We start from the raw sequence: 56,913 nt of genomic DNA, 5'->3' as shown, positions 1-56,913 counted from the left end.
CATGATGACGATGGCGCCGCCAAAGATCAGGTGGAAGTGGCCGGTGACCCATTGGGTGTTGTGGATCGTTTCATTGAGTTGGTAGCTCATGTTGATGATGCCTCCCGCGCCACCGAGGCCCAGCATGATGAACGAGAACGTCACAGCCAGCATCATCGGGTTGTGCCACGGCAGCGCGGCCAGCCAGCCGAACGCGCCGCGGCCGCCGCGCAACCGGGCAGCGATCTCGACCGAGGCGACGATGGTGAAGACAGTCAGCAGCGTCGGGACCGACACCATTGCCGTCATCGCCGCATGGACGAACTTGAAGCCAGAGCCGACTTGCGGGTCGGCGAACAGGTGGTGTATGCCGATCGGCATCGAGAAGACCAGGAAGAGCGCGAACGCCACGCGGCCCATGGTGTCGCTGTAGAGTCGTCCGCCGATGGCGCGCGGCACGATGCTGTAGAAGGCGACATAGGCGGGAATCAGCCAGAAATAAACGATGGCATGGAGTGTCCAGGAGAAAAAGACCCGTGCCAGTCCGGCATTGATGGTGTCGGTCAGCCCCAGCGATGCCGGCAGGATCAGCACCAGCACTTCGATGGCCGCGCCCAGCGAGGTCCATGCCCACAGGTAGGCGCCCGCCACGATGCCGTACATGGCCAGCGGCACGATCGCGCCCGGATTATCGCGCTTCCAGGCGGCCAGGTTGACCGACATCAGCGCCACCCATATCCACGAGCCGACCACCACCAGCACCACGCCCAGGTAGTAGAACGGGCTGCCGATCATCGGCGGGTAGAAGGTATAGAGGACCGACGCCTTGCCGAGCCCCATGGTCGCCGCCGCGAGCACCGTGCCGGCGATGACCAGCCAGTAGCCGATCCACGCCCAGCGCACGCCCAGCAGCGCCCGCTTGAGCGAGAGTTCGCTGACCGCGTAGCCGAACCCCATCGCTACCAGCGTGGGCATCACGTACGCCATGACCGTGCCGTGCGCGGTGACGGAGCGGTAGTAATGCTCGGGATTGTTGACCCACTGCGCCAGCGGGCTGCGGATGAACATCTGCCATTCGCCGAGCAGGATGGCGCCCAGAAAGGCGATGAATGCCACCCAGAAATGGGCGAGAACGAGCTTTCTAGCGAGGAACACAGGTCATCCTTTCCGTGTTGCGCGCACGGGCCATGAAGTCCTCGCGCGGGAGGACCTGCACCTTCGCCCACATGGCCTCGTGGCCAATGCCGCAGTATTCGTGGCAGGGCATCAGGTGCTCGCCCGTCTGGTTGAAGGTGGTGGTGAACGTCGCCACGAAACCGGGAATCAGCATGGTGTTGGCGTTAGTCGTGCCGACGATGAACCCGTGCACCGCGTCGGCGCTGGTACCGCGGAACGTCACCGGCATGCCCTGCGGCACCACGATGCACTGCGGCTCGAATGAATACTGCTGGGCAACCAGCCGCACCGTGACCTTGCCGTCGGGGTCCACCGCCGTGCCCAGATTGCCTTCGACGAATTCGCCTTCAAGGTGCAGCGTCTTGACGTTGACCGTCTCCACCCGTGACGGCGGCATGGACGCCCAGTGGACGCTGGCGAAGATCATGAGCAGGACGATGACTGCGATGATCAGCCCGACCACCATGGCCCAGCGGCGCTCGGCCGCCACGGCGACCGACTCGGCGTGGTGGCCATCCGGCGCAGCGGGTGTCTGCGGTGCGGCGCTCACTGGACCAGCCCCCGCGGCACGTGGACGAAGAAAAAGAAGACGAGGTAGATGAGAACGACGATCGCCGTCGCCACGCCGGCCACGGCGAAGGTACCGGACGGCCCCGTGCTGACCACGCGATGCACCTCGGCATCGGCCGGGCGCGGTTCGTTGTGATCGAGAGGATCTGGCATGTCTGGCCTCGTCTGGTTGCGATCGGTTATTCCGGCAGCAGCTTGCGCAACGCGTTGACCTGCGGCGCCGCCACCGGGGTGCCGGTATTGCCCCAGGCTACGCGGATATAAGTCACCACGGCGGCCGCCTGGTCGTCATTGAGGATGTGCGAGAAGGGCGGCATGCCGTGCGGGCGTGGGTTCTTCTGCGTGCCGGGCGCATAGCCGCCGTTCAGCACCATGCGGATGGCATTGACCGGAGACGACATCGTGATCGACTGGTTTGCGGCCAGCGGCGGATAGGATGGCGGATGGCCCTTGCCGTCTTCGGCGTGGCACATTGCGCATTGCTGCTGGTAGATCTGGCGGCCTGCCTCCATTACGGCGGGCTGTACCAGCCGCTCCTGGCTAGGGGGCGGCGCCTCGGTGTCGCGCTGCGGCAGGGCCTTCAGGTAGACGGCCATCGCCTGCACATCCTCGTCGCTCATGTATTGCAGGCTGTTGTAGACGACCTCCGCCATCGGTCCGTACACCGTGGCACGGTGCGAGACGCCGATCTGCAGCAGGTCGACGATATCCTGGATCGGCCAGTTGCCAAGCCCGGCCTCGCGGTTCGAGGTGAGTGACGGCGCGTACCAGTTCTGGTTCGGGATCATGCCGCCTTCGAATTCCTTCGACTCGCTGGAGCCGCCCAGCGCATTGATGGCGGTATGGCACATGGCGCAGTGACCGAGCCCCTGCACGAGATAGGCGCCGCGGTTCCATTGGACCGATTGGCTGGGGTCGGGCTTGAACTCGCCTTCCGTGAAGTAGAGCGTGCGCCACCCGATCAGCAGTTCGCGCTTGTTGAACGGGAAGCGCAGCTCGTGTGGATGGTTCTTGCGCTTTACCGGTGGCACCGACATCAGGTAAGCGTAGATCGCGTCGGAATCCTCGCGCGTGACCTTCGTGTACGACGCGAAAGGCATGGCCGGGTAGAGCAGGGAGCCGTCGCGCGAGACGCCGGTGTGCATCATCCGGTAGAAGTCGTCGGCGGTCCATTGGCCGATGCCGGTCTCGTCGTCGGGCGTAATGTTAGGGACATACAGGTTGCCGAAAGGCGTCGGCATGGCGCGTCCGCCGGCGAAGGCGGGATTGTTCGGCTCGGTATGGCAGGCCACGCAATCGCCGGCGCGGGCCAGGTACTCGCCCTTGGCGATGATCTGGCTGGCGGGGTTCTGCGCGCCGGCCGCCTTTGCGCCGCTTGCCGCGGTGACGGATGGGGGCGCTTGCGCCGGTTCGCGATGCATCAGCCGCACGGCCAGGGCGCCCAACGCCGCCACAACGACAATGCCGATGACGAGCGTGAGCAACCCGCGCGCTTTCATGGCGTGCCCCCTCATCGCTGGCTGCCGCATGCCAGTGGCATGCGCACCAGGTTGGACGACTCGGGCGACGGGTCCTTGGGCGGCTGTTGCTGCGACAGCCACGCGGCGACCGCCGAGATGTCGGCATCCGACAGCCGCGAGGCGACGCGCTTCATGCAGTCCGGTTCCATCGCGTGCCGTTCCCCCACTTTCCAGCGCGTGAGCTGCCCTACGATGTAGGCGTGCCGCAGGCCGACCAGGCCCGGAATGCCCGGCTCCATGCCGGTCAGCCCGGCGCCGTGGCAGGCGGCGCAGGCAGGAATCCCCTGCTTGGGATCGCCGCTCGCGACCAGTGCCTGCCCGCGCGCCATGGCGGCCTGCGGGACGTCGGTAGGGGCACTGGGCGCGAAAGCGGGGCGCAGCTTGGCGAAATACTCGGCGATTTCTTTCAGATAGGGGTCGGGCAGGTAGGCGACCAGGTAATTCATCGGCGGATAGCGCCGGGTGCCATCCCGAAAAGCGATCAGCTGGTTATAGAGATAGCCGGCTGGTTTGCCAGCAATGCGCGGATAGTAGCCATTGCCAGTGCCCTGGCCACTCTGTCCGTGGCAGGTAACGCAGCCCTGCACGCGGGCTTCCATCGAGTCGACTGTCTTGAAGGCGGGGATCGTCTCCTGCGGCGGCGCCGGGACCGGCAGGGACTGCGCAAGACCGTGGAGCGGCAAGCTACCCAGCCCGGCGAGAAGCGACGCCAACAGCCAATCACGCAGCAATGCCATCCGAGTGGGGCGCATGGTCCATCTGCTGTCTGGTGTGCAAACAGACTCATACTATGCGCTGTGCTGCATTTGTCAAAGTTGCCTCCACCTCGACCGCGCGCGGCCGCGCCAGTCTGAGACGAATTCATCCAGCGGTGATAGGCGGCGGTCAGCGGGCTTGTCCCGCCATCCCGTCATGGCAGCCTATCCATCAGTGCCTCGGCCTAAAGGCAGTGAGCGGTATAGACCCGTTCCGCAAAAGATGCTTTGGCGGCCAGCACCTGCCTGGTGCTGGCAATGCAGTCCAGCGAGGTAGCGTTGTCGGCGTTTGCACCGATCTTGGGGCTGTGCAGTCAATTCCAGCGAGATGGGCCCGCAGATTTTCAGCGAAATGTATATCGCAGCTTTCTTAGCGGAGCGTGCAAGTGAGATATATGCTGTGTGAACATCGATGCCGGGCGCATCGTGCGATCAAGCTGGTGGTTGGCATTGCCGCCGCCGGCAGTCCTGGCGCAAAAAGATGGCGGTATGGGCGGCGGCAATCAAGTCATTCGTCCCCGGCTGGTTACCTACTGCAAGGCTAGCAAACGGAGGATGGCATGAAAGGCAAGACACTACTGGCCACGGCGGCGATGCTGGTGGCAATCACTGCTGCATGGGCGCAACCCAAGACCCGCGTGGACGTCATGCAGTCGCCTGACGGGGCGACTGCAACGGGCACCGCAAAGCTCACCGCCACCATCACCAAGATCGATGCGCCAAGGCGAACCGTCTCATTGAAATCCGGCGACGGCAAGATTACAGATCTCGTTGTGGGGCCGGATGTCAGGAACTTCGAGCAGTTAAAGGTCGGCGACACTGTCACGATCGAGTACAGGGAAGCGCTGACCATGAGCCTCAAGAAGGGCAGTGGAGCGCTTGCCATGCATGAGCGCGAGATCTCGGAGCGCGCTGCGCCAGGTGCAAAGCCGGGAGGTACGGTCGGCCGGGAAGTGACCGTCACGGCTGACGTCGTTGCCTTTGACACCGACGCCAGAAGCGTCACCCTGAAGGGGCCAAACGGACGCATCGTGGTTCTGCTGGTAGGGGATCCGACACGCCTCAACGGCATCCAGAAGGGAGACCGGGTCGAAGCGGTCTATACCGAGGCCGTTGCCGTGTCCGTACAGCCGGTCGCAGGCAAGTAAGGGGAGCAGAGTGGAAGGCGTCCGTCGACCACGCACTTTCAGGCTCTCGCTGGATGAGCAAAACGGCTACCTCTGCGCGGCTATGCTGGCCGCTGCGAATTGGGGCAGGCGGTACCGGTTGCAGGTGCGCTGGGCCTTCACCGTGCCGGCAGCGATCGCCCCATCCCGGCCAGTCCGGCGATTTCAAGACCTTTGCATCGGCGGTTGGAAGCGCGACGAACTGAAGTGGCCAAACCATCGATCGAGCCCGCCTAAGCCCGCCAGGCTGGCAAATTTCAAGAGCAATCGACCGCACCTATCCGGCCAAAAGACCTCGTTCCGCGACTGCCCTTCGCCGTCGGGCCTACCTCTGCCCCTTCAGTGGTGAGTATGGCGGCCGCGTTGCGGATCAGCAGGGCCGCACGTTGTTCAGAACGAGACGTCATGCCAGTTCACTTTCATGCCAGTGGGACAGAGCAAGCCGCGACAACGCCACCATGACCGCAAACAGGGTGATACCCGTCACCGTGATCAGGAACAGCGCGGCAAACAGCCGCGGAATGTTGAGCGAGAAGCCCGCCTGCAGGATCTGGTACGCCAGCCCGGCACCGGTGCCGCCGGTGCCGGCCACGAACTCAGCCACCACCGCGCCGATCAACGCCAGACCGCACGAGATACGCAGTCCGCCAAAGAAGTACGGCAGTGCGCTCGGAATCCGCAGGCGCAGCAGCGTGTCCCAACGGCTCGCGCGATTGATGCGGAACAGATTGGCGAGTCCGGGATTCACGCTGCGCAAGCCGAGCACCGTGTTCGAGATGATCGGAAACACCGCCACCAGCGTCGCGCAGATGACAAGCGCCAGCGTCGGCTCCTTGACCCAGATAATGATCAGCGGCGCGATCGCCACCACCGGGGTGACCTGCAGCAGGATTGCATAGGGAAACAGGCTGGCCTCGATCAGCCGGCTCTGCACGAACAGGAATGCCGCGACCGTGCCGCCTACCACGGCCAGCGCAAACGCCAGCAACGTGATGCGCAGCGTCACCCACAGGGAGCCGAACAACAGGGACCAGTCTTCAGCCAGCGTCTTGCCGATGGCCACGGGCGACGGCACCAGGTAGGGCGGCACGTCGAATGCCATGCAGATGGACTGCCAGGCGATCAACAGCACGATCCCCACGACCAGCGGCGCTGCCACGCGCTGTACGGCCGGACGGGACAACAACGGGGGGTTCATGATGGGTTCTCCAAAGATCAGTCGGCCGCCGGCGCACCGGTATTGGCCTGTGTCAGCAGGGCCGACAGTTGCGCGCAGTACTGCATGAAGGCCGGCGACACGCGGAAGGCATCGTCGCGCACGGCCGGGCCTTCGATCGGCACGTCAGCAATGATCCGGCCGGGGCGAGCTGCCATGACGATCACACGGCTCGACAGATAGACCGCCTCGTAGATGCTGTGCGTGACAAACACCACCGTCAGCCCGCGCTCGGCCCACAGTGCGCGCAGGTCCGCATCGAGCTTGTTACGCGTAAACTCGTCCAGCGCACCAAAGGGCTCGTCCATCAGCAGCAGGTCGGGATGCACGGCCAGGGCACGCGCGATCGACACGCGCATCTGCATGCCGCCGGACAACTCGCGCGGGTACGCTTTTCCGAAGTGACCGAGGCCGACGAGCGCGAGGGCGCGCCGTACGCGCTCGTCGGCCTCCGCGCGCGGCATGCGCGCCAGGTCGAGCGGCAGGCGCGCGTTGTCGGCCACTCTCGCCCATGGCATCAACGTTGCCTCCTGGAATACCATCGCGAACGTTCGCCCTGGCGTGCCGATACCCGCGGCGAGCGCAGGCCCGCCCCACCAGCGCATGTGGCCGGCCGACGGTTGTTCCAGTCCGGCAAACAGCTTGAGCAGCGTGCTCTTGCCGCAGCCGGACGGCCCGAGCAGCGAGACGAACTCGCCCGGCTGGATGGCAAGCCTGACCCGCTCGAGGGCCACGGTGCCGTTCGGATACGTCTTCTCGACCTGGTTGGCGAACAACGCCGGGGCATCGACAGCCCGCACCCCATCCAACGGAAGCGGGCTGCCACCCGCTGGCGGGACGGCAGCAACGCGGCTGCTGTTACGAAAGACGAGCGACATGGCGGCCTCTCCAATAGAACACCGATTTGGCATGCGATGCGGTCTTCATGGCATCACCCTCAGGTCTTTGACGAACTGCGTGGTGTAGGCACGCTTCCAGTCCAGATCGGCCTTGAGCAGACCCACCTCGACCATGAAATCACGCGTCTTGCGCCAGCGCGCGTCGGTCATCACGCCAATGCCTTGCGTGGCGGCGTCCCCGCCGGTGATCATGCGGAACTGCTTGAGCTTGTCCAGGCCATAGGCGAGCTGGTCGTCCTTCATGTTCGGGTTGTCACGCTTGATGAGCGCGTTGGCGGGCGCCGGGTCGGCCAGGTAGCTCTTCCAGCCCTCCATCGAGGCACGCACGAAACGGGCGATCAGATCCGGCTTTTCCCTGACGGTCTTCTCCATCGTCACGATGGTGGTGCCGTAGGGCGGGTAGCCATCATCGGCAAACAGGAAGAAGCGCGCCTTCACGCCTGCCTTGTCGGCGCTGAACAGCTCCGACGACGCGTAGGCCTGCTGCGCGGCATTGGGGTCGGCAAGAAACGGCTGCAGATTGAACGTGTAGACGCGCGACTGAGATTCGTCGAGCTTGTATTTGCCCCGTAGCCACGGCCACCAGGTGGTGCGTCCAGAGGTGGAGACCAGGACGGTGCGCGTCCTCAGGTCCGCAAGGCTCTTCACGTCTTCATGCGTCATCATGCCTTGTGGGTCGGTCTGCATTGACGCGCCTACCGTGGTGACAGGCACACCCTGTTCGACGCTCTTGAGCACCTGCAGGTCATAGCCCATGAGAAAGTCTGCCTGGCCGCTGCTCAGGATCTGCATGCCGTTGACTTGTGGGCCGCCCATGCGGATCTGCACATCGAGGCCGTATTCCTTGTAGAGGCCGGTAGCAACGGCCTGGTAGAAGCCGCCATGTTCGGCCTGGGCGTACCAGGAGGTGAGGAACACGACCTTGTCGAGTGCCAAGGCACTGGCGGACCAGCAGGTGGCGGCAATGGCTGCCAACCCGAGCAGGCGGCGGAGCAAGAGGCGAGGTGTCATGGCGGGGCGCGGTTTGAGCTGTCGTTCAACACGCCTGCGTCCGAGCCGTCATGAGAGCCAAGCGGTTCAATGGATGCAGGGCATGCGTCATGAAGGCACGGTCTCGGTCCGAACTACCGGACACACAGGCGCGGCTTTCAAGAGCAATTTCCGGCTGTTCGCGCTGGTTATCCGGAAACCGTTCGGCTCCTGGCGCGACAGTGAACGCTTCTACTCTTACTCGTACTTCAGCAACTTCCATGCCATTCGCGGCGGCATATATGGGTGCCATGCCCTTCGTGCCGACACGCCATCGGTGTGCATGTCCCGCCCGTTGAGGGTGCAGCGGGATTAAAGCTGGTGCGTCCACCGGCCAATTCGCTCTTACCTTAGGACCTCACTGCCTGGCGTGAACTTTGCACTGTCGCTAGCGAGAGTAGAAGCGTTCACCAGTCGCGCAGGTTGTGCCGGCTGGCCGGGAATTGCTCTTGAAGTCGGAACAGGTCGAGCCGCAACGGCTTGGCTTGCTTGCCGTCGGAGCTTCAAGACCGCTGCCCGGATTGCTTGCGCAAACTTCTGCGCGTTGCCTGTTGCTCCCGGTCCGACACCCATCGACCTTCTTTCGCACGGAGCACATATGACTACGCTGACGGCCTCTCCTTACACCCTGACCGAACTCGACAAGGAAGCCTGCATGGGCGGGCAGGGTTCAGAGACCCAGGCGCGTGAGGTCCGCCGTATCGACCTGTCCGACTTCGAGGCGCGCCGCACACAGATCACTGAAGCGCTGTGGGCAGCCGCCACCGATGTCGGTTTCTTCCAGCTCGTCAACCACGGCATCGACCTGGCGCAGGTACAGGGAGCGTTCGAGATGGCGCGGCGCTTCTTCGCCCTGCCGGAAGCCGTCAAAGCGCAGTACCCCTTGCAGCGGGCACTGAACAGCGGCTGGGAGAGCAAGGCACAGGTGCGGCCGTCCACGGGCACACACGACCAGAAGGAGTCGTACCAGATCACGCTGCCGCACATGGCGCCGCTGTGGCCGACCGAAGACGAGCTGCCGGCCTTTCGTGCTGTCATGCTGGCGTTCGAGGCGCAATGCTGGCAGGTCGGCATGCGCGTGCTGTCTTGCTTCGCCGAGAAGCTCGGCTTCGCGCGCGACTTTTTCACCCGGGCGCACGACCCGTCCCGACCCACCTACCAGAGCACGCTGCGACTGCTGCACTATTTCCCGAGCGACCCCTCGGTGCCATCCGGACTGTGGCGCGCCGGCGCACATACGGATTTCGACTGCCTGACGCTGCTATTCCAGAGCGCGGGCCAGGGTGGCCTGCAACTGTGTCCGGGCAAGGAGATGGAGGGCCAGGAATGGACCAACATCGAGCCGGCGGATGACATCATCACCTGCAATATTGGTGACATGCTGATGCGCTGGAGCGATGACCGGTTGCCCTCCAATTTCCACCGCGTGCGCAACCCACAGCCGCACGAATACCAGGGCTCGCGCTACAGTCTGGCGTTCTTTTGCCAGGCCAACCGCGATGTGATGATCGAAAGCCCGTCCGGCAAGTACGCGCCGATCAGCGCAGAGGACTATCTGCGCCAGCGTGTATCCGCCAACTTCCAGCCAACGATGTAAGGATCGGAGCGGCCCCCATTCTTGAAGGCGGCGCCGGCCAGGGACATGCATTGGCAATGCGTCATTTCCCTGGGCGCCGCCGAACGGCTGCACATCGAGCACTTGTCGTCGGCCATATCATTCTGACCGACAAGCCGTGAGAAGCCTTGCCAATAGGGTAAGTGCTTCCGTCAGATCCTCGAAGGAAGGTCCACCAAGACAAAGACGGATTCCGCCCCTCTGATCATCGCCGTCCACCATCACGGCTTCTGGTGGCGTCACCCTGATGCCCAAGGCGGCCGCGGCTGTCGCGAAACGATTGGCGGCGTCGCGCGGCATCGGTAGCCACACGTGATAGGCATCGGGATGCGAGACAAGTTCGCTGGTGCCGAGCAGCGAGACGGCCAGGTCCGATCTGCGTCGCGCCTCATGAAGCAGATCCTGCTGGATCGGCTCGACCACGCCGCTGGATAACCATTCTTCCACCACGGCACAGGACAATGGCGACGGGGCCATGGGTAAATCTTGCAGGGCTTCTTCGGCGACCGCGTTCATTCCAGCCGGCAGCGCGAGCATGCCGACTCTCAATCCGGGGCCCAGGGACTTTGACAGTCCATTGACGTGGAAAACGATCTCGGGCGCCAAGGTCGCGAGTGCAGGCGCAGAGGACGGGCCCAGCGCATAGACGCCATCTTCGATGATCCAGGCACCCGCCCGCCGGCAGATATCGACGATAGCCTGCCTTCGCGCAGTTCCCATCGTGGCAGTCGTCGGGTTGTGGAGCGTCGGTGTGAGATAGACGGCCCGGTTACCGGGCGAAGCGATGTCATCAAGGGCGCTGGCAAGCGTTTCCGGCATCATCCCTTCCGCATCGATATCGATGCCCAGCACCCGATACCCTTTGCGCCGGGCCAGCGCGATGGCACCGGGATAGGTGATCCGTTCTGTCAGGATCACCCCTTGCGGGCCACAGGCAAGCTCGAAGGCCAGGGAAATGGCCTGGCGGGCATTGCTCGTCAACACCAGATGCGACGGATCGACCGTCATGCCGAGGGTTTCGAGCCAGCTGGCCAGCAGGCGGCGGTGCTCCAGGTGGCCGGCGGGCGGGGCGTAGAGATTGAGATGAGCCGCGTCGATCTTCCGTGCGATCGCGGCCAATGTCCGCGCCAGCAGACGGGCGCCAAGCATGGCCGGGGGCGCATTGGACGAGAGATCGATCTGTCGGTCCTCACGTGCCTGGCGGATCGCCACGAACGTCCCCCGACCCTTGACGCTGCGTGCCAAACCTCGCCGTTCGAGTGCGGCGTAGGCTTTCGTCACCGTACCAAGCCCGATACCCAGCTTCCCGGCAAGATCGCGATGGGCGGGCAGACGGTCTCCGCCGCTGAGTCGGCCCTCGATGATGTCGTCGGCCAGAGCCAGCCCCAGCCTTTCAGCGAGACTCGCTTCGATGTCTGCCAGGCGGGGCACCCAGGGGGATTGAAGCCGCATTTTTACGATCCGAATGAATAGTGTCACGTGACACTATTTCAATAGCCAGCAAGTGTTATGCGAGTTATGGTACAGGCGGAAATATGTGCATGACAAATTCAGCCCGACCGTTTGCGGGCAATCGGAGAGCCGGATGTTCAGCCATGTCACGGTGGGAACGGGAGATCTTGAGCGCGCAGGCGATTTCTATGATGCGGTGCTCGCTCCGCTCGGACTGAGGCGGCGCATGGTCACGCCCGATGGCGGGCCGCCGTCGCTGTGCTGGGTGACACAGGCAGCGCTGCTGCCACGCTTCTATGTCTACAGTCCCCACAATGGCGAACCGGCGACGGCTGGCAACGGCAGCATGGTCGCCTTTCTGGCCCCGTCCGAAGCGGCCGTGAAGGCGGCGCATGGCGCGGGTCTTCTGCATGGCGGGACCGATGACGGCGCTCCCGGGCCGCGTCCGCATTACGGCGACGGCTATTTCGGCGCGTATCTGCGCGATCCGGATGGCAACAAGGTCCACATCGTCCATCGTGGAGATCTCCCGCAATAGGGCCGAAGCCGACCGGACGTTTTAGCTTTAACGCAAAACTTTATCCAAAACCCGTTTGCCCTTTTCGGGATGCGCTCCAGGTGAATGTTCAATGAGTGGTAGTCAGATCGCGCTGGTCTATGGCACTTATCTCCTCGCCATCGCCAGTCCGGGGCCAAGCAACATGGCGATCATGGCAGCGGCGATGCGCGACGGCCGCATATCAGCCCTCGTCCTGGCGGGCGGCGTCATGACAGGCTCGCTGTTCTGGGCAACCCTGGCCGCGACCGGCATCTCCGCCATACTGGCCGCCTGTGCCCAGGCGCTTTCCCTCATCAAGATCATTGGCGGTGTCTATCTGCTCTACCTGGCGTTTCGCGCGGGCAGGTCCGCCCTGAAGCCGGTTTCGGACTTCGCGGGCGCAGACGCAGGGCGGGCCACGCCACGCTATCGGTCGCTCTACCGGCAGGGCGTCCTCATGCACATCGGCAACCCCAAAGCCATCATGGCCTGGACGGCGATCATGTCGCTCGGGCTCCGGCAAGACGCCTCGAGCGGCACCTTGCCGGCGATCATCGGCGGCTGCGCTTTTCTCGGCGTCATCGTGTTCGGCGGCTACGCGATCCTCTTCTCGACCGCCCCGATGATTGCTTTCTACACCAGAGTCAGGCGTTGGATCGAGGGGGGATTGTCCGCGCTGTTTGCGGTCGCGGGAGGAAAGCTCCTTGCATCGCAGAGCTGATGTCCCGGCGTGTTGACGTCGCTATTCGATGGACCAACATTGACTGGTTGCGCCGCCTGGGCCTGCCAGCGCCGCCACGAACTAAGGAATGATTGATGAGCTTTGTCGTCCAGATGGTCGACGTCTTCGGCTCCGCGCCGGTTTCCGGCAACCCGCTGGCGGTGGTCCTTGGCGCCGATGGGCTGGAGACGGACGATATGCAGCGGTTGACGCGCTGGTTCAACCTGTCGGAGACGGCCTTTCTGCTATCGCCCACAAATCCGTGCGCGGACTACCGGGTCAGGATTTTCACGCTGGACCGGGAAATGCCTTTTGCCGGACACCCGACGCTCGGGAGTTGCCGTGCCTGGCTTTCGACCGGCGGCGAGCCGAAGCAGCAGGCCGAAATCATCCAGGAATGCGGCGCAGGGCTGGTTAACGTTCGACGTGATAAGGAACGGCTTTCCTTTGGCGCTCCGCCGCTGATTCGTTCCGGCACGCCCACACACAATGAACTGGCCGAGGCGCTGCAGTTTCTGGGGATCGAACCATGCGACGTGGTTGATGCCGCCTGGATCGACAACGGCCCCGGATGGCTGGGGATCAGGCTGGCCTCGGCGGAGCAAGTGCTTGCCCTGAACCCGGCACGAAGCTGGCCACGCAGGATTGATGTCGGCGTCGTCGGCCCCCATGCCGGTGGTGATGCAGCCTTCGAGGTTCGTGCTTTTTTTAGCGATCATTTGGGGACAATTGTCGAAGACCCTGTGACAGGAAGCCTCAATGCCTCGCTGGCGCAATGGCTGTTTGCCGCAGGCGTGGTTAAGGAAGCCTATGTCGCCGCCCAGGGGACCCGCCTCGGTCGGAAGGGCCGCATTCATGTGAGCCGCGATGAAGCCGGCCGGATCTGGGTCGGCGGCGAAACCCGCACCCATGTCGAAGGCCGGCTGCGAGGATTTTCAGCGCCGTAGGCAAGCTGCATAACGCATCGTGGCAAGCCAGCTTGCAGGCGCTACTTGCCAGTCCGCCAAGCCGTTCAGGCCACCACCAGGAACCACTCGAATAAAAACGGATATCGGCCTTCTCGACCCGGCCAACGTTTGAAACAAGGAGTTATCCGCATGCCCGCAGTCCCACAGATCCAGCCATCCCCCGCAGCCGCCGTTGACTCCGCGCCACCGGCTTCAGCCGCAGACACCTTGAAAATGCTGCTGCATTACAAAGAGTGGGCGAACGAACTGACCTTCAGGAGCGTGATGGATCTGCCGGATGGCGAGGCTCTCCGGCCGCGGCCGACGCGGTTTGGGAACATGGTCCACACCTTGAACCATGTGTACGTCGTGGACGACATTTTCAGGCACCATCTGCAAGGCAGGAAACATGGCTACACCGCCCGCAACACCGAGCACACCCCGCCGGTTGGTGATCTGTGGCAAGCGGTTCAGGAGATGGACCGCTGGTATATCGATCTTGTCTGCAACTGGTCGAACGAGGATTTGACCAAGACCGTTCATTTCGAGTTTGTCGGCGGGGGAGTGGGGGTCATGACGCAAGAGGAGATCGTGCTGCATCTAGTCAACCATGCCACCTATCACCGTGGCTTCGTCGGCGACATGATGTATCAGGTTCCGTTTACGCCGCCGTCAAACGATCTGCCCGTCTTCATCAGGGATCACTATCGCAAGGCTCGGTGAACCGATCCGCGGTAAAGGTTCTTCGGCGGTAGGTACATTGGCGCTCATCCCACCAACCGTTTCGCAAAACTCAGCTCATGGCCGTCGGGATCGCTGAGATGGAAATACCGCTCGCCCCACTCGGCATCGCGCGGGGCGGCCTCGGGACGCAGCCCGTGTTCGAGCGCACGTTGGTGGATGGCGTCGACATCGTCGACATGGAAAATGACGCGTCCCCACCATGACCATTGCCGGCTGGACGGCTGCGCAATCAGGTTGAGATAGCCCGTGCCGACGTGGAAGCTGGTGAATTCCGCGTCGGCGCCTCCATAGCGGATCTGGAATCCGAGCGCCTGGTAGAAGGCAACGGCTCGTGACATGTCGTGGGTGGCGAGTGTCACGGCATCGATCGAGGAAATCATCGGCATTGGGGGATTGTTTAACCGGACTAGATCAGACTAGGTGCCGATTTGCACCGGAATCCGCCGCCGCCCGAACTGGCGCTCGAATTGTCCGAAGCGACCGGCAATCGGCGCAAAGCATTCAGGACAGGTTCCCGCAGCAGTCAGCCGATAGCTTTCGATCGCATGCCAGTCGCGCACGATCAGCGGTGTGTGGCATGCGGGGCAAGAGGTCGTGTCACCGACGGTGTCATGGACATTGCCGGTGTACACATAGTGCAGCCCCTCCGCCAGCGCGAGCTTGCGGGCACGCGCAAGCGTCGTGCAGGGCGTGGGCGGCACGTCGCGCATCTTGTAGTCGGGATGGAATCCCGTGAAGTGCAGCGGTACGTCGGTGCCTAGTTCCCTGGCGATCCACCGGGCCTCGGCGCGAATCTCGTCATCGCTGTCGTTCTTGCCGGGAATGAGCAGTGTCGTGATCTCGAACCAGACCGCGGTTTCGTGCTTCAGGTATTGGAGCGTCTCCAGCACCGGCTCCAGGTGGGCCCCGGTGCACGCAAGATAGAACGCGTCGGTAAAGCCTTTCAGGTCGACGTTTGCCGCATCCATCCTGGCGTAGAAGTCGCGCCGCGCCTGCGCGCCCATATAGCCGGCTGTCACCGCCACCGCCATGATGCCCAGTTCGTGGCAGGCATCGGCCACGTCCATCGCATATTCGGCAAAGATCACGGGGTCGTTATAGGTGAAGGCGACGCTCTTGCACCGGTGGGACGCTGCGGCTTCGGCGATGGCTTCGGGCATGGCTGCATCGGCGAGCGTGTCCATCTCGCGCGATTTGCTGATGTCCCAGTTCTGGCAGAACTTGCATGCCAGGTTGCACCCCGCCGTGCCGAACGACAGGACCGCGCTGCCTGGGTAGAAGTGATTGAGCGGCTTCTTTTCGATGGGATCGATGCAGAATCCCGAGGAGCGGCCATACGCGGTCAGCACCATTTCCTTGCCGGCCCGCTGGCGCACGAAACAGGCGCCGCGCTGCTCGTCATGCAGGCGGCAGTGGCGTGGGCAAAGGTCGCATTGCATGCGGCCGTCGTCCGCGAAATGCCAGTAGCGGCCGGGGTAAGGGCCGGAATGCCTGGGATAAGGGGGCTGCTTCATGGCTCTGTTCCGCACTGGAACTGGCTGCACCGGGTGCCGCCCGCACGCTTAACGTTTAATCCTTATGTGCCTTGTGAACGGCCGTTACCGACAACACATCCAGGTCGAAGAAGGGGCTGTCCGGTGGCGGCGGTGGCACTCCCGCGCCCCAGTTGGCGATGGCGAGCTTGATGTACTCAGCCATCTGCTCGTCGGAGACATCCTTGGGTTGGTCGATCATGACGACATAGCGGCGATTGCTCATGGCAGGTCCTTGTCTGGCCCGTGACGGCATTCGTCCCCGGTACCGCATGCGGATGCGCCAGTGCCCGCCGATGGTCGCTGCGCCGGGGCGTGTCGGCTGAGTTCAGTATAGGGCCCCTGCATGCGCCAGTGGCGCGCCGGTCAGCGCTGCGCATCCTCGCCAAGCTGAGCGCCGAGCCGGCCGGCACGCGATGGTCAAGCTGGTGGCGGACAAACTATGCAAGGGTAGCGAGTAGGGCACGCCCGTTGCCTTGGACGCTAGGCCTGTCCGCTCCTTGCGACTTCAGGCACCAGGGCATGGAGTCGGGAAAGAACGTGCCGTGCCGCCCGGGACAGCGGATGATGCCGCGTGACGCCCATCGCAATGGTCCGTGGCAAGCGCGGCTCGACAATCTCGACTGCCGACAAGCGCCCGGCGGCCACCTCGTGATCCACCGCCAGGAACGGAAGTATGGTCAACGCGCCACCGGCAAGCGCGACCTCCTTCATCGTGTTCAGCGATTCCACTTCCAGTGCCACGTCCAGCGAGATGCCGAGCTGGCGCGCGTGCTGGTCGAGGATCGAGCGCAGCCCATTGGGCGCCGGTGGCAGCACCAGCGGGACGCCGTCGAGCTTGCAGAACGCCACCGTCGGCATCCCGGCGAGTGGATGCCCGGGCGTGCAGATCAGGTAGGTGGCAACCTGGGCGAGCACGTCTTCGCTCTGTCGGGGCCCGGGACCATAACGGTTGATGACGGCAAGATCGAGATGGCCCGATTCCAGTTCCTCGTCGAGCTGTCCGCTGAAGCCTTCCGCCACGCGCAGCCGGACACCTGGCGCCGTGGTGCGCAGGTCCTCGAACAGCGCCGGAATCAGGCGTGGTGCCATTGACGGCAGCACGCCGATCCTTACCTGGCCAAACGGCACGCCCGCCGCGTCCTTGACTTCGTCGCGCAGCCGCGCCGACTGGGCCAGCAGCAGCTGGACCTGCGGAAAGATCCGCTGGCCAAACTCCGATAGCACCACGCCGCGGCCGGTCCGTTCGAACAGCCGGTCGCCCCATTCGGCTTCGATCTGGGCAATGACGCGGCTCACCAGGGACTGAGCGATGCCCAGCGAGCGCGCCGCACGTGACAGCGATCCCAATTCGGCCACCAGCGCCACGGTTTCGAGTTGCTTCAGGTTCACGCTGTTCTATATCCATAAAGTAGATATCAGGTATCGACGATTCTACTCTTTTGCGTTGGTCCGGGACTCCATACACTGAGTCCATCCCTCCTGCACAGAGAGGGGCTTACGAAACCAATGGAGACAACATGCCGCGCTTTTCCGCTGCGCTTCGCGCATTCCGGCGGCCGTTATGCGCCTTGTTGGGGGTTGCCGCGGCTGCCGCCGCGACGGCAGCGTTCAGCGCCGCCGCCGCCCCCACCAGCTATCCCGCCAAGCCGATCCGCCTGCTGGTGCCGTTCCCGGCCGGCGGGCCCACTGACGCGATGGCGCGGCTGATCGGCCAGCACCTGTCGCAGCAGCTCGGACAGCCCGTGCTGATCGACAACCGCGGCGGCGCCGGCGGCACCATCGCCACGGAGGCCGCGGCGCAGGCGGCTCCCGACGGCTATACGCTGTTCTTTGCCACCACCGGCACCATGGCGATCAACCCGTGGCTCTATCGCTCGCTGAAGGTTGACCCGGTCAAGTCGTTCGATGCCGTGGGGTCGGTGGCTTCCACGGTTAACGTGCTGGTGGTGCCGGACAGCCTGCCGGTCAGCAACGTCAGGGAGTTGCTGGCGCTGGCAAGGCAGAAGCCCGGCACGCTGACCTTCGGCTCGGCCGGGAACGGCAGCTCCAACCACCTGTCGGGCGAACTGTTCAAGTCGATGGCGGGTGTCGACATCGTCCATGTGCCGTACAAGGGGTCGGCGGCGGCCTTCACCGACCTGCTTGGCGGACGCATCTCGATGATGTTCGATACGGTATCGAGCCAGGTGCAATACATCAGCACAGGCAAGGTCAAGGCGCTCGGCGTGACCGGCGTGACGCGTTCGGAGGCGCTGCCCAGGGTGCCGACCATTGCCGAGGCTGGCCTGCCGGGCTTCGACGTAACGATCTGGTTTGGCCTGTCGGCGCCGAAAGGAACCGCGCCCGACGTGATCCGCCGCCTGAACAGCGAACTGCAGGCCGTGCTGGCGCAGGCAGACGTGCGCAAGCAGCTCGCCGCGCTGGGCGCCCGGCCGCTGCCAGGGACGCCGGGCGATTTTTCCAGGCTGATCCAGCATGACGCCGGCAAGTGGTCGCCGGTGGTCAAGGCATCGGGAGCGACCCTTGACTGAGATCTCCACAACCTTTGGCGCGCTGTTCTCGCCGGCCTCGGTGGCCGTGATCGGCGCCTCGGACAACCCCAACAAGGTGGGCGGACGGCCGATCCACTACCTGCGCACCTTCGGCTACACGGGCGAGGTGTTTCCGGTCAATCCGGGGCGCGAGGTCATCCAGGGCTATCGCGCGTATCCCGATATCGGTGCGATCGGCAAGGCGCCGGATGCCGTGGTGATCGCCGTGTCCGGCGACGCCACGCTTGAGCAGGTGCGTCAGTGCGGCGCTGCTGGCGTGAAGGCGGCCGTCATCATGGCGTCGGGCTTCGCCGAGACCGGCGAGGCAGGACGCCTGCGGCAGCAGGAACTGGTGGCGCTGGCCAATGACAGCGGCATGCGGCTGGTGGGGCCGAACGCGCAAGGAACGGCCAACTTCGCCAGCGGCGCGGTGCTCAATTTCTCGACCATGTTCATGGAGGTGGCGCCTCGGGACGGCCCGATCGCGATCATCAGCCAGAGCGGCGCGGCGAGCGTCATGCCCTATGCCTTGCTGCGCCAGGCCGGCCATGGCGTGCGCTACCTGGTGGCGACGGGCAACGACGCCGATCTAGACGCCTGCGCGATGACCGCGGCGGTGGCCGCGGACCCCGAGGTGCGGCTGATCCTGGTCTACCTCGAATCGGTGTCCGACCCGGCGCAGCTGGCCCGCGCGGCGGCGCTGGCCCGGGGGCGCGGCGCCAGCATCGTGCTGCTCAAGGCCGGCAGCAGCGAGCGTGGCGCGAGGGCGGCAGCCTCGCATACCGGTGCGCTGGTCGGCAACGACGCGGCGATCGATGCCTTCCTGTCTCGCCACGGCATCTGGCGTGCGCGCGATATCGGCGAGCTGGTCCGCGCCGTGCCCCTCTACCTGCAGCCCTGCACGCCCGGGCAGGGCCGCACGGTCGTGATGAGCCACAGCGGCGCCGTGGGCGTCATGGCGGCCGACCTGGCCGAGCGGCACGACCTGCCGCTGACCGAACTGCAGCCGGCCACGCTGCGCGAACTGGGCGCGATCCTGCCCGCGTTCGGGACCGCCGGCAATCCGCTCGACATGACCGCGGCGCTGCTGGGCAAGGGCGACATGTTCCCGCGGGTGCTCCAGGCGCTGGGCGCCGAGCCTCAGGCCGACATGGTGATGGTCGGCATTCCGGTGGCCGGCCCCGGCTACGACGTCGAGGCGCTGGCGCGCGACGCCGCTGCCTTCAGTGCGCAACAGGGTAAGCCCCTGGTGGCGAGCGCGCCGCAACAGTCGGTGCGCGAGGCCTTCGTGCGACATGGCATGCCGGCCTTCGTCACCGAAGCGGATGCCATTGCAGCCCTGGCGCAGTTTGCCGCGCATCATCGGCTGGCCCACGCGGCAGCCACGCCGCCCTGGCCTGAAGCACGCCAGCTCGACCGCAGTGGCTTGCAGGACGAAGCCGATAGCATGGCCTTGCTCGCCGCAGCCGGAGTACCGACCGTGCCGCACCGGCTGTGCGACAGCGTGGATGGGGCGGTGGCGGCGTTCGACGCGCTCGGCGGGGTGCCAGTGGTGGTCAAGGGCTGTGCGGCGGAGATCCCGCACAAGAGCGAGCATGGCCTCGTGCATCTGCGGCTCACCGACGCGGCGGGCGTGGCCCGCGCGACGCGGGACTGCATCGATACGCTGCAGCGGCTGGGCGTGGCATCGCCGCGGGTGGTGGTGGCGACGATGGTAAAGGGCCGCCATGAGTTTGCGCTGGGTGTCTCGGTCGATCCGTTGTTCGGGCCGCTGGTCATGATCGGGGAGGGCGGCACGCTGCTTGAACTCCGCAAGGATGTCGTGACCCTGCTGGCGCCATTCACCGCCGGTGACGTCAAGGCGGCCTGCGCGCAGCTGCGCCTGGCGCCGCTCTTTGATGGCTATCGCGACATTCCGGCGCTCGACCTGGAGGCACTGGCGTCGTCGGCGGTCGCGCTTGGCGACTGGGCATTGCGTCACCGCACCGCGCTGGTTTCGGTCGACATCAACCCGCTGATGGTAATGGCGGCCGGCGAGGGGGTGATGGCGGTCGATGCCGTGGTGGAACTCAGGGGCAACAGAAGCGCAACGGAAGCGCAACGGGAGGGGGTTTGAACATGGAATCCGTACGCGTCGAACAGGATCGCGACGTCGCCATCGTCACGCTGAACCGGCCGGCACGCATGAACGCGGTCAACGACGTCCTGCGCGGCGAGCTGATCGAAGCGCTGGGCAGGCTCAATGCCGAACCATCGGTACGCGCCGTCGTGCTGACCGGTGCCGGCGAGCGGGCGTTCTGCGCCGGGCAGGACCTCGATGAGGCGGCCGCGGTGACGTGGCAGCAGCTCGTGCCCTGGCTGAACCGGCAACGGGCGATGTACCAGGCCGTGCGCGAGGTCGACAAGCCGTGCGTGGCCGCCGTGCGCGGCGTCGCGGCAGGCGCGGGCCTCCAGCTGGCGCTGTGCGCGGACTGGCGACTGACCACGGCCGACAGCCGCTGGGGACAGCCGGAGGTCAAGGCAGGCCTGGCGAGCGTCGTCGGCTCCTATCTGATGACGCTGCATGTGGGGCATACCCACAACGTGCAGATGTCGCTGTCGGGGGAACTGGTCAGTGGCCAGCGCGCCTTCGAAATCGGCCTGGTGACAGCGTTGTGCGGCGAGGCCGAACTGATGACGCAGGCGCTGGCACAGGCCAGGTTGCTCGCGGCGCTGCCGCCGACCGCCGTGCGCCTGTCAAAGCAGCGCTTTCGCGCCATGACGCAGCCGGGATTCGACGAGGCCTGTGTCGCCGGCATCCGGGCACAACTTGAATGCTATGCCGACGGCGAACCGCAGCGCGTGATGGCAGCGTTCCTCGATCAACGCAAGAAACGCGAGACAAGGGAGTCGCAGTGAAGCAGTTGACCCAACATTACATAGACGGCGTACGTCGCCCGATACGCAGCGGCGAATCGATCCACGTCTACGATTCGGCAACCGAAGCCCCCTTGGCCGAGGTCAGCCTGGGCACCACGGACGATGTGGACGAAGCCGTGGCGTCGGCGGCGCGGGCGCAGCCACACTGGCAGGCACTGAGCGCGGCCGGGCGTGCGCCATACCTGCATGCGCTGGCCGATGCGCTGGAAGGCTGCGCCGCGGAGCTTGCCCAAGAGATCTCGCGCGAAGTCGGCATGCCGCTGAAGCTGTCGCGCCGCATCCAGGTCGATGCGCCGATCGCGGCCTGGCGTGCCACGGCCGCGCTGGCCGGCACCTTCGATTTCCTGCGCACCATCGGCAATTCCCGCGTAACGCTGGCCCCGGTCGGCGTGGTCGCCGCCATCACGCCGTGGAACTACCCGTTGCACCAGATCACCGCCAAGGTGGCCCCCGCGCTGCTGGCCGGCTGCACGGTGGTGCTGAAGCCGTCCGAGCTGGCTCCCGCCGTCACGGAACGGCTGATGACCGCGTGCGCGCAGGCACAGCTGCCGCCGGGCGTGCTCAATCTCGTGCTGGGCGGCGCCGCGGTCGGCGAGGCGCTGGTCTCGCATCCCGGCATCCAGATGGTCTCGTTCACCGGCTCCACCGCGGTGGGCCGCAAGGTCGCGGCGCAGGCGGCCGGCGACATGAAGCGCGTGTCGATGGAACTGGGCGGAAAGTCGGCGGCCGTCGTGCTGCCCGGTGCTGATCTCGCCAGGGCGGTCAGGGCGACGGTGAGTTCCTGTTTCCTCAACTCGGGACAGACCTGCAGCGCCACCACCCGGCTGATCGTCGCACGCGAGGATTACCCGCGCTGCCGGCAACTGCTGGTGGAAGTCGCGGCCGCGATGACCCTCGGGGATCCCGCCGATGGCGCGACCCGCGTCGGCCCCTTGCTGTCGGCGCTGCAGCGCCAGCGCGTGCAGGCGCATATCGCCGCGGCGGAACAGGCCGGCTTCGACCGGATCGCCGGCGGTGCCGATGCGCCGGTGCCGGCTACCGGCTATTTCGTCGCGCCCACCATCTACGGCAACGTCGCACCGGACAGCCGGCTGGCGCAGGAGGAAGTCTTCGGGCCGGTGCTGGCGGTGCTGTGCTACGACAGCGTCGACGAAGCCATCGCCCTGGCCAATGGCACCCGCTACGGACTGGCCGCGACGGTGTGGGCTGCCGATGACAGCACCGGCGAAGCGATTGCCAACGCGCTGCGGGCAGGGCAGGTGGACGTCAATGGCGCCCGCTTCAACCCAGCGGCACCGTTTGGCGGCTTCGGCCTGTCCGGCGTCGGGCGCGAAGGTGGCGTCCACGGGCTGGAAGAGTTCCTGGAGCCCAGATCCGTCCAGCTGCCTTAGGCAAGACCAGTCAAGACATCAAGATATCGAAAGGAATCGCACTATGGACAGTCAGGTTACCGTTGCTCGCGCCGGAAAAAGCGAGCGCATCGCCGTGGTCACCATGAACCGGCCGGACAAGCTCAACGCGCTGACCAGGGTCATGGAGGCCCAGTTGCGCGATGCCATGGAAGCCGTCGATCGCGACGACAACGTGCGCGTGGTGGTGCTGACCGGCGCCGGCAAGGGTTTCTGCGCCGGCATGGACATCGACGAACTGGAAGTGCTGCCCCCGGGCGACATCCGCGCCGCCCAGTGGATGCGCTCGTTCGACATGAACCGGCGCGCCGACTACCAGACCCGCTATGGCTATTTCCCGGCCATGCGCAAGCCTGTGATCGCGGCAGTCAATGGCGCCGCGGCGGGCCTGGGCCTGGTGTTCGCGCTGTACAGCGACATGCGCTTCGCCAGCGCCCGGGCAGTGTTCAGCACGGCGTTCGCGCGCCGGGGGCTGATTGCCGAGCACGGCATCTCGTGGCTGCTGCCGCGCGTAGTCGGCCCCGGCCATGCGGCCGATCTGCTGTATTCGGCGCGCAAGGTGCAGGCCGACGAAGCGCTGCGGATGGGGCTGGTCGACCGCGTCGTCGATGCGGACACACTCATGGCGACGACGCTCGACTATGCCGACGACCTCGCGGAGAACGTTTCCCCCAGATCCATCCGGGTGATCAAGCGGCAACTGTGGGAGCAACCGTTCCAGTCATTGGCCGAAGCCACGCGGGTTGCCAATGCCGAGATGTTCGACAGCATCCGGAGCGAGGATTTTACAGAAGGAGTTGCCCATTTCATCGAGCGCAGGCCGGCCAGATTCTCCGGCCGTGACTGACCGTCTGTCCGGGATGTAGTGACCGAGTTCGGCCGTTTTTGCCAGCATTGCAGGCGCGGCCAGCAGGGCGCCAGATCATGGCCACACCCTCGCTATTCGGAACGTTGACGACGCACTGAAGGCGCGGCTTCGCATCGGCGAACGCCTTGGCACCCAGAAGCGCCCGATCGATGAAATCAAGGGCTTAGTGCGGTCTGGGTACTATTTTTCTCCAGGGAATGCGGTTGGCCCCGCAGAGTTTGTGCGCTCTGCGGGGCCTCTTTGCTGGCGAACCCGCCGCTAAATTCCATGCAGTGGAATTGTCCAGGTGTGGAATCGCCCGCCAGAACATAAGCTGTCTCTAACAAGGAACGCCGCCGGGCATGCAGTCTGATGGCCGCGGCGGTCCGACTCGTTCAAGGAGACAACGCATGCAGCCGTTCTATACCGCCTTCTTCCGCCGGCTTGCCAGGGCAGCCATCCCGTTGCTCATGGCCGCGGCAGCGCCCGTGCCCGCACTCGCAGCCTTTCCCGACAAGCCGATCCGCATGGTGGTGCCATTCGCCCCCGGCGGCGGCACGGACCTGGTGGCGCGGGCGATGGGCATTACCATGGGTGAGGACCTGGGCCAGCCGGTCATCGTCGACAACAAGCCTGGTGGCAGCACCATCATCGGCACCGATGCAGTGGCCAAGAGCGCGCCCGACGGCTACACGCTGGTGATGGCGACGATGGCCCACGCGGTCAACCCGAGCCTGCACAAGAAGCTGCCGTTCGATACGGAGAAGGCGTTCGCGCCCGTCATGCTGGTGGGCCGCTCTCCCAACGTGCTGGTGGTGAAACCGGACAGCCCCATCAAGACCGTGCAGGACCTGATAGCAGCCGCCAGGGCCAAGCCCGGCAAGCTCAACTACGCCTCGCAAGGCGCCGGCACTTCGGCGCACCTGGCAGGCGAGTTGTTCAAGGCGATGGCCAAGGTAGAGATGAATCATATTCCTTATCGCGGCGCCGGCCCGGCGATCACGGACCTGCTCGGCGGGCAGGTCGATGTGATGTTCGCCACGGCAGCCGCGGTTGCGCCGCACCTGGAGAGCGGCAAGCTGCGCGCGGTGGCGGTCACGACCGCGCAGCGCTCGCAGGCGCCGGCGCTGAGCAAGGTGCCGACGATCGCGGAAAGCGGCGTGCCCAATTATGTGGCAGATAGCTGGTATGGCCTGTTCGCGCCGGCGGGCACGCCGCCGGCGGTGATCACGCGGCTGAACGCCGCGGCCAGGAAGGCCGTGCACACCGAGGCGTTCCGCAAGCGCGCCGAGCAGGAGGGGCTTGCCATCAGTGGCGGCACGCCGGAGGAGTTCGGCCGCTACGTCAAGGCCGAGAGCCAGCGCTGGAGCAAGGTCATCAAGGACGCCAACATCACGGCCGACTGAGCGCGGCATCCGTACAGAACAGATCGCACTGATCGCACCCGCAGAACCGGACAGGACCATGGACAACTATTCCCTGATTGAACTGAAGATCGAAGCTGGCATCGCGCTGCTCGCCTTTAACCGCCCCGACAAGCGCAATGCCATGAGCGACGACATGCGCTCGGAATTTATCGACGCGTTGGAGCGTGTGGCGGCGGACAAGGCAATCCGCGCCCTGGTGCTCACAGGCAACGGCAAGGGCTTCTGCGCCGGCGGCGACGTGGCCGGCATGCAGCGCCGCATGGAAGCACCGCAGGGTGAGGTGGGCTTCAATGGCTGGAGCCGCCAGCAGCGGGTCCATCACACCGTCAAGCTGCTCCACACCATGCCCAAGCCCACCATCGCCGCGGTCAACGGTGCCGCGGCCGGGCTGGGTGCCGATACCGCGCTGTGCTGCGATTTCGTGCTGGCATCCGAATCGGCGTCGTTCTCCTGGTCCTATATCAACCGCGGCCTGATCCCGGACGGTGGCGGCATGTATTTCCTGCCGCGCCGCGTGGGGCTGTCGGCGGCAAAGGAACTGGTGTTCACGGGCCGCAAGGTCGAGGCGCAGGAGGCCAAGGCGCTTGGCATCGCCGACCGCCTGAGCCAGCCCGAAGCGCTGATCGGCGATGCGCTGAGCTGGGCCGCGGAACTGAGCCAGGGCTCCGCCACCGCGATCGCGCTGGGCAAGAGCATCATGAACCAGTCCTTCGAACTGCCCGCCGACCAGGTCTTTGCCCAGGGCAGCCAGGCGCAGGGCATCTGCTATACCAGCACCGAGCATCGCGAGTCCGTGCTGGCTTTCCTGAACAAGACCGCCAGCAAGGCCTGACCCCATGAATGCTATCCAACGACTTGTCACGCCACGCAGCGTTGCCGTGATCGGCGCCTCCGCCGATCCCGCGAAGACCGCCGGCCGCCCGGTCTCCTACCTGCGCAAGCATGGATTCAGCGGGGCGATCTACCCGGTCAATCCCAGGGTCGAGTCGATCGACGGGCTGCGCTGCTATCCCGACATTGCCTCGCTGCCCGAAGTGCCTGACGTCGGCATCGTGCTGCTGGGCGCCGAGCGCGCGCATCTGGCGGTGCGTGACCTGGCGGCGCGCGGCGCGGGCGCGGCCATTGTGCTGGCAAGCGGCTATACCGAGACCGGCGCCGAAGGCGCGCGGCGCCAGGCCGAACTGATCGAGGCCGCCGGCAGCATGCGCCTGCTGGGGCCCAACACCATCGGCCTGGTCAACCTGACCGACAATATCCCGCTGTCGGCAAGCGGCGCGCTGGAAATGGACCAGTTCCCGGCCGGCAGCATCGGCGTGGTGTCGCAAAGCGGCGGCATCCTCGGCGCCTTGCTGTCGCGTGCCGCGGCGCGCGGCATCGGCCTGTCCAAGCTGGTTTCGACCAGCAATGAAGTCGACCTGGACCTGGCCGACTTTATCGATTACCTGGCCGATGACGAGGCCACCCGCGTGATCGCGCTGTATGTCGAGAGCGTGCGCAACCCGGACACGTTCCGCCGTGCGGCGCTGAAAGCGGCGCAAGCCGGCAAGCCGGTGGTCGCGTTCAAGATCGGCCGTTCCGAGAGCGGGGCGCGCGCCGCCGTGTCGCATACCGGCGCGCTGGCCGGGGCCGACCGTATGTACGACGCGCTGTTCGAACAGGTCGGCGTGATGCGCGCGCAGACGTTCTCGGACCTGCTCGACATGCCCGCCGCCCTGGCTACCGGGCGCAAACTGACCGGCAACCGCGTTGCGATCCTGACCTCGACCGGCGGTGCCGGCACGCTGGTCTCCGACAGCCTGGGCGTGGCCGGCTTCGAGACGCCGGCGCCGGACGAGGCGACCGCGGCGAAGCTGCGCGCGCTGCAGCAGGGCGACCACGCGGCGCTCGACCGCAACCCGATCGATGTAACCCTGGCCGGGCTGCAGCCCGACCTGCTCCGCGCCGCGATCCGTATCCTGCTCGACAGCCCGAGCTATGATGCGGTGGCAGTGATCGTGGGCTCGTCGGGCCTGGCCATGCCAGACCTGATGGCCAATGCCATTCGCGACTGCCTGCCCGACAGCGACAAGCCGGTGATTGCGTACGTGAGCCCGCATGCGCCCGAAGTCGCGTCGCTGCTCAATCGTCGTGGCGTGCCGGCATTTTCCGCGCCGGAGGCGTGCACGGTGGCGATCGACGCGATGCTGCGCGCGGGCAAGCTCGGCGCGGTCGGCGAAGCGGGCACCCCCACGCTGCCGCTGCCCGATCTCGCCGCCTATGGCACCGGTTCGCTCGACGAAGCCGCGGCCAAGACCTTGTTCGCCGGCTTCGGCATACCGGTCGCGAAGGAGGTGGTGGTCGCCGGTGGCGGCGACGCCACGGCGGCGGCGCAAACCTTCCGCGGCAATGTCGTCCTTAAGATCCTGTCGGCCGAGATCACCCACAAGAGCGATGTCGGCGGGGTGGCCGTCAATGTCCCGCCTGCGGAAGTGGCAAGCCGGCTGGCAAGGATGGCGAGCGAAGTGCAGTCCGCCACGGGGATCGTGCCCAAGCGCTTCCTGGTGCAGGAAATGGTCAAGGGCGGCGTCGAAGTCATCCTCGGCATGCACCGCGATGCGCTCGGCACCGCGATCTTGCTCGGCATGGGCGGCGTGACCGCGGAGCTGTTCGGCGATACCACGCTGCGGCTGCTGCCTGGCGAATGCGGATTGACCCGGGGGGCCGCGCTGGAAATGATCGGGCGCCTGAAGACGGCGCCGCTGCTGCAGGGCTTCCGGGGCCGGCCGAAGGCGGATGTGGAGGCGCTGGCCGAAGCGATCGTCGCCTTCTCGCGCATGGTTGCCACGCTCGGCGAACGGCTGGTCGAGGCGGAGATCAATCCCGTGTTCGTCCTGCCCGAAGGGCAGGGCGTAGTGGCCGCCGATGGCGTGGCGGTGCTAGCCGGCAACGACACGCCCTGACGAGGCACCGGCATGTGCAGCGTGCGCGAGGATGCGTTGATGACTTCGGTCGATGGGTGCGAGGTCATCTGGCGAAGCTTTGGCGACGGCCCGGTGACCGTGCTGCTGCATGGCGGCCATGGCAATTGGCAGCACTGGGCGCGCAATATCGGGCCATTATCCCGGCATCGCCGGCTGCTGGTGCCAGACATGCCGGGCTTTGGCGATTCCGGGGCGGCGCCGCGCGCCGACCTCCCGGGATTCGTCGATGTCCTGGCACGCTCGCTGGCCGGCTTGGCGCCGGGCCTGTCGCTGGACCGTATCGACCTGGTGGGCTTTTCCTTCGGCGCGCTGGTGACGGCGCACCTTGCGACCCACGCTGGCCTTGGCGATATCGAGGTCGGTCGCCTGGCGTTGCTTGGCCCTGCCGGCCATGGCGGTCCGCGCCGCATGACGCAGGCGCTGGTCGACTGGCGCCGCTGCCAGGATCCGCATGCGCTTGCGGCGGCGATGCGCCACAATCTGGCGGCATTCATGATCGCCGACCCGGCCGCCATCGACGGCGAAGCCGTGGCCATCCACACGCGTGCCTGTCGCGCGACTCGCTTCCATAGCAAGTCGATCTCGCGCGCGGGCGGATTGCAGCAGGCGCTGGCGCGCTTTCCGGGCCCGGTATTGATGATCTGGGGCGAAGCCGATGTGACCATGTCGCCCGAGGCGATTGCCGGGATCGCCCGCGACTCGCGGGAGGCATCAGCCGACGCGCCGGAAGTCCGTGTCAGCGTGGTGCCCGGCGCCGGGCATTGGGTACAGTATGAGGCGCATCAACCAGTCAACGAACTGCTGCAGGCATGGCTGCAGAAGATCACCGACACGCCGGCGCGGTCCGGCTGAGGAGAACCCATCTTGAACGCAACCGAGACCTTTGGGCCGTTCTTCAGCGCCGTCAAGGCAGGGCCGCTGCCCGCCGAGGTGCTGCATCATGCGAAGCGCGCGCTGATCGACTGGCATGCGGCGCTGTACCCCGGCCTCGGCACCGATGCGGTCCAGCGCCTGCAGGGCGTGCTGGAAGAAGAGCTTGGCCGCGGCAACGCGACGCTGCCCATGGGGCAACGCGCCACGGCGCGCACCGCGGCCCTGCTCAACGGCGCCGCCGCCCACGCTGCCGAGATCGACGACAGCTTCCGTGATGCGATGTATCACCCCGGTGCCGCCACCATCGCCGCTGCCATTGCTGCCGCACAGGACGTGGGCGCCAGCGGCGAGACGCTGCTCAAGGGCATCGTCGTCGGCTATGAGGTGTCAACGCGCATCGGTGTCGTGCTGGGCCGGGCGCACTATCGCTTCTGGCACAGCACAGCCACCGTCGGCACCTTTGGCGCGGCGGCCGCTGCGGCGTTCATCTATGGCGCGAACGAGGCGCAGCTTGCCCACGCGCTGGCGACCGCGGCGACGTTTGCCGCTGGACTGCAGCAGGCGTTCCGCATGGACTCGATGTCCAAGCCGCTGCACGCGGGCCGCGCTGCGGAGGGTGGCTTGCTGGCCGCCCGCGCCGCCATCGCCGGTATCACTGGCTCGCTCGATGTGCTCGACGGCGAAGCCGGCATGGGGCGCGCGATGTCCGATGGACCTGCCTGGAACGGGCTGGCATCGACGCTTGGGAAGGACTTCCATATTTGCCGGCTGACCTTCAAGAACCACATTGGCTGCGGTCATACCTTTGCGGCCATCGACGGCGCGCTGGCGCTGAAGGCGAAGCTGGGCATCGAAACCGCTGAAATCCGGCGCCTGCGCGTCGCCACCTATCGTCCGGCGCTGGATATCGCCTGCTACCTCGATCCCCGCAGCGAGAACGAAGCCAGGTTCAGCCTCAAGTTCATCGTCGCCGCCGCCCTGGTGCATGGCAGCGTACGCTTGTCGGCCTACACGCCGGAACGGCTGTGGGATGGCGAGACGCGCCGGCTGATGGACTGCATGACGGTCGAGGTCGACCCTGAAATCGACGGCTGGTTTCCTGGCAAGCGCGCGGCGCGGGTCGAGATCGAAACCCGCGATGGTGCCATGGCACACTACCTGCAGCCGAATCGCAAGGGGGATCCGGAAGACCCGCTGAGCGACGCAGACCTCGAGGGCAAGCTGATGGAACTGGCCTCGCCGGTGATCGGGGCCGATGGCGCGCGCCGGCTGGCACGGAAGATCTGGCACGTCGAGGCCGAGCCCGTGGTCAAGCTCTTTGGGTGAGCGATGGCGCCCCGGCCCCGGCGAGGTAAAGTGACTTCCATAACGGGTACTGGTGCGGAGTGATTACCTGTCATGCCGAACAGCATCGTCAGCAACGAACGGATCAAACCAGGCCAGGGCAAGGCGACGCCCAACCGCTCGCTTGAACGTGGCGTTGCGGTACTGCGCGCCTTCCGCGCCGGCTCGTCCATGCTGGGCAACAGCGAGATTGCCGAGCGAACCGGCCTGTCCCGCTCCACGGTCAGCCGCCTGACGCAGTCGCTGGTCGGGACCGGCATGCTCGAGTACATCCCGCAGTGCCGGGCCTACCGCCTGGGGATACCGGTCCTCAGCATGGCGCATGCCATGCGCGACAGTTCGCAGGTTCTCAAGGTGGCGGCGCCGATGATGGTCGAGGTTGCCATGCGGCACAAGATCAATGTCGGCTTGGCGGTGGCCGAGGGAGACGAGATGGTGTACCTGGAGTCGTTCCGCTACAACCGCCGCCAGTCGCTGCGTACGGTGGTCAGCGGGCAGCGCATTCCGATGGCGCTGACCTCCCTCGGCCGCGCCCATCTCGCAACGCTTGCCGCAGAGGCCTTCAGCGCGATGATGAGCGAGATGGCCGACAAATACCGCGGCCGAGGCTGGGGCGAACTGCGACGGCAAATCGGCGCCGCGGTCGCTTCCGTGCACGAGAAGGGCTACTGCGTGGCGTCATGGCAACCTCAGGTCGTGGCCATGGCCACGCCAATGGGCTTTGACGGATATCGCGTCCATGTCTTGAACATCAGCGTATCGACGCCGCAGGACGCCGCTGCAGTCGAGGCCGCGCTGGCCCAGCCACTGATGAAGCTGGCCGCCGCGATAAAGGCGCGCATGGCTCGCGCAGAGTAGGGCGCGGAATATGCGCCTGCCGGGGAAAGCCTGATCCGGAAACGACCAGGGGTTGCGGGCCCATGAAGCGTGTTCTGGAACCGATGGCGCATGCCGGCGCCAGCTAGCTGGCGATGCCGCCGTGTGTGCCGGACCCGATCATGACGGAGGTCCGCATCGTCATGGGGGCGGACAGCTTCGCGTACAGCAATACCATGCGACGGCGCTGGCCTGGAAAATCAGGAAGGTGGGCTTGCGGCCGATCCGGTCGGCGAGATGGCCGAAGATGACAACGCCGATCTTGCCGCAACGGGGGGCGCATGCCCTGACTACCCAAGCGCCTCTTCAGCGGCCAGGGCCGTCTTGGCAATCATCTCTCGCAGCCAGACGTGACCGACGTCGTGGTCGTCGCGACGATGCCAAACCGCGCGCATGGTTTCACTTCCCGCTTGATATGGCGGGGGCCGGCGAATCAGGTCGCCGCTTTTTGCCAGCGCCAGGGCCAGGGATGCGGGCACAATGGACAGCATGTCCGTATCGCGAAGCAGCGCCGGAATGGCAAGCGCGTGCGGGACCGTGACTCTCAACCGCGGAACCTGCTTCGATTCAAGCAGCGCCGTCTCCAGCGCGCGCCGGTCGAACATCTCCGACTGGCGCGCGAGTCCGCGCTCGATGATAAAACCGCCCACCGCGCCTTCCTCTTCGCCGCCAACGGACAAGGTGACCAGCGGATACTTCGCCAGATCGCGCAGTGTGAGCTTCCGGCGCGAAGCAGGATGTCCCTTGCCCATCAAGATGGATTCCCCCTGGGACATCAGCGTTCGCGAGTTCAGGCGGGCTGGCACCTGGGCAAAAATGCCGAGGGCAAGATCGATGCGTCCCAGGTCGATCTGCTCGGCCAGATCCAGCCGCGTGGATGGCCGGATGACAAGGTCGACGCCCGGAGCCGCCTTTTGCAGCGCGCGGGACAACGGCGCAATGATCACCTCAGTGACGTGATCGTTCGCTGCGAGGACGAAGCGCCGTCTCGATGCATCGGGGGAAAACGGCTTCACGCCCAGGGCGTCCTCGATGCGGCGCAGCGAGTCCAGCAGGATCGGCGCCATCGCCGTGGCGCGCCCGGTCGGCACCATGCCCTTTCCCATGCGCATGAACAGCTCGTCGCCAACCAGCTCGCGCAGCCTTCGCAGCGCGTGGCTGACGGCCGATTGCGTGAGATTGAGACGTTTGCCCGCCAGTATCAGATTGCGATCCTCGTAGACAGCCTCGAATACCTTCAACAGGTTCAGGTCCATGCGGCCGATGCTCATGATGTCGCTCCGTCAGCTGAATGCCATTCATTATGAAGTTGTAAAGACATCAATTCCATTCAATTCTTGCTTGGCGCATGATGAGTTCAAACCTTGTGACAGGAAGCGAACCATGACCGAAGGCCTCATCAAAGATCGAGAAGCGCTGATCGAGCGCTGCATACCCTTCCTCGAGGAAGTGAAGGACCTGACCGCCGGCACCGCGGTCGAGCGCTGGCTGAACCACACCTACGGGCCTGGCAGTGAACTCTACGAAACCCTGTCGGGCCTGATCAGAAAGGGGGTGGAGGAGGGCTGGGCGGCAAACGTCCAGATCGACGGCCCGACTTACCGCCGCAGCCGCATCGCGGCGCCTTCCGAACGCACGCTTCACTTCAGCATCACTGCTGTGTACATGGATAGCACCGGCAATCGGCAAGGGCACCCTGACCATCGATTCAGGGGGCAATACCACGGCCATCCTTATGGGGAGTTCAACATGGTCGTGCCGCTGGCTCCCGGCGCCGCCCTGAACGGGCCCAATGGCTGGTGTTCCGGAGGCTGGACCGCCCCGGGGCCAGGAAGCCATCACTATCCGGAAGCAAAAGGCGGCGCCGTTATCGCGCTGTTCTTCCTGCCGTCAGGCCGGATTTCCTACCACGATGTCCCGCAGGAGTAGCCCATGGTGCAGGCAACAATGGAAGGGTCCCAGGAGGCGGTGGCGAGATGCGTCGCCACGGTCATCCGCTCCCGGCGGTCGGTTCGTGCCTTCAAGCCTGAGCCGTTGCGCCGGGAACTCGTGGAAGAGATCCTGGGAGACGCAGCCACCGCCCCGAGCGGGGCCAATATCCAGCCCTGGCGAGTGTATGTGGTCAGCGGCGCGGTCAAGGATGAATTGGCAAACGCCCTGGTCGCTGCCTGCCGCGCCGGCACCGCATCACCACCCGCACACTTTCCTGAGCCGTTGCCGGACGTGTTTCGCGCGAGACTGAGTGATTTCGGCGCGCGTTACTACGGCTCGCTCGGGATCGATCGCGACGACACCGCGGCGCGCATGCACCAGACCGAGCAGAACTTCTCGTTCTTCGGCGCGCCGGTGGGTCTCATCATCAGTATCGACCGCAGACTGAAGCCGCACAGCTGGGTCGACATCGGCCTTTTTGCACAGAACCTGATGATCGCCGCGAAAGCGCGCGGCATCGAAACCTGCCCGCAGGTTTCCTTTGCGCCGTTCCATGACCTGATCGCTGCGCACCTGCAAATGCCGTCGGAGGAAGTCACCGCCTTCGGTATATCGATGGGATATGGAGACCCGCAGGCCCGGGTCAATCAAACAAGGATGCCGCGGGAGCGGGTGCAGGACTTCGCGCGGCTTTTCGGTTTTCCGGCCTGAGACTTACGTGAGCGTCCATATCGGGTCTTGAGCGGATTCCGGCCAAAGAGCGTGGTCCGAGCACAGGTCTCGGCCGTGAGTCTAACGGCCATTGGTGCCAGCATTTAGTGCTGAAGCACGGAATTGTCCGGTTTTGAATCGGCAGCACATTCTGCGTTGCAGCCGATAGAGTCATCCCTCATCAACGCGACCCAGCACCCGCTCTCCTCAATGTCCCGCACCGCCTGGATGATCCTGCGGCGCGGGCCCTTCATCGCCGCGGCTTGAAACGGCGCATGCACTGCGAGAGAAAAAAGAGGTCCGGATCCCATCGCGCCACAAAGCACCAGACCGCCAGCGGGCCCGACCTGACACGCCGCTTGGGGGCGGCGACCTCAAAACACGCAACCCGGTGTCCATGCGGCACCTGAAAACCCACGGAGACAACCAATGAAACTTCGACGACGCCTGCTCGTCATTGCGCCGGCAGCCATGGTCTGCGCGCTCGCAACGGCACAGCCGGCACCCGCCTATCCGAACAAACCGGTCAGGATTGTGGTCCCGTTCGCGCCCGGTGGCACGACCGACGTGCTGGCTCGCATTTTGGCCCAGCGCATGACGCTTGCCTGGGGCCAGCCTGTCATCGTGGAGAACAAGCCAGGGGTCGGTGGGACGATCGGCGCGAGTATGGTTGCCAAATCACCCGCCGATGGTTACACGCTGCTGCTGGGTACGGTGCATCACACCATCGCACAGGCTGTTTACAAGAACCTGTCTTATCACTTCGGGCGCGACTTCGCGCCAGTGAGCGTGATCGCAATGGTGCCGAACGTCGTGGTCGTCAACACCGCCGTGCCCGCGAAGACCATCGAGGAGTTCGTTGCGCTGGCCAGGTCGCAACCCGGCAAGCTCAACTACGGCACGGCAGGCGCGGGAACGGCGCATCACCTGATTGGCGAGATGTTCAAGCTGCGAGCGGGTGTCGATTTCGTGCACGTGCCATACAAGGGCAGCGGGCCCGCCGTCACCGATCTGATGGGCGGGCAGGTGCAGGTTATGTTCGACACCGTGACCTCGGCGCTGCCCCACCTGAAGGCCAGGAATACGCGGGCGCTGGCGGTGACAACGGCGAAGCGCTCGTCTGCCTTGCCCGATGTGCCCACACTTGCGGAAACCGTGCTGCCGGGCTTCGACGTGGGCACGTGGTTCGGCATCGTCGCGCCGCGGGGGACACCCGCGCCGGTCGTGGAGAAAATCCATGACGTGATCGACCGCATGGTGAAGACCCCCGAAGTTCGCCGGCAACTGCTCGAGATAGGAGCCGAGCCGATCGGCAGCACCCCCATGCAGATGAGCGCGCAAATCAAGGCGGAGTTAAGTGCCTATGAGGCGCTGGCAAAGCAAAGCAAGGTCGTCGTCGAGTGAGAAATCATGGGTGAACACGAAAACCTTGGCCGCAGCGGCCTGCCTCCCACGATTGCCTTTGCCAACCTCCAACCCACGACCACAGCATGAGCAAGCCAACCGAAATTGAGGCCCGTACGCTTTACGAAAAGCTCTGGCAAAGCCATCTGGTCGACACCAATGACGACGGTGAGGCACTGCTGTACGTCGATCGGCAACTGGTTTATGAGGTGACCAGTCCTCAGGCCTTCGAAGGGCTTCGCCTGAACCACCGCAAACCGTGGCGAGCGGAAACCGTCCTCGCCACCGTGGATCACAATGTCCCGACGACGCGAGCCGAGCGGACCAGCATAGACAGCATCGCGGATCCGTTGTCACGGCGGCAGATCCGGCAGCTCGACGTCAACTGCCGCGAGTTCGGCATCACGGCATTCGACATCGGCGATTCGCGTCAAGGCATTATCCATGTGGTCGGACCCGAGCAGGGGGCAACGCTGCCCGGCATGACGGTGGTCGCGGGAGATTCGCATACGAGCACGCATGGGGCATTCGCCGCGATGGCGTTCGGGGTGGGCACATCCGAAGTCGAGCATGTGCTCGCCACCCAATGCCTGGCCATGCGCGCGATGCGAACCATGCTCGTTCAGGTGGACGGATCGCTGCCTCTAGGCGTGACCGCGAAGGACCTGGTCCTAGCCATCATTGGCCGCATCGGAACGGCAGGAGGCACCGGCTTTGCCATTGAGTTTGCGGGTAGCACGATCCGGTCGCTTTCGATGGAAGGGCGCATGACGTTGTGCAACATGGCGATCGAAGCTGGTGCGCGCATCGGCCTGATCGGCGTTGACGAGACAACCATCGAGTATCTGCGCGATCGACCCTATGGTCCGCGAAAGCATCAATGGGACGCGGCTGTCGCCTACTGGCGTACGTTGGTGAGCGACGCGGGAGCCATTTTCGATCACACCGTCGAGATCGATGCAGGCGAGCTGCGACCGATGATCACCTGGGGAACCTCTCCGGAAATGGTGGTGACCGCGGATGCGTGCGTGCCCGACCCGGCCCTGGAGGCCGACCCGGTCAAGCGAACCGGCATGGAGCGAGCGCTTGCGTACATGGGGTTGAAGCCGGGCACCGCCGTGCGCGATATCCGGATCGACACGGTGTTCATCGGATCCTGTACAAATTCGCGTATCGAAGACCTGCGTGCGGCCGCCGCGGTCGTGGCCGGCAGGCGGGTTGCCGCTTCGGTCCAGCGCGCCCTCGTGGTTCCGGGATCTGGGCTGGTCAAGGCGCAGGCCGAGGCCGAGGGGCTGGACCGCGTGTTCATTGCCGCCGGCTTCGAATGGCGCGAGCCGGGTTGTTCGATGTGTCTCGCCATGAACGATGACCGGCTTGGCGCCGGCGAGCGATGCGCTTCGACATCGAACCGGAACTTTGAAGGCAGGCAAGGCGCAGGTGGGCGCAGTCACCTCGTCAGCCCGGCCATGGCGGCCGCCGCGGCGCTTGCCGGGCACTTTGTCGATATTTCACGGGAGGAAATCTGATGGAACGGTTCATATGCATCAAGGCGGTCGTCGTGCCGCTCGATCGTGCCAACGTGGACACGGATGCCATCATTCCGAAACAGTTCATGAAGTCCATTTCGCGGACCGGCTTCGGCGACAACCTGTTTGATGAATGGCGCTACCTCGACCGTGGCATGCTTGGTCAGGATGCCTCGAAGCGGCCCAGGAATCCCGATTTTCCTCTCAATCAAGCTTGCTATGAGGGAGCGCAGATACTGCTGGCCAGGGAGAATTTCGGCTGTGGCTCCAGTCGCGAGCACGCGCCCTGGGCGCTGCATGACTTCGGCATCCGGGTCGTGATCGCGCCGAGCTTCGCCGACATTTTCTACGGCAACTGCTTCAAGAACGGCATCTTGCCGATTGTTCTGCCTGCGGATATCGTGGATGCGCTGTTCGCACTCGTGGCGGAGCGTCCGGGCACCGAGTTCCAGGTTGACCTGGTGTCCCAGACCGTCACCCCGCATCGCGGCGAGGCGATCGCGTTCGACCTGGCTGCGGGCCGGAAGCTGCGGCTGCTTCATGGGCTGGATGACATTGCCCTGACGCTGCAGCGCTCGGAAACCATCCGGTCTTACGAGACCAGACGCAAGCTGAGCGAACCCTGGCTCTTCGCGTGAGTTAACCGGTGGCGAGGCAGTAGCAGAGGGGGGCGGGGCCAAGGCTTCTTACCCGGGCCCGCCTCCGGCTTCGCCAAGATACCAATGCCTCAAAGCTATGAAACTGGACGCCATTGATCTACGCATCCTGGACGAACTACAGAAAGACGGCGCGCTTTCCAATGTCGAACTGGCGCGCCGGGTGCATCTGTCGCCATCGCCGTGCCTCGCCCGTGTCAAGGCGCTGGAGGCCGCCGGCGTGATCGAGCGCTATGTGGCTCTGGTCAATGCGCAGGCACTGCACCTGGGCCTGAATGTGTTCATTTCCATCAGCCTGACAACGCAGTCCAAGGCGTCGCTCGCCGAGTTCGAGCGGCGTATCGCCGAGCATGACGAAGTCATGGAGTGCTATCTGATGACCGGCGACAGCGACTACCTGATCCGGGTCGCCGTGGTGGACATCCCGGCGCTCGAGAAATTCATACTCGAGCAGCTCACGCCGATATCCGGCATCGAAAAGATCCGCTCCAGCTTTGCGCTGAAGCAGGTGCGCTACAAGACTGCGCTGCCGCTTCCTTCGCACTAAAGATTGATGTGTGGCGCGGTGACGGCGATCGGGAATCGAAGGCTTCCCGGGCCGAAGCGCCACCCGATCTGAAATCGCTGCCGAACGTATCCTGAATCGGTATCGATAACCGCCTGCTCTGCAGGCAGCCAGCCTCGCCGTTCTTCCGAACGGCGAGGCTTTCTTCTTGTTACGCTGCCTTTGCCAACCCCAGTGCATAACGGGCCGCATGGGCAATCGACGTTGCGTCAACGCCAAAGAACGCGCGCAACGCACCGCGCGTATCACTACGGCCGAAACCGTCCGTTCCCAGCGTGATATACCGCCGGTCGCTAGGCAGATAGGGGCGGATGCTTTCCGGAACGGCTCGCACATAGTCGGTCGCGGCGATGATGGGCCCGGCGCTGCGCTCCAGTTGCTGCGTGACAAATGGCTTGCCTGCGACGTCCGGCGCGCCACCCAGTTCCTGGCGTTCCCAATGGGCACCGTCTCGCGCAAGCTCGCTCCAGCTCGTTACGCTGTAAATGGTCGCGTGAATTCCCTCTGCGGCCAGGGCCTGGGCGGCCTTGATGACTTCCGTGAGGATCGCCCCCGAGCCCATCAGTGTCACGCGATGGGCCGGCTCGACCGGGCGTGCCGAGGCGGGACATTCCCAACCCTCGAACTGATAGCAGCCGCGCAGAATCTGCGCATCGACACCAGAAGACAGGCTTGGCTGAGCGTAGTTCTCGTTCATCAGCGTGATGTAGTAGAAGACGTCACGCTGCTCGATCATCATCTCCCGAATGCCGGCGTCGACGATAACGGCCATCTCAGCGGCAAAAGCCGGGTCGTAGGCCTTGCAGTTGGGAATGGTCGCTGCGACGAGGTGGCTGGTGCCGTCCTGGTGCTGGAGCCCTTCACCGCCCAATGTGGTCCGGCCGGACGTGGCGCCAAGCAGAAAGCCGCGTGCCCGCTGGTCGGCGGCTGCCCAGATGGCATCGCCCACGCGCTGGAAGCCGAACATCGAGTAATAGATGTAGAAGGGCAACATGGCCAGCCCATGAACACTGTAGCTGGTGGCCGCGGCGGTCCAGGATGCAATCGCGCCCGCTTCACTGATCCCTTCTTCAAGGATCTGCCCGTTGCGCGCTTCCCGATAGGCCAGCACCGAGCCGATATCTTCTGGCGCGTAGCGCTGGCCCACGCTGCTATAGATGCCGACCTGCTTGAACAGGTTGGCCATGCCGAAGGTGCGCGCTTCATCCGCGACAATCGGCACAATCCTCGGCCCGAGTTCCTTGTCCTTCAGCAGGCTGCCCAACAGCCGGACGAATGCCATCGTGGTGCTCATCACCTTGCCATCGGCGGCGATGGCGAAGTTGCCGTAGGAGGCCAATTCGGGCTTGCCGACGACCGCGCATTCCACATTGCGCTTCGGCAGTGGCCCGCCCAGGGCCTCGCGGCGCGCACGCAGGTAGCGCATCTCTTCGCTGTCTTCGGCCGGCTTCAGGAACTGCAGGGAAGTCGCCTGCGCATCGGTGAGAGGCAGGTTGAAGCGATTGCGGAACTCGAGCAACTGGGCGTCATCCAGCTTTTTTTGCGAATGGGTGGTCATTTTGCCCTGGCCTGCCGATCCCATGCCATAACCCTTCTTGGTATGTGCGAGGATCACGGTGGGCTGGCCCCGGTGCTCGGCCGCATGCGCGTAGGCCGCGTGGATCTTGATCAGGTCATGGCCACCCCGCTTGAGGCGGTCGATCTGTTCATCCGTCATGCCCTGGGCCAGCAGCGCGAGTTCGGGGTTTTGGCCGAAGAAGTGTTCACGGTTGTAGCGGCCATCCTTGGCGGCAAAGGTCTGCATTTGCCCGTCGACCGTCTGCCCCAGCGTGCGCGCCAATGCCCCGCCGGCATCCCGGGCAAAGAGGCCGTCCCAGTCGCTGCCCCAGACCAGCTTGATGACGTTCCAGCCGGCGCCAGCGAACAGCTTCTCAAGCTCGTCGATAATCCGGCCGTTGCCGCGCACCGGGCCGTCCAGCCGCTGCAAGTTGCAGTTGACTACCCAGACGAGGTTATCGAGGCTTTCACGTGCCGCCAGGGTCAGGGCGCTCATGGATTCCGGCTCGTCCATCTCGCCGTCGCCAAAGACGCCCCACACCTTCCGGCCGCCGCACTCAAGCAGGTCGCGGTGGTCGAGGTATCGCATGAAGCGGGCGTGATAGATCGAACTGATGGGACCAATGCCCATCGAGCCCGTCGGAAACTGCCAGAAGTCCGGCATCAGCCAGGGGTGCGGATAACTGGAAAGGCCGCGGGCGCCCTGTTGCGGAGCGGTAATCTCCTGGCGATAGTGCGCCAGGTCGCGCTCCGACAGGCGATCCTCGAGATATGCACGCGCATAAACACCCGGTGCGCTATGGGGCTGGAAGAAAACCAGGTCGTCCGCGCGGAAAAAGTGATTAAAGCCGGCCTCGAAAAGATCCGCCGCGCTGGCATAGCTGGCAATATGCCCGCCCAGTTCGCCATAGGCCTGGTTGGCACGGACCACCATCGCGAGCGCATTCCACCGCATGATGGAAGCGAGGCGTTCTTCAATTGCCAGATCTCCGGGGAAGGGAGGCTGTTCCGCCACGGGAATCGTGTTCAGGTACGGGGTCGACAGTTCCGGCCGCCATCCGATCCGTTGCGCTCGCGCAAGCTCACATAGCCGGTCCAGCATGAAGCGCGCGCGCTCCGCGCCGCAGGCCTGGACCAGGCCGACAAAGGCATCGCGCCATTCTGAGGTTTCAAGGGGGTCCGGGTCGGGCTGCTGCGCAGCGACCAGTCCAAGGAGGTGCGGTGAGGTCGGTGTGTTCATGCAAGGATTCTAGGATGGGCTGTACAGAATTTCGTCCCATAGTTCACCGCCAAATCCTTCGTTCCCAGCATGATCTTTTGCAACGAGGCCGCTCGCCGGCACGGTATGGATCCTGCCACCATTCCCGAAGGCCTCGGCGACCATCCGCGGCCGCCTTGACGCTGTGACCGCAAACTCTTGATGCCGGTTCAGTCCGCCGGAATGACGGGCAGCAGGATGTGCGATGCAAACTTGCCGCCGCAATGAAGGGACGTCACGCCACCGAAGCGTGACGCGCTGCGATCGACCGGATGGTCGTGCAACAGCACCGAGGAGCCGCGCACGTCCTTGCCATATAGCTGCGGATATGGCCCTGGCAGGTCATGCTGGAAATCCGAACTGCCTACGGTAAGGACAAGCCGGTACCCTTGCGGAAAGACCAAGCAGGTTGGCCAGATTTCGACCTGGACCTCGTACACTTCGCCGGGTTCAAGCGGCTGCAGCTCGTCATGCGTGTGCACGGGCTGGTATGGCTTTGAGGCCAGCGGGTCGAGCTTGCGATGGGATGCTCTCAGCCAGCCTTGTGCAATCGGAGCGTGGGGCTCGACCGCACCCAGGACCAGATGTTCCTTGCCGTCTGGTGCGAACGCTCGCACGGTCACGAAAAGATCGGCGTCCCTGGCGGTCGTGGATATATAGAGTGTGGCGGCCAGCGGGCCGGTCACCTCGGTATCGTGTGCGAAAGGCAAGGTACTGAAGCTGACCTTCCCTTTGAGGCCATCGAAGGCATGCAGCGACGCGGTCGGCGGTGGTTCCACATGCAAGGCCAGAACATCCGCATTCAGGTACATCCGCGTCCATGAGGTCCTGGCAAGCGGCCATTCGTACTCCGCGCGCTCGACGAAGCCGTCGATGTGGCGGACCTGCAGCCGGATCGGCGGTTCGCGGTCCCATCCGTTGTCCTCGCCCTTGAGGAAGTGGTCGAAGAAGCGGCGCTGGAGCGCGACACCGTAGTCCGTGTAGAACTCGGTCCAGTGTTCCAGTCCATGCATCTCGAGCCACTTTTGCTTTGACCCCGCGCGCAGATAGCCTTCGATGTTTCCGCGCAGGTGCAGGCCCTGGCCACCCCAGTTTCCGCATGAGAGCACTGGCACCTCGATCGCCGGCAAGTTCGCGCGCCGGCCGTCGAAGTATTCCGCGGTAATGAGTTCCGCACCGACCTGCAGCGCATCGATGTCGACGCGGTTCGCCATCAGTGCTTCATCGCTCAGTTCATCGGGACCCGAGACCGGTACATCATTGTTCGGGTTCACATGCCCACGGCTTCCCAGGCCATGCTGCACGCTGGTGACCTGCCGCGGGTACCATTCGGTCAGGAAGGTGCATAGCATGCCGCCGTGCCGGCAGGCATCGCGGTAGAAATCGGTGAAGCCTTCGAACGGGCAGATGGCGGCCAGGTGTGGCGGACGCTTGCCCGCCACGATCCATTGGGAAGCGGCGTAGTAAGAGACGCCGGCCAGGCCGATCTTGCCGTTGCTCCATGGCTGCCTGGCTGCCCATTCGATGCAGTCGTGGAAGTCCTGCGCCTCGCGCGCGGAGAAGGGATCGATAACGCCGGGCGATCGGCCGGCGCCGCGCGAATCCACGCGGATGCAGATATAGCCCAGCGGCACCCAGCGCTCGGGATCGGCGGTCTCCCAATTGGCATACTTGCCGCTGCTGCCGTGCAGGATTTCCGGGTGCTTCGCGGTCAGCGCCTGCCACTGCGCGGGAAACCCCACCTGGAAGGGAAGCCCCTTGGCATAGGGGCCATACGACATCAGCACCGGGTAGCGCCCCTGTGCCTGCGGGCGGAATATGTCGGCGCGAACCACCAGCCCGTCGTCCATGGGAATTTCCACGTCCCAATCAATCTGCATGTCTGTCTCCAGTTTTGTCAGTGCAAGGGCCGGATCAAGGGCGTGCCGCCAGCACGGTGGCGTGGTTGGTCCCGAAGCCGATGCGGGCGCGCCCCTGCCGCTCACACCAGCCGCGCAACAGCACGGTGTCGCCGTCCTCGAGGAAGCCGCGTTGCTCGCCGTCGCCGATAGCCACCGGCTGCGACCCGGAAACGGTCAGTTCGATCAGTGCGCCGGCCTCGTCGGGCGCGGGGCCAGAAACCGTGCCGCTGCCGAGCAGGTCGCCGGGCAGCAGGTTGCAGCCTCCCACGGTGTGGTGGGCAATCATCTGGCCAAGCGTCCAGTACTGGTGGCGGAAGCTCGTGCGCGTCAGCGCGTGCGGCGGCTGGCCATGCGCGCGTTGGCGCGCGCTCTGGATCGACACTTCGAGCTGGATGTCGAACGCGCCAGCGTCGGTGTTCTCCGCCGCACTCAGGTAGTCAAGCGGCTGCGGCCGGCCGGCGGCGCGCGTCCAGCCGGTGCGGTAAGGCAGCAGGGCCTCGAGGGTAACGATCCATGGCGACAGCGTGGTGGCAAAGTTCTTGGCGAGGAAGGGGCCGAGCGGCTGCATCTCCCACGTCTGGATGTCGCGTGCGGACCAGTCATTGAGCAGGCACAGGCCGAAGATGTGCCGCTGTGCCTGCGCCAGCGGTATCCGCGTACCGCGCGGATTGCCGATGCCGATTACCGCGCCGACTTCCAGTTCGTAGTCGAGCCGCCGGCACGGGCCGTAAACCGGTGCGCTGTCCGGATCAGGGCGGTATTGCCCCATCGGCCGACAGACCTGCTGGCCGCTGACGCCGATCGACGATACGCGGCCGTGATAGGCGATCGGCAGCCAGTCGAAATTGGGATTCACCTCCAGTCCGAACTGGCGACAGCAGTTAACGGCGTGGTCCAGCGAGGTATAGAAATCCGTATAGTCGCCGATCCGAACGGGAACGGTGTGCTCGGCATCCGCCTGCGGCACCAGCGCTTCGCGAACCGTCCGCTCATGCGGGCTGCCGGCCTGCAACAGCGCGAAGAGTCCGTGTCGCAACCCTCGCCAGGCCCCGGGCCCCAGTTCAAGCAGGCCATTGAGCGTTGGCGCCGCCGCCGCGCGCACCGCTTCGGCGGTGTCGTCCTGCAGGCCTGCCAGCGATTGGAGCACGCCGAGGTCGACAATCTGGTCGCCAATGGCGACGCCGCCGCGCCACCCCTGCGCGCTGCCTTTGCGGCGGAAGACACTGAGCGGCAGGTTCTGCAACGGAAAATCGCCGCCGGCCACGTTGGCCGAGTCCAGCCAGCTGCGGCGCGAGGCATCATGCGTGTGGTCCAGTTCCATGGCGATGTTCATGCGGCGTTGAGGGCTTCGTCGAAGATCGCGACGGCGCGCGTCCAGCCGGCCGATGCGCCGCGAATCTTGTGCGGGAAACAAGAGATATAAAACCCATGCGGCGGCAGCGACTCAAGGTTATGCAGCTTCTCCAGGTGGCAATAACCGATGCGGCGGCCCGCTTTGTGGCCCTCCCAGATCAGCGAGGCATCGTGCGTCCGCGCATACTTCGTCGCCGTATGCACAAACGGCGCATCCCAACTCCAGGCATCGGTGCCGGTCAGGCGTATACCGCGCTCGAGCAGGTACATGGTCGCGTCCAGCCCCATGCCGCAGCCAGACGAGACGAAGTCGGGCTGGCCATAGCGCATGCCCGCGCGTGTATTGACCACGACGATCTCCAGCGGCTTGAGATCATGGCCGATACGGGCGAGTTCGGCCTCGACGTCGGCGGCCGTGACCACGTAACCGTCGTCCAGGCCGGTGAAGTCGAGCTTCACGCCGGGCTGGAAGCACCACTCCAGCGGTACCTCGTCGATGGTGATGGCGCGCTCGCGTTGTCCCAGTGCTTCGTTCATGGTGCTGTGGAAATGATAGGGCGCGTCCAGGTGCGTTCCATTGTGCGTGTTGAGCCGAACGTGCTCGATTGCCCAGCCTTCGCTGTCCGGCAGGTCGGATGGCTGCAGTCCCGGAAAGAAGCTCGTGACCTGTTCTGCGGTGGAGCGATGCGACAGGTATTCGATCCTTGGACCATAGCCCGGCGGATCGGAAACGACATCGTTTTCCAGGTAAATCGAGAGATCGACGAAGCGGCAAGTCATGGTGGCAGGTCCTTTTTGGGGAGAGGGGAAGTGGCGCGTCGTCAGCGGGCATCCAGCGATGGTGCGGCTGCCGGCGCTCCGGCAGCGTACGCGTCAGCGTCCTGCCCGGCGGCGCGCGGCAGCAACGCCACCACGGCGGCGGACAGCACGAACAAGGCGCCGCACAGCGCGATGCCGGGGGCAAAGCCGAACGCACCTGCCGCCGAGCCCAGCGCCAGCGGAGCGAACGCGGAGATGCCGCGGCCGACGTTGAAGCAGAATCCGGCGCCGGTGGCGCGAATGCGCGTGGGGAACAGTTCAGCGAAATAAGCGCCCACCAGCCCGGCAAAGGCCATGAAGAAGGCGAACAGCGGCCCCAGCACCAGCAGCGTGGCATGGTCCGTGACGAGGGTATAGACCGGTAGCGTCAGCCCGGAACCGACCAGCGAGGCAATCACCGCACGTTGCTTGCCGATGCGGTCCGCCAGCACGCCGAATACGTTGTAACCCAGAAACATGCCCACATTCAGCACCGCCACGAACCTCGCCATGGTGGCGACATCCAGGCCCCGTTCCTTGACCAGGAAAGTCGGCAGCCACGTCGATGCCCCCCAATACGCGGACAGTGCCAGCGCCGAGGTCGCCGTGCCGAGCAGCGTAATGCGCAGCATGCCAGGGACGAACAGCTCGCCAAGGCTTGCGCTGCCCGCGCTTGCCCCGAGATTGGGCGCGCCGTATCGCTGCTGGCGCCACACTTCCGATTCCGGCACGCGCAGCCAGACATAGGCGATGGCAATGACCACGGCGGCGCCGCAGATCAGGAACAATGCGCGCCAGCCATGCGTCGGCAGCAGCCATGCTGCCGCCAGCGCGGCCACGGCAGCGCCTGCCGAAAAGGAGCTCAGCACGAAGGCGGTGGCCCGCCCGCGTTGGTGCGCGGGCCACGTTTCATTGACATGGGCTGCCGCCGCGCTCCATACCCCGCCCAGGCCAAGGCCGGACAGGAAGCGCAGGAGCAGGATCTGGCGCCAGTCGGTGGCTGCGGCGATCGCCATCGTCAACGTACCGAAGGTCACCAGCGAAAGCAGCAGCGCCGTGCGCCGGCCCATGGTGTCGGCAAGCCGGCCCATGACAAGGCTGCTCAGGCCAATGCCGAGCAGTGTGGCGGTCACCAGCAGGCCGGCCTGCGCCTGCGTGATATGCAGCGATGCCGTGATCGCCGGCATGGCAATGGCCAGGATGATGATGTCCACGGCATCGAACATGTAGCTGAGAAAGCAGCCGATCAGCACGCGCCATTTCAGCGGAGATGTTGAGGGCATGATGCGTCTCCTTTTTGGGCGGGCTGGTCTGTATTCATTGCCCGTTGTTTTGACTGTACGATCGTACAGTGATGATTTCAAGCGAACTGTACGCTCGTACAGTCTGATCCTGCATTGGGGTAAACTCGGGGACGTGGAAGGCGAAGCGACGTTCGCTACAATGGCGCCACTATCACGCGGAGGCAGCATGAAAGGCAGGCAAGCGTCGACGGGCGCGGCACGAAACAGTGCGCGGGAAGCGGCGCAAGCAGCGCCGGTCCCGGAAGCAAGCAAGCGCGAACGGGTGCTGGATGCCGCCGAGCGGCTGTTTGCCGAAGGCGGCTTCGACGGCGTGTCGATGCGCGATATTGCAGCGGCCGCCGAGGTGGGTTTGCCGCTGATCGTTTACCACTTCGAGACCAAGCGGAACCTCTACCGCGCCATCTTCGACCGGCGCAAGACGCTGTTCGCGGCCCGGCTGTCGGCGCTGCGCGAACCGCTGGCCGAGGGCGACGATCCGGTCGAGCATATCGTGCGGGCGTTCGTCGAGCCGGTGATGCGGATCCAGGATACGGACGCCGGCATCGCCTACGCCAAGCTGGTCGCACGCGAGGCCTCCGATCCGCGCGAAGCCGAGCGCGGCATTGTTGCCGACTACTTCGATCCCTTTGCCATGGAGTTCGTCAAGGCAATCCGCAAGGCCTTGCCCGGCAACAGCACGAGTTACGCGCACTGGGCCTATCTGTTCGCCGTGGGAGCGCTGGTCATGAGCGTGTTCGACACCCGCATCGAACGCATCTCCGGAAACAAGGTCAGGGCCGGCGATGTGCGGCGCAAGTCCGAGTACCTGGTGACTTTTATCGCGGCGGGCATCCGCGCGGGGACGGAGCGGAAGCCGTCGATACGTGGCCGGTAGCCCCGCCCAATCGGCTCTTTGGCCAGAAACCGTTCACCGATCCGGGCGTCCGAGTTTCCGATACTGATTGAAGTGCCGAATCGCCTGCTGTATATGGCCGAGTTCCTGATGCAGGCGCGCGGCATTGTAGTGTGCGTCGGCGTCCCCCGGCGCCAGCTCGATGCTGCGCTCATAGGCACGCAGCGCGGCCTGGGTGGCACCGGTATCCTCGAGCGCGACGCCGAGATTGAAGTGCAGTTCGGGCTCGTCGGGCAGCGCGGTTAGTGCGGCTTCGTAGAGCAAGATCGCTTCGTCAAGCCGCTGCTGGTCGGCGAGCAAGCAGCCGAGATTCAGATAGGCATCCAGCATCCCCGGATAAAGTGCCACCGCGCGCCGGTACGCTGCCTCCGCGCGCCGGACATCGACAGGCTCGATCGCTCGACCCTGCGCCAGGGCTGCATCCGCTGCGGCGTACGCCGGCTCCTGCCGTCTGAATTCGGTGACCCTGCGGTCCGCGTCCTCGCCGGCTTCAAAGTCAATGAGCCGCTGGCCCGATTCGATGATCCAGGCGCCATGGTGGTCCCGGGCGGATACCTTGCCGCCGCAAGCCCCAACGCGGACTGCCGCCAGATGCCGGTTGGGCTTGAGCCGTTCGAGGTGACGCAACGCGCGCAGGATCTGCGCTGGCGCGATCCGAGCCCGATGCAGGGAAGCCGCCGTGCGTATCAGCACCGTGTCCTGGAAGGAAAAGACGTATTCACCGTGCCGGCCCCGTGTCGGGGTCACCAGGCCTGCGGCCACCAGGCCGGCGACCAGGCGCCGCGACACCCCCAGCCGGGCCTCCAGTTCTCGCATGCTCAGGCCTTCGCTGCGCTTCACGCTGATTTCTTCGCGGTGCGTCGGATCGGCGCAGGCTCGGATGGCGCCGCGCCCCGCCTGGCGGATTTGCGCGCCGGCGGGGTCTGCGCGGACTTGCCTTTTGCCGCCGGCATTCCCTTCTTCGACAGGCTGGCGCGCAAGGCATCCATCAGGTCGATGACCTGGCCGCCGGCATCGGCTTCCACCGGCTCTGGCGCGACAATATGCTTGCCGGCGATTTTCGCGTCGATGGCGGCGAGAATCCTGGCCTTTTCTTCATCCTGGTACTGGGTCGGATCGTATTCCTCTTCCGAGGCCTGCTCGATCAGCTGGATCGCAAGCTTCAGTTCGGCGTCGGATACCGCCGCCTCTTCGATATGCAGTTCCGCGATGTTGCGCACTTCGTCGGCGAACAGGAGTTGCTGGAATACCAGCCCGCCCTCGATCGGGCGGATTTGCACGATATGCGATTTGCCTTTGGCAGCCCATTTGGCAATGGCGCAGCGTCCGGTCCTGGACATGGCCTCGCGCAGCAGGCTGTAGGGCTTGCCACCGCGCTTGTCGGGCGCGATGAAATAGGCCTTGTCGTAGTACAGCGGATCGACGCTGCGCTCGGGAATAAACGCGACGATATCGACCATGTGGCTGGCGCTTTCTTCCAGTGCCTTGAGTTCGTCCGGCGCGAACGTGACAAAGCGGCCCTTCTCGAACTCATAGCCCTTGATCATGTCGGTCCGATCGACCACCTGCTGGGTCTGCTCGGAAATGTACTGTTGCTTCACGCGCGAGCCTTCCTTGCTCAACAGGTTGAAGCGGATCGCTGAACTGGCCTCGGTGGCGGTGTAGAGCTTGACGGGTATCGACACCAGGCCGAACGATAACGAGAGGGAGGCGAGGGATCGGGCTGCCATTGGATGTCTCCCACAAGGCGATGCACGTCAGTTCAGCTTAACCGCTCGATGGCCTGCATCAAAGTCTGGCGTATCTGCCAGTACGCCTGCCAGGGATCCGCGACTTGGAAGCTCAGCTACTCGTGCGCATCGCGGATAGTCCATTGCGCGCCACTTTTGAGCTTTGAAAGTTGCTCCCACGACACCAGTAAGCGAGATGTGGTGGTGGCCCAGCAATCGACGCCCGCCTTCCTGGAGAGCATCGCCGTCGGACCTGACCGGGCACTCTATGTCACCGACTTCCGGGGCCGTCAGACCTTGAAGTACGTCGACGACAAGGGTTTTTCGGTCCACGCACAACTCGACGTGCATCCGTGGGGCATGGTTTTCGACACCGCGGGACCCTGTACTTTGGCGCTGCGGAGGCTGGCATCACTGGCAAGACCTCATCGACGACGGTCGCGGCGGCGTGATCTGGCACCTGGATGTGAAGACCAAAAATAATGAGCAATTGCGGCAAGGCCGCATCCGGCAGTTCACCGGCAGGCGACCTTGGCCACGGCTACATCAATTGGCTGCTGCTTCCCGTTGCATGGGGGCCACGACAGGATTCAGGAACGCCGGTGCAAGGCCGGTCAGCTGTTCGGCAGCGGCTCGCAATGGGGGCAGGAATCGCTTCACTGCTTCCTCCCGCGTGACTTCGCCCGACGGCAGATTGACGCTGATAGATGCCACCACGTTGTGGTATTCATCGCGAACCGGTACTGCCAGGCCCGCAATGTGCTGGTCGAATTCCCCATCCACCCACGCATAGCCATCACGGCGTATGGCGGCGAAGGCTTCAAGCAATGCCGCCTTGTCATGAACGGTGCGGTCCGTATACGACCTCAGCGAGGCCTCATCCAGAAACTGCGACAGGAATTCGGCGGTCTGGAAGCCCAGTACCGCCCGGCCTGGCGCAGTGGCGAATGCCGGTACATGGCTGCCCACACCTAGTCCCAATGAGCGGATCTTGAACGACGGAATACGCAGGACGTACACCGCGTCGTGCCCATCGAACACACACATACCGCACGACTCAGTCACCTGCGTCCACAGTGTTTCCAGGGCGCGCTGCGCGTGCCCCCAGAAGGGCAGCGAGGTCAGGTAGGTCATGCCGAGGGTGAGGATCTTCGGCGTCAGGCGAAAGCCCCGCGTTTCAGACTCGGCCGCGTAGCCAAGCTCGCACAGCGTGAGGAGGATTCGGCGCACCACGGTTCGGGGCAAGCCGGTGACTGCCGTGATGCTGGCCACCGTGTGCGTGCCGCTGCGCCCGAGTGCCTGGATAACGGCCAAGCCGCGCGCGAAAGAGCGTACGAAGCCATCGTTTTCTGTATTAGCCATGTCTCTGGGGTCCTAGCCGTCCATCTTGTTTCAGGTTGACAGTGTACCAAAAGCGGCAGTAGAGTTTGAAAAACGGACGCAAATGACCGCGTGGCGGTCATTGTGATCCGAAAAAATACAACTGGAGACAACCAATGAAGCGGCGTTTTCTTTGCCAGGCGCTAGCCTGCCTTGCTCTCGTGTCCACCTCCGGCGTTGCATTCGCCAACTCGTCACCCGAGGCCTTCCAGGCCAAACGTCCGTTGCGCCTGATCGCGCCAAGTTCGCCCGGCGGCATCCTCGACCTGACCAGCCGCCTGCTCGGCAAGACGCTGTCTGAGCAACTGGGGCAGCCGGTCGTTGTGGAGAACCTGCCTGGCGCGGGTGGCGTGATCGGGATGCAGGCCATGCTGCGTGCGGAACCGGACGGCCACACCCTGGTGATGGGCAGCCTTGGGCCCAATGCGGCCAACTACGCCTTGCACGACAAGCTGCCTTACAAGCTCGAGGACTTCGCACCGGTGGCGCATGTGCTGACGATGCCGGACGTCGTGGTGATCAACCCGAAACTGCCGGTCAAGACCATTGCCGAGCTGGCGGCTTATGCCAGGACGCGCCCCAACGGCTTGTCCATGGCGGTGTCGACGAGCGGTTCTTCCGGCCATCTCGCCGGGGACCTGCTGAAGCAGCGCGCCGGCATTACCGCCGTCGATGTGATCTATCGCGGCGCATCGCCGGCCCTGACCGACCTGGTGGCCGGGCAAGTCGATTTCATGGTGGACAACCTCATCACGGCACTGCCGCTGGTGCGCGCCGGCAAGCTGCGCGCGCTTGCCGTCACCACCAGGCAGCGTGCCCCGGAACTGCCGGATACGCCGACCATGGCCGAATCCGGTTACCGCGACTTCGACGTTTCGGTCTGGCTTGGCCTCTTTGTCTCATCCAGGACGCCGCCCGCGGTGGTGCAGGCGTTGAATGTTGCCGTCAACAAGGCGCTGGCCGATCCCGCGCTGCGCGAGAAGCTGGCGCAGCAGGGCGGTACGGCGGCGGGCGGGTCTACGCGGCAGTTCGACAGCTTCGTGCGCGCCGAAAAAGCCCGCTGGGAGCAGGTCATCAAGGACGGGAACATCAAGCCCGAGTAAGCGCAAAAAACTTCACTCTCTTCTTTGCAGACAACGCCATGCAAAACAATTTCAAGGACAAAGTCATCGTCGTCACCGGAGCCGGCAATGGCATCGGCCGTGCCATTGCCAAGCTGCTCGGCGCGCAGGGCGCCAGGGTGGTCGTCAACGACCTCGGCTCCAGCGGCAGTGGCGAGGGCAGGGATGCCGGACCAGCCCAGCAGGTGGTGGACGAGATCCGGGCAGCCGGCGGGCAGGCTGCGGCGAACACCTATTCGGTAGCGACTGCCGAGAGCGCGCAGGCCATTGTCGATACCGCCATCCGCGAGTTTGGCCGCATCGATGGCGTGATCAACAACGCCGGCATCCTGCGCGACCGCATCTTCCACAAGATGAGCACCGCCGAATGGCAGGCGGTACTGGATGTGCACCTGGGCGGCGCTTACTTTGTCAGCCGTGCTGCGGCGCCTTATTTCAAGGAACAGCAAAGCGGCACCTACGTCCACATGACCTCGACCACCGGCTTGGTCGGGAATTTTGGGCAGGCCAATTACGCCGCGGCCAAGCTTGGCATCGTGGCGCTGTCGAAATCCATCGCCCTGGACATGGCCCGCTTCAATGTCCGTTCCAACTGTATTGCCCCGTTCGCATGGAGCCGCCTGATCGGCACGCTGCCTAGCGAAACCGAGGCCGAGCAGAAGCGCCTTGCGCGGATGCAGGCGATGAAGCCAGAGCAGGTTGCCCCGGTTGCCGCGTTCTTGTCCGGCGATGCGTCGGCCGACGTCAATGGCCAGGTGCTGGCCGTGCGCGGCAATGAGCTGATCGTCATGAGCCAGCCGCGCCCGGTGGCGTCAGTGCATCGCGCCGAAGGCTGGACGCTGGAGACCCTTGCCGAACATGCCGTGCCGGCGGTGAAGCGCGCCTTCACGCCGCTGGAGCGCTCGCCCGACGTGTTTGCCTGGGACCCGGTCTGAGAACGGAGGTACGCAGCGATGGCCATCGACTATCACCGCCTGCGCTCGTGGGCGTTCTTTGACCAGGTTTCCAGCTATGCGGCGAACGACAGCATTCGCTATGCGCTGAGCCTTGGCTTCGGCACCGATCCGATGGACGAGGCGGACTTGCCCTTTGTCTTTGAGGAAGGACTGAGCGTGGTGCCCACCTTCCTTGCCACCGTCGGCGCGCCGGGTGCATGGGCAAGCGACCCGGGTACGGGCATCGACTGGATGCAGATCCTGCACGGCGAACACCGGATGCGCTTTTTTGCAGTGCCCGCCGCGTCTGGGGCGGTACGCAGCCAGACGCGCGTCAGCCGCGTGGTGGACAAGGGCGCCGGCAAGGGCGCGCTGGTGGTCACTGAGCGGCGCATCGAGGACCAGGCCAGCGGCGAGTTGCTGGCGACGGTCGAGCATGTGTCGTTCTGCCGGGCGGACGGTGGCTTTGCCTGCGCCGCCACGCCCGGCGACGCACCGCTCGAGCCATTGCCCGCGGTGCCGGAGCGCGCGCCTGACATGATCATGTCGATGCCGACCCAGCCCTCAGCGGCCTTGCTGTACCGCCTCAATGGCGATCGCAATCCCATCCACGCACTGCCCGCCGCGGCCCGACAGGCCGGCTTCGAGCGGCCGATCCTGCATGGTCTTTGCACCTACGGCATGGCATGCCGGGCGCTGCTGAAGCAGGCTTGCGGTGGGGATCCGTCGCGCCTGGCCAGCCTTTCGGTGCGCTTTTCATCGCCATTCGTGCCGGGTGAAACGCTGCGCGTGGAGATGTGGCGGGGCGAAGGGCAGTTCCAGTTCCGTGCGCTCGCCGACGAGCGCAATGTGGTGGTGCTGAGCCACGGCGTCGCCGGCCTGCACCCGTAATCAAGGAGCCAAGATGTCCGTGATCGAGCAATTCGCCCGTGCCACGCCCGACCGGGTTGCCTATCGCATGGTGCCGTCCGGCCAGGCGGTGACATGGGCCGAACTGGAGCAGCGTTCGCGCCGGTGCGCTGCCGCACTGCGGGCTGCCGGTCTGCGTGAAGGCGACGGCATTGCCGTGCTGCTGGAAAACCATGTCCGCTATTTCGAGATCCTTTGGGCCGCGCACCGGATCGGCTTGTACTACACCACGATCAGCCGTCACCTGAAAGCCGACGAGGTCGAATATATCGTGCAGGACTGTGGCGCCCGGGTACTGTTTTGCTCGGCGCAGACCCTTGGCGACCTTTCGCCCGGCGCCCTGGCATCGCTGCGGGTCACGCGGGTGCTCCTGGATGGGAGCGAGCCGGGCTACAGCCACTACGAAGCGTGGCTGGAGCAGATGCCGGCCGATATTACCTTGCCGCGTACGGTAGAGGGGACTGACTTCTCATATTCGTCCGGCACCACGGGCAGGCCCAAGGGCATCAAGCGTCCACTGCAAGACGCCAACGCTTTCTTCCGCACCGGTGATGACCCTCGCCTGGGCTGGAAGTCGCTGGACCGCGACACGGTCTATCTGTCGACCGCGCCGTTCTATCACACTGCCCCGGTACGCTGGAACATGGCCACGATGCGCGCCGGAGGCACCTCGGTCATGTTGGAAAAGTTCGAGCCGCTGGCGGCGCTGGATGCGGTCGCGCGCTATGGCGTGACCCATAGCCAGTGGGTGCCGACCATGTTCGTGCGCTTGCTGCGACTGACTGCCGCGGAGCGCGAGCGCTTCGACCTGTCCACCATGCGCTATGCGATCCACGCCGCCGCGCCATGTCCGATCTCAGTCAAGCAACAGATGATCGACTGGTGGGGGCCGATCCTCTATGAGTTCTACAGCGGTACCGAACTGGTCGGGCGCACCTCGCTGGACTCCGCAGAATGGCTGGCGCACAAAGGGTCGGTCGGACGGCCCGAGTTCGGGCAGGTACACATCGTCGGCGACGATGGCAATGAAGTGCCACAGGGCCAGACCGGCGTGGTCTACTTTTCTGGCGGCGGGAGCTTTGCCTACCACAATGATCCGGAGAAAACCCGGCAGGTCTATAACGACCGTGGGTGGGCCACGTATGGGGACGTCGGCTACGTCGATGCCGATGGCTTCCTTTACCTCACGGACCGGCTTGCCAACACCATTGTCTCGGGCGGCGTCAATATCTATCCGCAGGAATCCGAGAACGTGCTGATGAGCCATCCGGAGGTCTTCGACGTGGCGGTGGTGGGGGTGCCGAATACCGAGTTCGGCGAGGAAGTGAAAGCGGTGGTCCAGCTGCACGAGCCTGAGCGGGCGTCGCCAGTCCTGGCCGAAGAACTGATCGCGCTTTGCCGCAGCAGGATCTCAACGATCAAATGTCCGCGCTCGGTCGACTTCGTCACGGCGCTGCCGCGAACCGAAACCGGCAAGCTGCTCAAGCGCGCCGTCAAGGCCAGCTACTGGCCAACCGAAAACCGAATCGCGCGTTAAGCGCACCGGATGCCATGTCTCGACAAGAAGCCAGCTACCACGCGCCGCGCAAGATGTTCGCGCCGGAGCACGAGATGTATCGCGACAGCGTCGCCCGTTTCCTGGCTGACAAAGTCATGCCCGGACACCCCGAATGGGAAGCCGCTGGCCTGGTTCCGCGCGATCTTTGGCGCGATGCCGGCGCCCACGGCCTGCTGTGCCCCGGATTGCCCGAAGCCTACGGCGGTGCCGGCGGGGACTTCTTGCACAGTGCCATTGTGGTGGAAGAGATCGCCCGGGCCCTGGCCAGCGGCGTGACCGGATTTACCACGCACTCGGAGAACGTCGCGCCGTACCTGCTGGAGTTCGGCACCGAGGCGCAGAAAAGTGAGTTCCTGCCGCGCATGGCCAGCGGCGATGTGGTTGGATCGATCGCGATGACCGAGCCGGGGGCGGGTAGCGACCTGAAGGCCATCCGCACCAGCGCAGTCACGGTGGCTGGTGGTTACCGGCTCAACGGCCAGAAGACCTTTATCACCAACGGCTACCACGCTGACCGCGTGCTGGTGTTCGCCAAGACAGATCCGGCCGCCGGTGCGCGCGGCATCAGCCTGTTCTGGGTCGACACCACCAGCCCCGGATTCAGCCGCGGCCGCCTGCTGGACAAGATCGGCCAGAAGGCCCAGGACACCGCTGAGCTTTTCTTCGAGGACGTCTTCGTGCCGGACGACATGCTGGTCGGCGAGCGCAATGCCGGCTTCGGCTACGCCATGAGCGGCCTGGTGCGCGAGCGCCTGCTGATCGCCTTGCGTTGCGCCGTGGCGCTGGAGGTGGCGCTTGACTGGACCATCGCGCATGTCAAGGAACGCCGTGCCTTCGACAAGGCGCTGATCGAGAACCAGTTCATTCGCTTCCGCCTGGCCGAAATCAAGACGCATGCGTGTGCCACGCGTGCCTTCGTCGACAGCTGCCTTGAACAATACCTGTCCGGCACGCTGACGCCCGATGGTGCCGCCATGGCCAAATTCTGGGCCGGCGAGGCCACGCGGGCCATCGATGACCTGATGCAGTTCTTTGGCGGCTACGGCTATATGCGCGAATACCCCATCGCCCGTGCCTACACCGACGTGCGTCCAAACCGGATCTACGGCGGTTCGGCCGAAATCATGCGCGAAGTCATCGCGCGCGCACTCTGAAATCACCATGACCAAGAACCTTTCTCGCTCGGTCGCCATCGTCGGCGCCGCGGAATCCGACCTGGGCAAGGTACCCGGCAAGACGGCGTTGGAATTGCAGGCACAGGCCGCACGGCTGGCCCTGCAGGACGCGGGGCTGTCGCTGCGCGATGTGGATGCCGTCTTTGCGCATACCGATGACCGGTTTGCCACCGTGCAGCTGGCCGAATACCTCGGTATCCAGCCAAGGTATGTCGATTCCAGCAACGTGGGGGGCATGTCCAACCTGATGCATATCCGCCACGCGATGGCCGCCATTGCCGCCGGCATGTGTTCGGTGGCGCTGGTAACCTATGGCAGTACGCAGCTGTCCGACGGCTCGCGCAAGAGCGGCGCCGTTGCTGCAGATACGCCGGACTCGCCGCGTGGCCAGTTCATTGCGCCCTATGGCCAGCTCAGCCCGATTGGCTACTACGCCATGGTGGCCCAGTTGCACATGCACCGCTACGGCACCACGTCCCGGGATCTGGCCGAGGTGGCAGTGGCGGCGCGTCGCTGGGCACAACTGAATCCGAAGGCGTACCGGCGCGAGGAAACCAGCATCGAGGAGGTGATGGCGTCGCCCGTGATCGCATCGCCGCTGCGTATGCGTGACTGCTGCCTGGTCACGGATGGCGGTGGCGCATTGATTATCACGTCAGCGGAGCGCGCCCGTGACCTGAAGTCGAAGCCGGTCTACGTGGTGGGCGCGGCCGAAACCTTCTCGCACCACTACACCCCGTTCAGCACGGCCGACTGGCTGGACACCCGCGTCGCCGAGACCGCGGACGAAGCTTTCCATATGGCCGGCGTCACCCGCGAAGACATCGACGTGGTGCAGATCTATGACCACTTCACCATTGGTGTCATCCAGTCATTGGAAGAACTTGGCTTCTGCAAGCGAGGCGAGGGCGGTGCCTTCGTCGCCGACGGGGCACTCGGACCCGGTGGGCGCTTTCCCATCAACACCTCCGGCGGCGGCCTCTCCTATGGGCACCCGGGCATGTTTGGCATGTTTGTGCTGATCGAGGCTGTGCGCCAGCTGCGCGGGGAGTGCGGCGAGCGGCAATTGCCTGATGCCGAGCTGGCGCTGTGCCATGCGCCCGGACTGGTCTTTTCCTGCAACACCACCATGATTCTCGGAGTCTGAAGCATGAGCGAAGCACAACGTCCCCTGCCGCGTCCCACCGAGATTACCGAAGG

53 protein-coding genes and 1 pseudogene (2 of these 54 cut by a window edge) are annotated in these 56,913 nt (G+C 64.9%); 31 read left to right on the top strand and 23 right to left on the bottom strand.

What is annotated here, in order from left to right:
- From E5S69_RS10810 to E5S69_RS10790, 5 genes are all read right to left on the bottom strand, one after another.
- A protein-coding gene (locus E5S69_RS10810; protein ID WP_171514650.1) for a cbb3-type cytochrome c oxidase subunit I crosses the window boundary here: on the bottom strand, positions 1-1,134 show its 5' portion. 489 nt of this gene lie to the left of the window's left edge; 1,134 of the gene's 1,623 nt are visible here — the first part of the coding sequence; its start codon is at positions 1,132-1,134; its stop codon lies off the left edge, out of view.
- Entirely contained in the window at positions 1,121-1,621 is a 501-nt protein-coding gene (locus E5S69_RS10805) for a cytochrome C oxidase subunit II (RefSeq protein ID WP_171514818.1), read from the bottom strand. Before E5S69_RS10805 ends, E5S69_RS10810 begins: the two co-directional genes overlap by 14 nt.
- An 80-nt stretch (positions 1,622-1,701) precedes the next feature.
- Positions 1,702-1,878: a hypothetical protein gene (locus E5S69_RS10800; protein ID WP_171514649.1), complete on the bottom strand. Its 177-nt coding sequence runs from the start codon at positions 1,876-1,878 to the stop codon at positions 1,702-1,704.
- A 26-nt stretch (positions 1,879-1,904) separates the two neighbouring features.
- The gene (locus tag E5S69_RS10795; RefSeq protein ID WP_171514648.1) at positions 1,905-3,224 is read right to left on the bottom strand and encodes a cytochrome c; all 1,320 of its coding nucleotides are present in this window, start codon (positions 3,222-3,224) and stop codon (positions 1,905-1,907) included.
- Positions 3,225-3,235: 11 nt separating this feature from the next.
- Entirely contained in the window at positions 3,236-3,982 is a 747-nt protein-coding gene (locus E5S69_RS10790; RefSeq protein WP_171514647.1) for a c-type cytochrome, read from the bottom strand.
- 578 nt (positions 3,983-4,560) lie between these two features.
- Here E5S69_RS10790 and E5S69_RS10785 point away from each other — a divergent pair.
- The gene (locus tag E5S69_RS10785; protein WP_171514646.1) at positions 4,561-5,148 is read left to right on the top strand and encodes a hypothetical protein; all 588 of its coding nucleotides are present in this window, start codon (positions 4,561-4,563) and stop codon (positions 5,146-5,148) included.
- A gap of 421 nt (positions 5,149-5,569) precedes the next feature.
- Here the strand turns inward: E5S69_RS10785 and E5S69_RS10780 are convergent, their stop codons facing one another.
- The 3 genes from E5S69_RS10780 to E5S69_RS10770 are packed head-to-tail and all read right to left on the bottom strand — an operon-like array spanning position 5,570 to position 8,292.
- Positions 5,570-6,364, bottom strand: a complete 795-nt coding sequence (locus tag E5S69_RS10780) for an ABC transporter permease (RefSeq protein ID WP_171514645.1) — start codon at positions 6,362-6,364, stop codon at positions 5,570-5,572.
- Between the two features lie 17 nt (positions 6,365-6,381).
- Entirely contained in the window at positions 6,382-7,260 is an 879-nt protein-coding gene (locus tag E5S69_RS10775; protein ID WP_171514644.1) for an ABC transporter ATP-binding protein, read from the bottom strand.
- Positions 7,261-7,305: 45 nt separating this feature from the next.
- Positions 7,306-8,292, bottom strand: coding sequence for an ABC transporter substrate-binding protein (locus E5S69_RS10770; RefSeq protein WP_171514643.1), 987 nt, complete (start codon positions 8,290-8,292; stop codon positions 7,306-7,308).
- Positions 8,293-8,908: 616 nt separating this feature from the next.
- Here E5S69_RS10770 and E5S69_RS10765 point away from each other — a divergent pair.
- Complete coding sequence (locus E5S69_RS10765) at positions 8,909-9,907, top strand: isopenicillin N synthase family dioxygenase (RefSeq protein ID WP_171514642.1); 999 nt, start codon at positions 8,909-8,911, stop codon at positions 9,905-9,907.
- 117 nt (positions 9,908-10,024) lie between these two features.
- Here the strand turns inward: E5S69_RS10765 and E5S69_RS10760 are convergent, their stop codons facing one another.
- Positions 10,025-11,377, bottom strand: a complete 1,353-nt coding sequence (locus E5S69_RS10760; protein WP_171514641.1) for a PLP-dependent aminotransferase family protein — start codon at positions 11,375-11,377, stop codon at positions 10,025-10,027.
- 133 nt (positions 11,378-11,510) lie between these two features.
- Here E5S69_RS10760 and E5S69_RS10755 point away from each other — a divergent pair, with 133 nt between their 5' ends.
- From E5S69_RS10755 to E5S69_RS10740, 4 genes are all read left to right on the top strand, one after another.
- Positions 11,511-11,915: a VOC family protein gene (locus tag E5S69_RS10755; RefSeq protein WP_171514640.1), complete on the top strand. Its 405-nt coding sequence runs from the start codon at positions 11,511-11,513 to the stop codon at positions 11,913-11,915.
- A gap of 91 nt (positions 11,916-12,006) precedes the next feature.
- Positions 12,007-12,636 (top strand): LysE family translocator, encoded by a 630-nt coding sequence (locus tag E5S69_RS10750; protein WP_171514639.1) that lies wholly within the window; start codon positions 12,007-12,009, stop codon positions 12,634-12,636.
- A 95-nt stretch (positions 12,637-12,731) separates the two neighbouring features.
- Positions 12,732-13,583, top strand: coding sequence for a PhzF family phenazine biosynthesis protein (locus E5S69_RS10745; RefSeq protein WP_171514638.1), 852 nt, complete (start codon positions 12,732-12,734; stop codon positions 13,581-13,583).
- A 150-nt stretch (positions 13,584-13,733) separates the two neighbouring features.
- Positions 13,734-14,306 (top strand): DinB family protein, encoded by a 573-nt coding sequence (locus E5S69_RS10740; protein WP_171514637.1) that lies wholly within the window; start codon positions 13,734-13,736, stop codon positions 14,304-14,306.
- A gap of 44 nt (positions 14,307-14,350) precedes the next feature.
- On the opposite strand, the gene E5S69_RS10735 is transcribed toward E5S69_RS10740, so the two are convergent.
- The 4 genes from E5S69_RS10735 to E5S69_RS10720 form a co-directional block, all read right to left on the bottom strand.
- Positions 14,351-14,707 carry a VOC family protein gene (locus tag E5S69_RS10735; protein WP_171514817.1) on the bottom strand — a complete coding sequence of 119 codons (357 nt, stop codon included), beginning with the start codon at positions 14,705-14,707 and terminating at the stop codon, positions 14,351-14,353.
- 36 nt (positions 14,708-14,743) lie between these two features.
- On the bottom strand, positions 14,744-15,841 hold the full coding sequence (gene amrS, locus E5S69_RS10730) for an AmmeMemoRadiSam system radical SAM enzyme (RefSeq protein ID WP_171514636.1): 1,098 nt from the start codon (positions 15,839-15,841) through the stop codon (positions 14,744-14,746).
- Between the two features lie 55 nt (positions 15,842-15,896).
- Positions 15,897-16,085, bottom strand: a complete 189-nt coding sequence (locus E5S69_RS10725; RefSeq protein ID WP_171514635.1) for a hypothetical protein — start codon at positions 16,083-16,085, stop codon at positions 15,897-15,899.
- 257 nt (positions 16,086-16,342) lie between these two features.
- Positions 16,343-17,251 carry a LysR substrate-binding domain-containing protein gene (locus tag E5S69_RS10720; protein ID WP_171514634.1) on the bottom strand — a complete coding sequence of 303 codons (909 nt, stop codon included), beginning with the start codon at positions 17,249-17,251 and terminating at the stop codon, positions 16,343-16,345.
- A 128-nt stretch (positions 17,252-17,379) separates the two neighbouring features.
- Here E5S69_RS10720 and E5S69_RS10715 point away from each other — a divergent pair, with 128 nt between their 5' ends.
- The 11 genes from E5S69_RS10715 to E5S69_RS10665 all read left to right on the top strand — a co-directional run bounded on the left by E5S69_RS10715 (position 17,380) and on the right by E5S69_RS10665 (position 31,030).
- Positions 17,380-18,393, top strand: a complete 1,014-nt coding sequence (locus E5S69_RS10715; RefSeq protein ID WP_171514633.1) for a Bug family tripartite tricarboxylate transporter substrate binding protein — start codon at positions 17,380-17,382, stop codon at positions 18,391-18,393.
- Positions 18,386-20,509 (top strand): acetate--CoA ligase family protein, encoded by a 2,124-nt coding sequence (locus E5S69_RS10710; protein WP_236901274.1) that lies wholly within the window; start codon positions 18,386-18,388, stop codon positions 20,507-20,509. The genes E5S69_RS10715 and E5S69_RS10710 overlap by 8 nt, the downstream gene beginning before the upstream one ends.
- Before the next feature lie 2 nt (positions 20,510-20,511).
- A complete protein-coding gene (locus E5S69_RS10705) occupies positions 20,512-21,291 on the top strand; it encodes an enoyl-CoA hydratase/isomerase family protein (RefSeq protein ID WP_171514631.1) in 780 nt (259 codons plus the stop codon).
- Positions 21,288-22,703, top strand: coding sequence for an aldehyde dehydrogenase family protein (locus E5S69_RS10700; protein ID WP_171514630.1), 1,416 nt, complete (start codon positions 21,288-21,290; stop codon positions 22,701-22,703). Before E5S69_RS10705 ends, E5S69_RS10700 begins: the two co-directional genes overlap by 4 nt.
- Positions 22,704-22,746: 43 nt before the next feature.
- Positions 22,747-23,568 (top strand): enoyl-CoA hydratase, encoded by an 822-nt coding sequence (locus E5S69_RS10695; protein WP_171514629.1) that lies wholly within the window; start codon positions 22,747-22,749, stop codon positions 23,566-23,568.
- Between the two features lie 410 nt (positions 23,569-23,978).
- Positions 23,979-24,974 (top strand): tripartite tricarboxylate transporter substrate binding protein, encoded by a 996-nt coding sequence (locus E5S69_RS10690; RefSeq protein ID WP_171514628.1) that lies wholly within the window; start codon positions 23,979-23,981, stop codon positions 24,972-24,974.
- A 58-nt stretch (positions 24,975-25,032) separates the two neighbouring features.
- Positions 25,033-25,827 carry an enoyl-CoA hydratase/isomerase family protein gene (locus tag E5S69_RS10685; RefSeq protein ID WP_171514627.1) on the top strand — a complete coding sequence of 265 codons (795 nt, stop codon included), beginning with the start codon at positions 25,033-25,035 and terminating at the stop codon, positions 25,825-25,827.
- Between the two features lie 4 nt (positions 25,828-25,831).
- Positions 25,832-27,934 (top strand): acetate--CoA ligase family protein, encoded by a 2,103-nt coding sequence (locus E5S69_RS10680; RefSeq protein WP_171514626.1) that lies wholly within the window; start codon positions 25,832-25,834, stop codon positions 27,932-27,934.
- Between the two features lie 39 nt (positions 27,935-27,973).
- Entirely contained in the window at positions 27,974-28,807 is an 834-nt protein-coding gene (locus E5S69_RS10675) for an alpha/beta fold hydrolase (protein WP_236901273.1), read from the top strand.
- Between the two features lie 12 nt (positions 28,808-28,819).
- The gene (locus E5S69_RS10670) at positions 28,820-30,154 is read left to right on the top strand and encodes an MmgE/PrpD family protein (RefSeq protein ID WP_171514624.1); all 1,335 of its coding nucleotides are present in this window, start codon (positions 28,820-28,822) and stop codon (positions 30,152-30,154) included.
- Positions 30,155-30,226: 72 nt separating this feature from the next.
- A complete protein-coding gene (locus E5S69_RS10665) occupies positions 30,227-31,030 on the top strand; it encodes an IclR family transcriptional regulator (protein WP_171514623.1) in 804 nt (267 codons plus the stop codon).
- 154 nt (positions 31,031-31,184) lie between these two features.
- Here the strand turns inward: E5S69_RS10665 and E5S69_RS32370 are convergent.
- Positions 31,185-31,309, bottom strand: a pseudogene (locus tag E5S69_RS32370) (MFS transporter); the annotation flags it as partial.
- Positions 31,310-31,338: 29 nt separating this feature from the next.
- Positions 31,339-32,319 carry a LysR substrate-binding domain-containing protein gene (locus E5S69_RS10660; RefSeq protein ID WP_171514622.1) on the bottom strand — a complete coding sequence of 327 codons (981 nt, stop codon included), beginning with the start codon at positions 32,317-32,319 and terminating at the stop codon, positions 31,339-31,341.
- A 112-nt stretch (positions 32,320-32,431) separates the two neighbouring features.
- On the opposite strand from E5S69_RS10660, the gene E5S69_RS10655 reads away from it, so the two are divergent.
- The 6 genes from E5S69_RS10655 to E5S69_RS10630 all read left to right on the top strand — a co-directional run bounded on the left by E5S69_RS10655 (position 32,432) and on the right by E5S69_RS10630 (position 37,824).
- A complete protein-coding gene (locus E5S69_RS10655; RefSeq protein WP_171514621.1) occupies positions 32,432-32,977 on the top strand; it encodes a DUF4863 family protein in 546 nt (181 codons plus the stop codon).
- Positions 32,978-32,980: 3 nt separating this feature from the next.
- Positions 32,981-33,691, top strand: a complete 711-nt coding sequence (locus E5S69_RS10650) for a nitroreductase (protein WP_236901272.1) — start codon at positions 32,981-32,983, stop codon at positions 33,689-33,691.
- 429 nt (positions 33,692-34,120) lie between these two features.
- Positions 34,121-35,095, top strand: coding sequence for a Bug family tripartite tricarboxylate transporter substrate binding protein (locus tag E5S69_RS10645; protein WP_171514620.1), 975 nt, complete (start codon positions 34,121-34,123; stop codon positions 35,093-35,095).
- 86 nt (positions 35,096-35,181) lie between these two features.
- Positions 35,182-36,621 (top strand): 3-isopropylmalate dehydratase large subunit, encoded by a 1,440-nt coding sequence (gene leuC, locus E5S69_RS10640; RefSeq protein ID WP_216621287.1) that lies wholly within the window; start codon positions 35,182-35,184, stop codon positions 36,619-36,621.
- On the top strand, positions 36,621-37,259 hold the full coding sequence (leuD, locus tag E5S69_RS10635; protein ID WP_171514619.1) for a 3-isopropylmalate dehydratase small subunit: 639 nt from the start codon (positions 36,621-36,623) through the stop codon (positions 37,257-37,259). The genes leuC and leuD overlap by 1 nt, the downstream gene beginning before the upstream one ends.
- A 97-nt stretch (positions 37,260-37,356) precedes the next feature.
- A complete protein-coding gene (locus E5S69_RS10630; protein WP_171514618.1) occupies positions 37,357-37,824 on the top strand; it encodes an Lrp/AsnC family transcriptional regulator in 468 nt (155 codons plus the stop codon).
- Between the two features lie 169 nt (positions 37,825-37,993).
- Here the strand turns inward: E5S69_RS10630 and mdeB are convergent, their stop codons facing one another.
- From mdeB to E5S69_RS10605, 5 genes are all read right to left on the bottom strand, one after another.
- The gene (gene mdeB, locus E5S69_RS10625) at positions 37,994-40,639 is read right to left on the bottom strand and encodes an alpha-ketoglutarate dehydrogenase (protein ID WP_171514617.1); all 2,646 of its coding nucleotides are present in this window, start codon (positions 40,637-40,639) and stop codon (positions 37,994-37,996) included.
- 188 nt (positions 40,640-40,827) lie between these two features.
- Entirely contained in the window at positions 40,828-42,537 is a 1,710-nt protein-coding gene (locus E5S69_RS10620; protein WP_171514814.1) for a CocE/NonD family hydrolase, read from the bottom strand.
- A 34-nt stretch (positions 42,538-42,571) separates the two neighbouring features.
- Positions 42,572-43,879 carry a fumarylacetoacetase gene (gene fahA / locus E5S69_RS10615; RefSeq protein ID WP_171514813.1) on the bottom strand — a complete coding sequence of 436 codons (1,308 nt, stop codon included), beginning with the start codon at positions 43,877-43,879 and terminating at the stop codon, positions 42,572-42,574.
- An 8-nt stretch (positions 43,880-43,887) separates the two neighbouring features.
- Positions 43,888-44,691, bottom strand: a complete 804-nt coding sequence (locus E5S69_RS10610; protein ID WP_171514616.1) for a cyclase family protein — start codon at positions 44,689-44,691, stop codon at positions 43,888-43,890.
- A 41-nt stretch (positions 44,692-44,732) separates the two neighbouring features.
- Positions 44,733-45,992 (bottom strand): MFS transporter, encoded by a 1,260-nt coding sequence (locus tag E5S69_RS10605; RefSeq protein WP_216621286.1) that lies wholly within the window; start codon positions 45,990-45,992, stop codon positions 44,733-44,735.
- A gap of 187 nt (positions 45,993-46,179) precedes the next feature.
- On the opposite strand from E5S69_RS10605, the gene E5S69_RS10600 reads away from it, so the two are divergent.
- A complete protein-coding gene (locus E5S69_RS10600; protein WP_236901284.1) occupies positions 46,180-46,887 on the top strand; it encodes a TetR/AcrR family transcriptional regulator in 708 nt (235 codons plus the stop codon).
- A 33-nt stretch (positions 46,888-46,920) separates the two neighbouring features.
- On the opposite strand, the gene E5S69_RS10595 is transcribed toward E5S69_RS10600, so the two are convergent.
- From E5S69_RS10595 to E5S69_RS10585, 3 genes are all read right to left on the bottom strand, one after another.
- Positions 46,921-47,745 carry a tetratricopeptide repeat protein gene (locus E5S69_RS10595; protein ID WP_171514615.1) on the bottom strand — a complete coding sequence of 275 codons (825 nt, stop codon included), beginning with the start codon at positions 47,743-47,745 and terminating at the stop codon, positions 46,921-46,923.
- On the bottom strand, positions 47,742-48,635 hold the full coding sequence (locus E5S69_RS10590; RefSeq protein WP_171514614.1) for a Ku protein: 894 nt from the start codon (positions 48,633-48,635) through the stop codon (positions 47,742-47,744). Before E5S69_RS10590 ends, E5S69_RS10595 begins: the two co-directional genes overlap by 4 nt.
- 546 nt (positions 48,636-49,181) lie before the next feature.
- Positions 49,182-49,997, bottom strand: coding sequence for an IclR family transcriptional regulator domain-containing protein (locus tag E5S69_RS10585; RefSeq protein ID WP_171514613.1), 816 nt, complete (start codon positions 49,995-49,997; stop codon positions 49,182-49,184).
- 134 nt (positions 49,998-50,131) lie between these two features.
- Between E5S69_RS10585 and E5S69_RS10580 the strand changes: the two genes are divergently transcribed.
- The 7 genes in view from E5S69_RS10580 to E5S69_RS10550 are tightly spaced (at most 38 nt apart) and all read left to right on the top strand, a layout consistent with a single transcriptional unit that may run on beyond the window.
- Positions 50,132-51,118, top strand: a complete 987-nt coding sequence (locus E5S69_RS10580; protein ID WP_171514612.1) for a Bug family tripartite tricarboxylate transporter substrate binding protein — start codon at positions 50,132-50,134, stop codon at positions 51,116-51,118.
- Positions 51,119-51,156: 38 nt separating this feature from the next.
- Positions 51,157-52,071 carry an SDR family NAD(P)-dependent oxidoreductase gene (locus tag E5S69_RS10575; protein ID WP_171514611.1) on the top strand — a complete coding sequence of 305 codons (915 nt, stop codon included), beginning with the start codon at positions 51,157-51,159 and terminating at the stop codon, positions 52,069-52,071.
- 18 nt (positions 52,072-52,089) lie between these two features.
- A complete protein-coding gene (locus E5S69_RS10570) occupies positions 52,090-52,962 on the top strand; it encodes a MaoC/PaaZ C-terminal domain-containing protein (protein ID WP_171514610.1) in 873 nt (290 codons plus the stop codon).
- A 13-nt stretch (positions 52,963-52,975) separates the two neighbouring features.
- Positions 52,976-54,517 (top strand): AMP-binding protein, encoded by a 1,542-nt coding sequence (locus tag E5S69_RS10565; protein WP_171514609.1) that lies wholly within the window; start codon positions 52,976-52,978, stop codon positions 54,515-54,517.
- A gap of 14 nt (positions 54,518-54,531) precedes the next feature.
- Complete coding sequence (locus E5S69_RS10560) at positions 54,532-55,692, top strand: acyl-CoA dehydrogenase family protein (RefSeq protein ID WP_171514608.1); 1,161 nt, start codon at positions 54,532-54,534, stop codon at positions 55,690-55,692.
- Between the two features lie 7 nt (positions 55,693-55,699).
- Positions 55,700-56,860: an acetyl-CoA acetyltransferase gene (locus tag E5S69_RS10555; RefSeq protein ID WP_171514607.1), complete on the top strand. Its 1,161-nt coding sequence runs from the start codon at positions 55,700-55,702 to the stop codon at positions 56,858-56,860.
- Positions 56,861-56,863: 3 nt separating this feature from the next.
- Positions 56,864-56,913, top strand: the beginning of a protein-coding gene (locus E5S69_RS10550) for a Zn-ribbon domain-containing OB-fold protein (RefSeq protein WP_171514606.1). The gene runs 361 nt beyond the window's last position; 50 of the gene's 411 nt are visible here — the first part of the coding sequence; its start codon is at positions 56,864-56,866; the stop codon falls past the right edge of the window.

The organism is Cupriavidus necator, assembly GCF_013141915.1.
Classification (GTDB): Bacteria; Pseudomonadota; Gammaproteobacteria; order Burkholderiales; family Burkholderiaceae; genus Cupriavidus; species Cupriavidus necator_B.
The sequence above is the reverse complement of the archived record's forward strand: the minus strand, read 5'-3'. Positions and strand labels throughout refer to the sequence as shown.

Coding starts and splice junctions, on each gene's coding strand:
- E5S69_RS10750 (WP_171514639.1), top strand. CDS start 12,007: ATGAGTGGTAGTCAGATCGCGCTGGTCTATGGCACTTATCTCCTCGCC.
- E5S69_RS10620 (WP_171514814.1), bottom strand. CDS start 42,537: ATGCAGATTGATTGGGACGTGGAAATTCCCATGGACGACGGGCTGGTG.
- E5S69_RS10645 (WP_171514620.1), top strand. CDS start 34,121: ATGAAACTTCGACGACGCCTGCTCGTCATTGCGCCGGCAGCCATGGTC.
- E5S69_RS10795 (WP_171514648.1), bottom strand. CDS start 3,224: ATGAAAGCGCGCGGGTTGCTCACGCTCGTCATCGGCATTGTCGTTGTG.
- E5S69_RS10650 (WP_236901272.1), top strand. CDS start 32,981: ATGGTGCAGGCAACAATGGAAGGGTCCCAGGAGGCGGTGGCGAGATGC.
- E5S69_RS10575 (WP_171514611.1), top strand. CDS start 51,157: ATGCAAAACAATTTCAAGGACAAAGTCATCGTCGTCACCGGAGCCGGC.
- E5S69_RS10600 (WP_236901284.1), top strand. CDS start 46,180: ATGAAAGGCAGGCAAGCGTCGACGGGCGCGGCACGAAACAGTGCGCGG.
- E5S69_RS10790 (WP_171514647.1), bottom strand. CDS start 3,982: ATGGCATTGCTGCGTGATTGGCTGTTGGCGTCGCTTCTCGCCGGGCTG.
- E5S69_RS10735 (WP_171514817.1), bottom strand. CDS start 14,707: ATGATTTCCTCGATCGATGCCGTGACACTCGCCACCCACGACATGTCA.
- E5S69_RS10655 (WP_171514621.1), top strand. CDS start 32,432: ATGACCGAAGGCCTCATCAAAGATCGAGAAGCGCTGATCGAGCGCTGC.
- E5S69_RS10740 (WP_171514637.1), top strand. CDS start 13,734: ATGCCCGCAGTCCCACAGATCCAGCCATCCCCCGCAGCCGCCGTTGAC.
- E5S69_RS10695 (WP_171514629.1), top strand. CDS start 22,747: ATGGACAGTCAGGTTACCGTTGCTCGCGCCGGAAAAAGCGAGCGCATC.
- E5S69_RS10610 (WP_171514616.1), bottom strand. CDS start 44,691: ATGACTTGCCGCTTCGTCGATCTCTCGATTTACCTGGAAAACGATGTC.
- E5S69_RS10590 (WP_171514614.1), bottom strand. CDS start 48,635: ATGGCAGCCCGATCCCTCGCCTCCCTCTCGTTATCGTTCGGCCTGGTG.
- E5S69_RS10560 (WP_171514608.1), top strand. CDS start 54,532: ATGTCTCGACAAGAAGCCAGCTACCACGCGCCGCGCAAGATGTTCGCG.
- E5S69_RS10585 (WP_171514613.1), bottom strand. CDS start 49,997: ATGGCTAATACAGAAAACGATGGCTTCGTACGCTCTTTCGCGCGCGGC.
- E5S69_RS10685 (WP_171514627.1), top strand. CDS start 25,033: ATGGACAACTATTCCCTGATTGAACTGAAGATCGAAGCTGGCATCGCG.
- E5S69_RS10660 (WP_171514622.1), bottom strand. CDS start 32,319: ATGAGCATCGGCCGCATGGACCTGAACCTGTTGAAGGTATTCGAGGCT.
- E5S69_RS10785 (WP_171514646.1), top strand. CDS start 4,561: ATGAAAGGCAAGACACTACTGGCCACGGCGGCGATGCTGGTGGCAATC.
- E5S69_RS10680 (WP_171514626.1), top strand. CDS start 25,832: ATGAATGCTATCCAACGACTTGTCACGCCACGCAGCGTTGCCGTGATC.
- E5S69_RS10630 (WP_171514618.1), top strand. CDS start 37,357: ATGAAACTGGACGCCATTGATCTACGCATCCTGGACGAACTACAGAAA.
- E5S69_RS10605 (WP_216621286.1), bottom strand. CDS start 45,992: ATGCCCTCAACATCTCCGCTGAAATGGCGCGTGCTGATCGGCTGCTTT.
- E5S69_RS10805 (WP_171514818.1), bottom strand. CDS start 1,621: ATGGTGGTCGGGCTGATCATCGCAGTCATCGTCCTGCTCATGATCTTC.
- amrS (WP_171514636.1), bottom strand. CDS start 15,841: ATGAAGCAGCCCCCTTATCCCAGGCATTCCGGCCCTTACCCCGGCCGC.
- leuD (WP_171514619.1), top strand. CDS start 36,621: ATGGAACGGTTCATATGCATCAAGGCGGTCGTCGTGCCGCTCGATCGT.
- E5S69_RS10570 (WP_171514610.1), top strand. CDS start 52,090: ATGGCCATCGACTATCACCGCCTGCGCTCGTGGGCGTTCTTTGACCAG.
- E5S69_RS10780 (WP_171514645.1), bottom strand. CDS start 6,364: ATGAACCCCCCGTTGTTGTCCCGTCCGGCCGTACAGCGCGTGGCAGCG.
- E5S69_RS10745 (WP_171514638.1), top strand. CDS start 12,732: ATGAGCTTTGTCGTCCAGATGGTCGACGTCTTCGGCTCCGCGCCGGTT.
- E5S69_RS10725 (WP_171514635.1), bottom strand. CDS start 16,085: ATGAGCAATCGCCGCTATGTCGTCATGATCGACCAACCCAAGGATGTC.
- E5S69_RS10565 (WP_171514609.1), top strand. CDS start 52,976: ATGTCCGTGATCGAGCAATTCGCCCGTGCCACGCCCGACCGGGTTGCC.
- E5S69_RS10665 (WP_171514623.1), top strand. CDS start 30,227: ATGCCGAACAGCATCGTCAGCAACGAACGGATCAAACCAGGCCAGGGC.
- mdeB (WP_171514617.1), bottom strand. CDS start 40,639: ATGAACACACCGACCTCACCGCACCTCCTTGGACTGGTCGCTGCGCAG.
- E5S69_RS10555 (WP_171514607.1), top strand. CDS start 55,700: ATGACCAAGAACCTTTCTCGCTCGGTCGCCATCGTCGGCGCCGCGGAA.
- E5S69_RS10760 (WP_171514641.1), bottom strand. CDS start 11,377: ATGCGGCTTCAATCCCCCTGGGTGCCCCGCCTGGCAGACATCGAAGCG.
- E5S69_RS10705 (WP_171514631.1), top strand. CDS start 20,512: ATGGAATCCGTACGCGTCGAACAGGATCGCGACGTCGCCATCGTCACG.
- E5S69_RS10675 (WP_236901273.1), top strand. CDS start 27,974: ATGACTTCGGTCGATGGGTGCGAGGTCATCTGGCGAAGCTTTGGCGAC.
- E5S69_RS10690 (WP_171514628.1), top strand. CDS start 23,979: ATGCAGCCGTTCTATACCGCCTTCTTCCGCCGGCTTGCCAGGGCAGCC.
- E5S69_RS10800 (WP_171514649.1), bottom strand. CDS start 1,878: ATGCCAGATCCTCTCGATCACAACGAACCGCGCCCGGCCGATGCCGAG.
- leuC (WP_216621287.1), top strand. CDS start 35,182: ATGAGCAAGCCAACCGAAATTGAGGCCCGTACGCTTTACGAAAAGCTC.
- E5S69_RS10580 (WP_171514612.1), top strand. CDS start 50,132: ATGAAGCGGCGTTTTCTTTGCCAGGCGCTAGCCTGCCTTGCTCTCGTG.
- fahA (WP_171514813.1), bottom strand. CDS start 43,879: ATGGAACTGGACCACACGCATGATGCCTCGCGCCGCAGCTGGCTGGAC.
- E5S69_RS10775 (WP_171514644.1), bottom strand. CDS start 7,260: ATGTCGCTCGTCTTTCGTAACAGCAGCCGCGTTGCTGCCGTCCCGCCA.
- E5S69_RS10755 (WP_171514640.1), top strand. CDS start 11,511: ATGTTCAGCCATGTCACGGTGGGAACGGGAGATCTTGAGCGCGCAGGC.
- E5S69_RS10770 (WP_171514643.1), bottom strand. CDS start 8,292: ATGACACCTCGCCTCTTGCTCCGCCGCCTGCTCGGGTTGGCAGCCATT.
- E5S69_RS10765 (WP_171514642.1), top strand. CDS start 8,909: ATGACTACGCTGACGGCCTCTCCTTACACCCTGACCGAACTCGACAAG.
- E5S69_RS10715 (WP_171514633.1), top strand. CDS start 17,380: ATGCCGCGCTTTTCCGCTGCGCTTCGCGCATTCCGGCGGCCGTTATGC.